Source organism: Paenibacillus ginsengihumi DSM 21568 (genome assembly GCF_000380965.1).
GTDB classification, from domain to species: domain Bacteria; phylum Bacillota; class Bacilli; order Paenibacillales; family NBRC-103111; genus Paenibacillus_G; species Paenibacillus_G ginsengihumi.
The window spans coordinates 1-56551 of record NZ_KB905569.1; the positions used below are offsets into that span (position 1 = coordinate 1).

58 protein-coding genes, 2 pseudogenes and 1 riboswitch (1 of these 61 cut by a window edge) are annotated in these 56551 nt (G+C 58.0%); of the genes and pseudogenes, 42 read left to right on the top strand and 18 right to left on the bottom strand.

Features of this window, described 5'->3' with window-relative positions:
- Positions 1-174 (top strand): annotated as a pseudogene (locus F591_RS33555) (IS256 family transposase); the annotation flags it as partial.
- 119 nt (positions 175-293) lie between these two features.
- Here the strand turns inward: F591_RS33555 and F591_RS0112725 are convergent.
- On the bottom strand, positions 294-545 hold the full coding sequence (locus F591_RS0112725) for a hypothetical protein (protein WP_019534989.1): 252 nt from the start codon (positions 543-545) through the stop codon (positions 294-296).
- A gap of 18 nt (positions 546-563) precedes the next feature.
- A complete protein-coding gene (locus tag F591_RS0112730) occupies positions 564-1682 on the bottom strand; it encodes an alanine racemase (protein ID WP_019534990.1) in 1119 nt (372 codons plus the stop codon).
- Positions 1683-1999: 317 nt separating this feature from the next.
- Here F591_RS0112730 and F591_RS0112735 point away from each other — a divergent pair, with 317 nt between their 5' ends.
- Positions 2000-3013, top strand: a complete 1014-nt coding sequence (locus F591_RS0112735) for an aldose 1-epimerase (RefSeq protein WP_040741627.1) — start codon at positions 2000-2002, stop codon at positions 3011-3013.
- Positions 3014-3419: 406 nt separating this feature from the next.
- Here F591_RS0112735 and F591_RS0112740 read toward each other — a convergent pair whose 3' ends face one another.
- The 4 genes from F591_RS0112740 to F591_RS0112760 form a co-directional block, all read right to left on the bottom strand.
- Positions 3420-4265 (bottom strand): MetQ/NlpA family ABC transporter substrate-binding protein, encoded by an 846-nt coding sequence (locus tag F591_RS0112740; protein WP_019534993.1) that lies wholly within the window; start codon positions 4263-4265, stop codon positions 3420-3422.
- A 49-nt stretch (positions 4266-4314) separates the two neighbouring features.
- Positions 4315-4977 (bottom strand): methionine ABC transporter permease, encoded by a 663-nt coding sequence (locus tag F591_RS0112745; RefSeq protein ID WP_019534994.1) that lies wholly within the window; start codon positions 4975-4977, stop codon positions 4315-4317.
- Positions 4970-5992, bottom strand: coding sequence for a methionine ABC transporter ATP-binding protein (locus F591_RS0112750; RefSeq protein ID WP_026326579.1), 1023 nt, complete (start codon positions 5990-5992; stop codon positions 4970-4972). Before F591_RS0112750 ends, F591_RS0112745 begins: the two co-directional genes overlap by 8 nt.
- A gap of 86 nt (positions 5993-6078) precedes the next feature.
- A riboswitch (SAM riboswitch) is annotated at positions 6079-6208 on the bottom strand.
- Positions 6209-6563: 355 nt separating this feature from the next.
- Complete coding sequence (locus F591_RS0112760) at positions 6564-7616, bottom strand: Gfo/Idh/MocA family protein (RefSeq protein WP_019534996.1); 1053 nt, start codon at positions 7614-7616, stop codon at positions 6564-6566.
- Between the two features lie 385 nt (positions 7617-8001).
- On the opposite strand from F591_RS0112760, the gene F591_RS0112765 reads away from it, so the two are divergent.
- Together F591_RS0112765 and F591_RS0112770 are read left to right on the top strand one after the other, a co-directional pair.
- Entirely contained in the window at positions 8002-9168 is a 1167-nt protein-coding gene (locus F591_RS0112765) for an exonuclease SbcCD subunit D (RefSeq protein ID WP_019534997.1), read from the top strand.
- A complete protein-coding gene (locus F591_RS0112770; RefSeq protein WP_019534998.1) occupies positions 9165-12257 on the top strand; it encodes an AAA family ATPase in 3093 nt (1030 codons plus the stop codon). The genes F591_RS0112765 and F591_RS0112770 overlap by 4 nt, the downstream gene beginning before the upstream one ends.
- A 327-nt stretch (positions 12258-12584) precedes the next feature.
- Here F591_RS0112770 and F591_RS0112780 read toward each other — a convergent pair whose 3' ends face one another.
- Positions 12585-12791 carry a hypothetical protein gene (locus tag F591_RS0112780; protein WP_019535000.1) on the bottom strand — a complete coding sequence of 69 codons (207 nt, stop codon included), beginning with the start codon at positions 12789-12791 and terminating at the stop codon, positions 12585-12587.
- A 170-nt stretch (positions 12792-12961) separates the two neighbouring features.
- Between F591_RS0112780 and F591_RS0112785 the strand changes: the two genes are divergently transcribed.
- Both F591_RS0112785 and F591_RS0112790 read left to right on the top strand, forming a co-directional pair.
- Positions 12962-13264 carry a hypothetical protein gene (locus F591_RS0112785; RefSeq protein ID WP_019535001.1) on the top strand — a complete coding sequence of 101 codons (303 nt, stop codon included), beginning with the start codon at positions 12962-12964 and terminating at the stop codon, positions 13262-13264.
- Positions 13265-13424: 160 nt separating this feature from the next.
- Complete coding sequence (locus F591_RS0112790; protein WP_019535002.1) at positions 13425-13814, top strand: DUF423 domain-containing protein; 390 nt, start codon at positions 13425-13427, stop codon at positions 13812-13814.
- A 130-nt stretch (positions 13815-13944) separates the two neighbouring features.
- Here F591_RS0112790 and F591_RS0112795 read toward each other — a convergent pair whose 3' ends face one another.
- Positions 13945-14454 (bottom strand): hypothetical protein, encoded by a 510-nt coding sequence (locus tag F591_RS0112795; RefSeq protein WP_019535003.1) that lies wholly within the window; start codon positions 14452-14454, stop codon positions 13945-13947.
- A gap of 187 nt (positions 14455-14641) precedes the next feature.
- Here F591_RS0112795 and F591_RS0112800 point away from each other — a divergent pair, with 187 nt between their 5' ends.
- Together F591_RS0112800 and F591_RS0112805 are read left to right on the top strand one after the other, a co-directional pair.
- Entirely contained in the window at positions 14642-14944 is a 303-nt protein-coding gene (locus F591_RS0112800) for a YunC family protein (protein WP_019535004.1), read from the top strand.
- A gap of 142 nt (positions 14945-15086) precedes the next feature.
- A complete protein-coding gene (locus F591_RS0112805) occupies positions 15087-15800 on the top strand; it encodes a FadR/GntR family transcriptional regulator (protein WP_026326580.1) in 714 nt (237 codons plus the stop codon).
- 58 nt (positions 15801-15858) lie between these two features.
- Here F591_RS0112805 and F591_RS0112810 read toward each other — a convergent pair whose 3' ends face one another.
- Both F591_RS0112810 and F591_RS31980 read right to left on the bottom strand, forming a co-directional pair.
- Entirely contained in the window at positions 15859-16386 is a 528-nt protein-coding gene (locus F591_RS0112810; protein WP_019535006.1) for a hypothetical protein, read from the bottom strand.
- 173 nt (positions 16387-16559) lie between these two features.
- Positions 16560-16715 carry a hypothetical protein gene (locus tag F591_RS31980; protein ID WP_019535007.1) on the bottom strand — a complete coding sequence of 52 codons (156 nt, stop codon included), beginning with the start codon at positions 16713-16715 and terminating at the stop codon, positions 16560-16562.
- Between the two features lie 336 nt (positions 16716-17051).
- Between F591_RS31980 and F591_RS0112820 the strand changes: the two genes are divergently transcribed.
- The 10 genes from F591_RS0112820 (at position 17052) to F591_RS0112865 (ending at position 27149) form a co-directional block, all read left to right on the top strand.
- Positions 17052-17798: a (Fe-S)-binding protein gene (locus F591_RS0112820; protein ID WP_019535008.1), complete on the top strand. Its 747-nt coding sequence runs from the start codon at positions 17052-17054 to the stop codon at positions 17796-17798.
- Positions 17779-19272: a LutB/LldF family L-lactate oxidation iron-sulfur protein gene (locus F591_RS0112825; RefSeq protein WP_019535009.1), complete on the top strand. Its 1494-nt coding sequence runs from the start codon at positions 17779-17781 to the stop codon at positions 19270-19272. Before F591_RS0112820 ends, F591_RS0112825 begins: the two co-directional genes overlap by 20 nt.
- A complete protein-coding gene (locus F591_RS0112830) occupies positions 19269-20066 on the top strand; it encodes a LutC/YkgG family protein (protein WP_019535010.1) in 798 nt (265 codons plus the stop codon). The genes F591_RS0112825 and F591_RS0112830 overlap by 4 nt, the downstream gene beginning before the upstream one ends.
- 1203 nt (positions 20067-21269) lie before the next feature.
- Positions 21270-22031: an IclR family transcriptional regulator gene (locus F591_RS0112835; protein ID WP_019535011.1), complete on the top strand. Its 762-nt coding sequence runs from the start codon at positions 21270-21272 to the stop codon at positions 22029-22031.
- Positions 22032-22083: 52 nt separating this feature from the next.
- A complete protein-coding gene (locus F591_RS0112840; protein WP_019535012.1) occupies positions 22084-22857 on the top strand; it encodes an SDR family NAD(P)-dependent oxidoreductase in 774 nt (257 codons plus the stop codon).
- Between the two features lie 208 nt (positions 22858-23065).
- Entirely contained in the window at positions 23066-23971 is a 906-nt protein-coding gene (locus F591_RS0112845) for a fumarylacetoacetate hydrolase family protein (RefSeq protein WP_019535013.1), read from the top strand.
- Between the two features lie 37 nt (positions 23972-24008).
- Positions 24009-24323, top strand: a complete 315-nt coding sequence (locus F591_RS0112850) for a UxaA family hydrolase (RefSeq protein WP_019535014.1) — start codon at positions 24009-24011, stop codon at positions 24321-24323.
- Positions 24324-24341: 18 nt separating this feature from the next.
- Positions 24342-25505: a UxaA family hydrolase gene (locus F591_RS0112855; RefSeq protein WP_019535015.1), complete on the top strand. Its 1164-nt coding sequence runs from the start codon at positions 24342-24344 to the stop codon at positions 25503-25505.
- Positions 25506-25663: 158 nt separating this feature from the next.
- Positions 25664-26458 carry an SDR family NAD(P)-dependent oxidoreductase gene (locus F591_RS0112860; RefSeq protein WP_019535016.1) on the top strand — a complete coding sequence of 265 codons (795 nt, stop codon included), beginning with the start codon at positions 25664-25666 and terminating at the stop codon, positions 26456-26458.
- Between the two features lie 28 nt (positions 26459-26486).
- Positions 26487-27149 (top strand): cyclase family protein, encoded by a 663-nt coding sequence (locus tag F591_RS0112865; RefSeq protein WP_019535017.1) that lies wholly within the window; start codon positions 26487-26489, stop codon positions 27147-27149.
- A 341-nt stretch (positions 27150-27490) separates the two neighbouring features.
- Here the strand turns inward: F591_RS0112865 and F591_RS0112870 are convergent, their stop codons facing one another.
- Positions 27491-28813: an ABC transporter substrate-binding protein gene (locus F591_RS0112870; RefSeq protein WP_019535018.1), complete on the bottom strand. Its 1323-nt coding sequence runs from the start codon at positions 28811-28813 to the stop codon at positions 27491-27493.
- Positions 28814-29049: 236 nt separating this feature from the next.
- Between F591_RS0112870 and F591_RS29585 the strand changes: the two genes are divergently transcribed.
- Positions 29050-29952 (top strand): AraC family transcriptional regulator, encoded by a 903-nt coding sequence (locus F591_RS29585; RefSeq protein WP_019535019.1) that lies wholly within the window; start codon positions 29050-29052, stop codon positions 29950-29952.
- Positions 29953-29998: 46 nt separating this feature from the next.
- Here the strand turns inward: F591_RS29585 and F591_RS0112880 are convergent, their stop codons facing one another.
- The 4 genes from F591_RS0112880 to F591_RS0112895 all read right to left on the bottom strand — a co-directional run bounded on the left by F591_RS0112880 (position 29999) and on the right by F591_RS0112895 (position 35557).
- Entirely contained in the window at positions 29999-32413 is a 2415-nt protein-coding gene (locus F591_RS0112880) for a glycosyl hydrolase family 95 catalytic domain-containing protein (RefSeq protein WP_019535020.1), read from the bottom strand.
- 361 nt (positions 32414-32774) lie between these two features.
- Positions 32775-33875 carry an S-methyl-5-thioribose-1-phosphate isomerase gene (gene mtnA / locus F591_RS0112885; RefSeq protein WP_019535021.1) on the bottom strand — a complete coding sequence of 367 codons (1101 nt, stop codon included), beginning with the start codon at positions 33873-33875 and terminating at the stop codon, positions 32775-32777.
- A gap of 118 nt (positions 33876-33993) precedes the next feature.
- Complete coding sequence (gene mtnK / locus F591_RS0112890) at positions 33994-35199, bottom strand: S-methyl-5-thioribose kinase (protein ID WP_019535022.1); 1206 nt, start codon at positions 35197-35199, stop codon at positions 33994-33996.
- 187 nt (positions 35200-35386) lie between these two features.
- Positions 35387-35557: a hypothetical protein gene (locus tag F591_RS0112895; protein WP_019535023.1), complete on the bottom strand. Its 171-nt coding sequence runs from the start codon at positions 35555-35557 to the stop codon at positions 35387-35389.
- 132 nt (positions 35558-35689) lie between these two features.
- Here F591_RS0112895 and F591_RS0112900 point away from each other — a divergent pair, with 132 nt between their 5' ends.
- From F591_RS0112900 to sufB, 6 genes are all read left to right on the top strand, one after another.
- Complete coding sequence (locus F591_RS0112900) at positions 35690-36337, top strand: DUF1802 family protein (protein ID WP_019535024.1); 648 nt, start codon at positions 35690-35692, stop codon at positions 36335-36337.
- 116 nt (positions 36338-36453) lie between these two features.
- The gene (gene sufC, locus F591_RS0112905; RefSeq protein WP_019535025.1) at positions 36454-37284 is read left to right on the top strand and encodes a Fe-S cluster assembly ATPase SufC; all 831 of its coding nucleotides are present in this window, start codon (positions 36454-36456) and stop codon (positions 37282-37284) included.
- Between the two features lie 34 nt (positions 37285-37318).
- Positions 37319-38632 carry a Fe-S cluster assembly protein SufD gene (gene sufD, locus F591_RS0112910; RefSeq protein WP_019535026.1) on the top strand — a complete coding sequence of 438 codons (1314 nt, stop codon included), beginning with the start codon at positions 37319-37321 and terminating at the stop codon, positions 38630-38632.
- Positions 38629-39855, top strand: coding sequence for a cysteine desulfurase (locus F591_RS0112915; RefSeq protein ID WP_019535027.1), 1227 nt, complete (start codon positions 38629-38631; stop codon positions 39853-39855). Before sufD ends, F591_RS0112915 begins: the two co-directional genes overlap by 4 nt.
- Positions 39842-40267, top strand: coding sequence for a Fe-S cluster assembly sulfur transfer protein SufU (gene sufU, locus F591_RS0112920; protein ID WP_019535028.1), 426 nt, complete (start codon positions 39842-39844; stop codon positions 40265-40267). Before F591_RS0112915 ends, sufU begins: the two co-directional genes overlap by 14 nt.
- Before the next feature lie 21 nt (positions 40268-40288).
- The gene (gene sufB, locus F591_RS0112925) at positions 40289-41686 is read left to right on the top strand and encodes a Fe-S cluster assembly protein SufB (protein WP_019535029.1); all 1398 of its coding nucleotides are present in this window, start codon (positions 40289-40291) and stop codon (positions 41684-41686) included.
- Positions 41687-42530: 844 nt separating this feature from the next.
- Here the strand turns inward: sufB and F591_RS30370 are convergent.
- Complete coding sequence (locus F591_RS30370) at positions 42531-43004, bottom strand: helix-turn-helix domain-containing protein (protein ID WP_156829546.1); 474 nt, start codon at positions 43002-43004, stop codon at positions 42531-42533.
- Between the two features lie 206 nt (positions 43005-43210).
- Between F591_RS30370 and F591_RS0112935 the strand changes: the two genes are divergently transcribed.
- The 17 genes from F591_RS0112935 (at position 43211) to F591_RS33275 (ending at position 55821) form a co-directional block, all read left to right on the top strand.
- On the top strand, positions 43211-43642 hold the full coding sequence (locus F591_RS0112935) for a hypothetical protein (protein WP_019535031.1): 432 nt from the start codon (positions 43211-43213) through the stop codon (positions 43640-43642).
- Between the two features lie 184 nt (positions 43643-43826).
- Positions 43827-44276, top strand: coding sequence for a phage tail terminator family protein (locus F591_RS0112940; RefSeq protein ID WP_019535032.1), 450 nt, complete (start codon positions 43827-43829; stop codon positions 44274-44276).
- Positions 44248-44451: a hypothetical protein gene (locus tag F591_RS0112945; protein ID WP_019535033.1), complete on the top strand. Its 204-nt coding sequence runs from the start codon at positions 44248-44250 to the stop codon at positions 44449-44451. The genes F591_RS0112940 and F591_RS0112945 overlap by 29 nt, the downstream gene beginning before the upstream one ends.
- Position 44452: 1 nt before the next feature.
- On the top strand, positions 44453-45784 hold the full coding sequence (locus tag F591_RS0112950) for a phage tail sheath family protein (RefSeq protein ID WP_019535034.1): 1332 nt from the start codon (positions 44453-44455) through the stop codon (positions 45782-45784).
- 1 nt (position 45785) lies between these two features.
- The gene (locus tag F591_RS0112955; protein WP_019535035.1) at positions 45786-46253 is read left to right on the top strand and encodes a phage tail tube protein; all 468 of its coding nucleotides are present in this window, start codon (positions 45786-45788) and stop codon (positions 46251-46253) included.
- Positions 46254-46290: 37 nt separating this feature from the next.
- On the top strand, positions 46291-46701 hold the full coding sequence (locus tag F591_RS0112960) for a phage tail assembly chaperone (protein WP_019535036.1): 411 nt from the start codon (positions 46291-46293) through the stop codon (positions 46699-46701).
- 208 nt (positions 46702-46909) lie between these two features.
- Positions 46910-49468, top strand: a complete 2559-nt coding sequence (locus F591_RS0112965; protein WP_019535037.1) for a phage tail tape measure protein — start codon at positions 46910-46912, stop codon at positions 49466-49468.
- Between the two features lie 13 nt (positions 49469-49481).
- Complete coding sequence (locus tag F591_RS0112970; RefSeq protein ID WP_019535038.1) at positions 49482-50168, top strand: LysM peptidoglycan-binding domain-containing protein; 687 nt, start codon at positions 49482-49484, stop codon at positions 50166-50168.
- On the top strand, positions 50165-51124 hold the full coding sequence (locus F591_RS31985) for an XkdQ/YqbQ family protein (RefSeq protein WP_019535039.1): 960 nt from the start codon (positions 50165-50167) through the stop codon (positions 51122-51124). Before F591_RS0112970 ends, F591_RS31985 begins: the two co-directional genes overlap by 4 nt.
- Before the next feature lie 5 nt (positions 51125-51129).
- Complete coding sequence (locus F591_RS0112980) at positions 51130-51504, top strand: DUF2577 domain-containing protein (protein ID WP_019535040.1); 375 nt, start codon at positions 51130-51132, stop codon at positions 51502-51504.
- On the top strand, positions 51501-51902 hold the full coding sequence (locus F591_RS0112985) for a DUF2634 domain-containing protein (protein ID WP_019535041.1): 402 nt from the start codon (positions 51501-51503) through the stop codon (positions 51900-51902). Before F591_RS0112980 ends, F591_RS0112985 begins: the two co-directional genes overlap by 4 nt.
- Entirely contained in the window at positions 51895-52974 is a 1080-nt protein-coding gene (locus F591_RS0112990) for a baseplate J/gp47 family protein (protein WP_019535042.1), read from the top strand. Before F591_RS0112985 ends, F591_RS0112990 begins: the two co-directional genes overlap by 8 nt.
- The gene (locus tag F591_RS0112995; protein WP_019535043.1) at positions 52967-53557 is read left to right on the top strand and encodes a putative phage tail protein; all 591 of its coding nucleotides are present in this window, start codon (positions 52967-52969) and stop codon (positions 53555-53557) included. Before F591_RS0112990 ends, F591_RS0112995 begins: the two co-directional genes overlap by 8 nt.
- On the top strand, positions 53554-53841 hold the full coding sequence (locus F591_RS0113000) for a hypothetical protein (RefSeq protein WP_019535044.1): 288 nt from the start codon (positions 53554-53556) through the stop codon (positions 53839-53841). The genes F591_RS0112995 and F591_RS0113000 overlap by 4 nt, the downstream gene beginning before the upstream one ends.
- Positions 53841-55205: a DUF1565 domain-containing protein gene (locus F591_RS0113005; protein WP_019535045.1), complete on the top strand. Its 1365-nt coding sequence runs from the start codon at positions 53841-53843 to the stop codon at positions 55203-55205. Before F591_RS0113000 ends, F591_RS0113005 begins: the two co-directional genes overlap by 1 nt.
- The gene (locus tag F591_RS0113010; RefSeq protein ID WP_019535046.1) at positions 55202-55687 is read left to right on the top strand and encodes a hypothetical protein; all 486 of its coding nucleotides are present in this window, start codon (positions 55202-55204) and stop codon (positions 55685-55687) included. The genes F591_RS0113005 and F591_RS0113010 overlap by 4 nt, the downstream gene beginning before the upstream one ends.
- Positions 55684-55821 carry a CD1375 family protein gene (locus F591_RS33275; RefSeq protein WP_281166696.1) on the top strand — a complete coding sequence of 46 codons (138 nt, stop codon included), beginning with the start codon at positions 55684-55686 and terminating at the stop codon, positions 55819-55821. The genes F591_RS0113010 and F591_RS33275 overlap by 4 nt, the downstream gene beginning before the upstream one ends.
- Positions 55822-56033: 212 nt before the next feature.
- On the opposite strand, the gene F591_RS32825 is transcribed toward F591_RS33275, so the two are convergent.
- A complete protein-coding gene (locus F591_RS32825; RefSeq protein ID WP_245581035.1) occupies positions 56034-56147 on the bottom strand; it encodes an excalibur calcium-binding domain-containing protein in 114 nt (37 codons plus the stop codon).
- Positions 56148-56231: 84 nt separating this feature from the next.
- Positions 56232-56551, bottom strand: a pseudogene (locus F591_RS0113020) (NucA/NucB deoxyribonuclease domain-containing protein) (its annotated part continues 94 nt past the right edge of the window); the annotation flags it as partial.

Here is a 56551-nt window from a genome sequence, read left to right on the forward strand (position 1 = left end):
AACAGCTTAACCAATATCGACGCGGTGGAGAAGATCATTTACCTCGACATCATGGACTACAACGAGCGTTATGCTAACCGCGTCACTACTGGTTTCGGTCAGCCGGGTGTCAAGGAAAAGCTGGTACAGATGTTCGAGGAGCGTTATCCCACGACTGCAACATCGGTGGAATAAAAAACCAGCGCCCCGCCTACGCTTGGGCTATGTTCGCCAAGGTGTCAGAACATTCAAACACTATGCGTTCACGCAACCACTTCTGGATATATCTACTACGTTACACAAACTTCTTGACACTACCTCGTTACGCCCTGCCGAAGCTTGATCCCGCTGTCCGGATAATCGAATATCATGAGATCGGAATGGCAATGGCCGTCGATGAAGCCCGGAGAGACGACCTGCTGCCGCACGTCGATCGTCTGCCGCGCTTCCGCGTCGATGCGGCCGATCGCGGCGATCCGCCCGCCTTGAATCGCGACATCCGCTAAGTACCATGGGTTGCCGGTTCCGTCCACGATACGGCCGTTTTTCAAGATAAGATCGAGCATAGCGTCTCCTCCTTCCGTTTATTCGAGCATGCCCCGGGCAAGGACGGGGCGCTCTTCATACCCGTTCTCCTGCCGGAAGTACACGCGGTTGTGCAGATTGATCGTGCTGCAAATATGATTCGGAACGATGTGCAGCACATCGCCGATGGTCAGGCGTGCCTCCTGCGCGGCGGTTCCGAGGCGGAGCATCCCGTGCTCCTCCGTCAGCCTCTCGAGCACGGCGTCCTCCAGGCCGATCACATGGCCGAAGCCCTGCAGCCGGAGCGGCTCGGTATTCGGCTGAACGTCGGTGGCGAACGTCTTGCTGCCGCCGTCGATAACGGCAAGATCGGCCGCGGGCCGGCTGACGACGGTGACGCGGACGACGCCGGCGCAATCGTCCAGACCGCAGACGCCGAACGCCGCCGTCATCCGGTCCTGGAACACGTAAGTGCCCGGACGAATCTCGGTCACGCCGGCTGCCGCTGCGGCCCAGGCGGCTGTCGGCGTCGAGCCGACGCTGACGTCGGCGAGCGGAATGCCGGACGCGCGGATCCGCTGCGCCAGCGCCGCCATCATCCGGCCCTCTTCCTCGCCGGCGGAGCGCACATCAAGCGTCGGTCTGCCGTCATAGAGCGCGCCGCGGAACGTATAGATGCCGGTCAGCCGCAAGCCGGGCAGCGCGTGAATGCGCTGCGCCAGCGCGGCGGCTTCCTCGTACGGCGCGCCGGTGCGCCGCAGGCCCGTATCGACCTCCAGCCGCACCTCGAGCTCCGTGCCGGAGCGCTTGGCCGCCTCCGACAGCCGCCGGGCTCCTTCGAGGCTGTCCGCGCCGACGATCAGCCGGATGCGCCGGCTCAGCCGAATCGCCCGCGCGATCTTGGCCGGCGTCACGAGCGGATAGGCGACGAATACGTCCGCGATGCCGTGATCGGCCATCGCCTCGGCCTCGGCCATTTTGGCCACGGTGATGCCGTCGGCGCCGGCCAGCAGCTGCTTTTCTGCCACCCATGGCATCTTGTGCGTCTTCGCATGCGGACGCAGCCGCACGCCGCGGCTGCGGGCCGTCTCGGCCATGGTTCGAATGTTGAGCTCCATTTTGCAAGTATCGATGATCACACAGGGAGTATCCAGCGCTTCTTCGGAAATCGGCGTCATCCATGCTCACGTCCCTTCTCATCGTTTCGCGGTAAAGCATTTATATCCGGCAAAGCGTTCCGGCGTTTCAGCAAAGCATCCGTATATTCGGCAAGCGTTGCGGCCGCGTGCGAAATGGCGAAATATTGCCGCTTTGCATAGGCACGCTTCAATACGCACGGCGAGCCGTTTCGCGCCGGCAAGATGCCCGCAAGTAGATGGTAGCATATCCCATATGAAAAACAAATACAAAGTCCGGCCGCTCGCGAAATTTTACTCCACTTTGCCGTTTGGTCTGCCATTGATCGCTTGGAGCGGTTCCGGTATAATCCAAGCATATGCGAGAGGAGGAGTTTATTGTGGCGAAAGTTTACCGAGGGGATTTTCACGGCGAACCGGCTGTCTGGCTGCAGGCGGGCGCTTATGAGGCCGCCGTCGTGCCGCAGATCGGGGCGAACCTGATCGCATTCCGCGACACGGAGAAATGTTACCGCTTTCTGCGCGAGCCGGAGGTCGAGGGAATGGAGGCGTTTCGCGCCGCTCCCGCCGTTTACGGCATCCCGGTGCTGTTCCCGCCGAACCGGTACGAGGACGGCAAGTTTCCTTGGGAGGGACAAGTGTACACGTTCCCTGTCAACGAGCCGGCTACGGGAAATCATCTGCACGGCTTCGTACATACGATTCCGTGGGAAGTGACGCAGACAGGCGCAGACGAGACGGAAAGCTGGGTCGTCCTGGAGCTTAAAGTGCGGGAAGGGCATTCGGTGCATGCGTATTTGCCGCACGACTTTACGATCCGCCTTCGCTACACGCTCAGCGCCTGGGGGCTGCACCAGCAGGTGACGGTGCGCAACGAAGGAGCGAGCCGGATGCCGTGCCTGTTGGCGTTCCACACAACCGTGAACGCGCCGTTCGCTCCGGGAAGCTCGGCGGAGGACTGCCGGTTCAGGCTGACTGCCGGCGAGCGTTGGGAGCTCAGCGAGCGGATGCTGCCGACCGGCCGCTTCCAGCCGCTGACGCCGGAGGAGGAAGCGATGCAGGGGGAAGGCGTGTACCCGTTCTTCGCTCCGATGGACAATCACTACACCGCACGTCCGCAGAACGGCCGGAACCGGATGGAGCTGACCGATCTGCGCGAGCGGGTAACGCTGGTGTATGATGTCGGCGCTGGCTACGGCCAATGGATGGTCTGGAACAACAACGCGACGCCGGGATTTTTTTGCCCTGAGCCGCAGGTGAACCTGGTGAACGCGCCCAACGTGGATTTGCCGGCCGACCGGATCGGCCTCGTATCGCTGGCTCCGGGAGAGATGTGGGAGGAGACGGCGCGGCTGTACTGCAAGCAGGCGTAAAGCGGCCGACCGGTCGGACTGAACGACTGTCTGGACGCAGGCGCATCGCAGATTGTCCGGACTGAAGCGAATGGGCAAACTGGACGCAAACGCATCGCAGGATGTCCGGACTGAAGCTTAAGGGCAAACTGGACGCAGGCGCATCGCAGATTGTCCGGACTGAAGCGTATGGGCAAACATCTGAGGGAAGGCGGGTCCGGCTTGGACAAAGCGCTGAGCGTCATTGGGAGCATTCGCCAGTTCGATCGCTGATGAGCCCGAAGACGGCGCCATCTTCGCAATGGGGCGGGGAGCGGGAGCGTGCCGAGCGACATCCTGCCCGCTAAGGAACCCGTTAATTCTGAATATAAAGAAACAAAGGGCTGGAACGGATTCCAGCCCTTTGCCCGTTTGCCGATGCCGCAGCTTATTCGAAAGCGGGCACGACAGCGTCGTTATACGTATTTTTGATGAACGTCTTCACGTCTTCCGAGGTCAGCGCATTGGCCAGCTTTTGCATCGCTTCGGAATCCTTGTTGTCCGGACGGGAAACGAGGATGTTCACATAAGGCGAATTGCTGTCTTCGATGAACAGGGCGTCCTTCGTCGGCACGAGACCGGCTTCCAGCGCATAGTTCGTATTGATCAGCGCCAGGTCCACCTCATCGAGAACGCGCGGCAGCATGGCCGCCTCGAGCTCGCGGATCTCCAGGTTTTTCTTGTTCTCCACAATATCCTTCACGGTGCCGTTCACGCCGACGTCTTCCTTCAGCTTGATCAGGCCGTTCTTCTCCAGCAGCAAGAGCGCGCGTGCGCTGTTGGACGGATCATTCGGCACAGCGACGACAGCGCCGTCTTTGAGCTCGTCCACCGATTTGATCTTTTTCGAATAAGCGCCGAACGGCTCGATGTGCACGCCGACAACCTCGACGAGGTCCATGCTTTTGTCTTTATTCATTTGCTCGAGGTAAGGACGGTGCTGGAAGAAGTTCGCGTCCAGCTGCTTCTCGAATACCTGCACGTTCGGCTGCACGTAATCGGTAAATTCCTTCACTTCGAGGTTGACCCCTTCTTCTTTCAGCTTCGGCTTGATGGCGTTCAAAATTTCCGCATGCGGCTTGGCGGTAGCGCCTACCTTCAGCGTCACTTCCTTGTTATCCGCCGGAGCGGCTCCGTTTTGTTGCCCGCTCGGCTGCTCGGCCGGCTTTTGTCCGCAGGCTGCCAGCGACACGGCCAGAACGATGGACAATGCGACAGTCGCCATTTTTTTCATGTGATGATTCCTCCCCAATTTATCTGTATCAACATCTATATCAAAAATCCTATTTTCGCTGAAAATGCCGGACGAGCCGGTCACCCAGCGATTGCAGGATTTGAACGAGCACCAGCAAAATGACTACGGTCACGATCATGACGGTTGTCTGAAAGCGCTGGTAACCGTAGCGGATCGCCAGATCGCCGAGCCCGCCGCCGCCGATGACCCCGGACATCGCCGTGTACGATACAAGCGTGACGGCCGTAATCGTTACGGCAGCGATCAGGCCCGGCCGGGATTCCGGAAGCAGCACTCTCCAGACGATCTGCCAATACGTGGCGCCCATCGCCTGAGCGGCGCGGATGACGCCGCGGTCCACTTCGCGCAGCGACGTCTCCACAAGCCGCGCGAAGAAGGGGGCGGCGGCAATGACGAGCGGCGGAATCGAGCCCGGCACGCCCATCGAGGTGCCGACCAGCAGCTTCGTCAGCGGAATGACCATGATCATCAAAATGATGAACGGCACCGACCGCAGCACGTTGACGACAAAAGACAGCAGCGCGTATACCGCGAACTGCTCCAGCGGCTGCCCCCGCGACGTCAGGAACAGGACGACGCCGAGCGGCAAACCGATGAGGACGGTAAACAGCGTCGACAAGCCGAGCATCGTCAGCGTGTCCGCCGTCGCTTCGCCGATACCTTGCCAGTCGATCTCAAGCAAGCTATTCATTCCGGATCACCTCCACATCGAGCCCGAGGCTGCGCAGCTTGTCGATCGCCTGCTCCGCTCCGCCGTTTTCTCCCTGCAGCTCCAGCACCAGCTGACCGTAGGGCGTATCCTTCAGCCGGGATACCGTCCCTTGCAAAATCACGAACGGCACACTCGTCTCGCGCATCGTTTCATACAGCACCGGCTCGTACGTCTGCTCTCCGATGAACGTGACGCGAATCCGCAGCCGTCCGGCCGCATTCGCGCTCCGCAGCGCGTCCGTCCCGTCGTCCGGATTGTCGGTCACCTGGGCGACGAATTCGCGGGTCGTGCGGTGCTGCGGCTTCAGAAATACGTCGGCGACCGGCCCCATCTCGACGATCTCGCCGCCGTCGATTACGGCGACGCGATCGCAGATCGAGCGGATGACGTGCATTTCATGCGTGATGAGCACGATCGTGATGCCGAGCTTGCGGTTAATGTCGAGCAGCAGCGACAGGATGGCGTTCGTCGTCTGCGGATCGAGCGCCGAGGTCGCCTCGTCACACAGCAGTACCTTCGGGTTCGTCGCCAGCGCTCGGGCGATGCCGACCCGCTGCTTCTGGCCGCCGGACAGCTGGGACGGATATTTCCGCCCGTGCCCGCTCAGCCCGACCAGGCCGAGCAGCTCCTCGACCCGCCGCGCAATCGCATCCCGCGGCTGCTTCGCCAGGCGCAGCGGAAAGGCGATATTGTCTTCGACCGTGGCGGACGACAGCAGGTTGAAATGCTGGAAAATCATGCCGATCGAACGGCGCATCTCCTGCAGCTTGCCGCTGCCGAGCCGGGTCATGTCCACGCCGTCGACGATCACCTCGCCGGACGACGGCTTCTCCAGCATGTTGATCATCTGCAGCAGCGTGCTTTTGCCGGCTCCGGAATGGCCGATAATGCCGAAAATTTCGCCTTTTTGTATGGAGAGATCGACGTTCCGCAGGGCATGCACCTGCTGACTGCCGACCTGATAATATTTGGATAGGCCGCTCAAACGAATGATGGTGGACACCTCCCGTACTTTGCGCTAGCCGCGCGAAAAAACCCCGGACAGACGCCCAGGGCTCGGTTTATGCTGTACGCAAGTCCCTCTCATCTGCCAGAATCGTCCGATTCTGAGGAATTGGCACCTGATTTTCCACGGTCACAGCAGGCGCTGACCTCATGGAACGGTTGCCGGGCTTCATCGGGCCTTTCCCTCCGCCTCTCTGGATAAGAAGTTGTTTCATTCAGTTGTAATGATGGACGCCTATGACGCACAATTCCTTGCGTCATCGGTCGTCACCTGCGGTGTTGAAAAATTTTCGGGTAGATCCCCTTCAAATTTTCAAGATAGACGCCTACGACGAGCAATTTCTTCGTCATCGGTCGTCACCTGCGGTGTTGCAAATTCAGCGGGTGAATACCGCAGAATTTGCGAGATACAATTTAGAAACGCTAATAGTTTACAAGAATTTATGCGGCAAGTCAATTGGCAGTTCGTCCCTGGGGCGCCTGGGTCGTCCCTGGGCTGCTGTTGCCGATCGGGCGACAAGCTTATCCATCCCGAGGGACAAGGCCGGCGAAGCCGCCGCCTACGGCAAGCGCACTTCCGCCCCGGTTTCGGCCGACTCGTAAATAGCGCTCAAGATGCGGATCATATCGACGCCATACTCGGGAGTGATGATCGGCTCTGCCTTGCCCTGCACGCAATCGACGAAGTGATGGATATTTCGCTCATGCGTCTTGACGGCCGCTTTCGGGAAGCGCGGTACGATATCGCACAGCACCTGCTCGATCTCCGTCATCAGCTTCAGCTCATCGCCCTTCAGGCTGCAGCCGGCCTTCGTGCCGCGCAGCTCCAGAAACTTCTGCTCCTCCTCCACGTTGGAGGCCCAGCTGAACTCGATCTGCAGCGTCGCGCCGTTGTCGAAACGGATAAAGCCCGTCGCCAGATCCTCGACGTCGAACGTGCCATCGTTTGGCACGGGGCGCAAGGGATCGGGGGAGGGGGCGGCGGCAAATTTGCGGTAAGCGGCGCCCGATACGGCGACCGGCTTCGGATTGCCCATCAGCCAGACGGCCAGGTCGATCATATGCACGCCGAGGTCGATCAGCGGTCCTCCGCCGGACAGCGCCTTGGTCGTGAACCACCCGCCGCGGCCGGGAATGCCGCGCCTGCGGACCCACCCGGTGCGTCCGGTATAGATTTCGCCCATGGCGCCGCTTTCGATATATTTTTTCAAAAATTGCGCGGCCGGCATAAACCGGTTGTTGCGCATGACCATCAGCACCTTGCCGGCCCGCTTGGCGGCGTCCGCCATTCGCTGCGCTTCCGCAGGATTCACGGCGTCCGGCTTCTCGCAGAAGACGTGCAGCCCGCGCTCCAGCGCCGCCACCGCGATTTCGGAATGGTACACGTTCGGAGTGCTGATGCCGACGGCATCCAGCTTTTCGCGCTCCAGCATTTCCCGGTAATCGGCGTACACCTTGCCTGTGCCGTACTCCTTCGCGGCCGCTTCGGCCGAAGCGGCATTCGGGTCGCACACGGCGGCGATCCGTACCTCGGGGTGGGAAGCCCAGCCGGGACCGTGCGCGTGTCTGAAAATGTTCCCTGTTCCGATAATGCCCACGTTGATTGTGCCCATACTCGTTATTCGTTCTCCTTTCCTGACGCCCTTATGGGCGGGAAGCTCGCTTCTTGTCTCTATCATAATGGACGGCGCGGCCGGGAAACATGCCCGTATTGTGGCTCATTCGTATGCAATTGTGTCCAGGCATCGGATGAACGAAGGCGCAAGGTCTCTCGCCGCCGCTCGCCGTGCCGCCGGGCCGAGCAATTATCGCACCCGGCAGGGAAACGGGGCTTGCCTGGCGAAATGATGAATCGGTGCGAACGATCGCTGAACGTGGCGGCGATTGCCAAGAGAGGCGACAATTGCCAAAAAAGCGGCATCGGCCGCCAAACGAGGCAGCGATTGCCAAAAGCGATCGAGCCATTACGATTCAATAAGACGGAGGAACCGTGTACATATGAAATTCATCCATACTGCCGACTGGCATCTGGGCAAGCTGGTGCAGGGCGTCCATATGACCGCCGACCAGCGCTATGTGCTGCAGCAGCTTATCGACACCGTCGCAGCGGAGCGGCCGGACGCCGTCGTGATCGCCGGCGATTTGTACGACCGCGCCGTCCCGCCGACGGATGCGGTCGATCTGCTGGACGAGCTGCTGAGCAAGCTCGTCGTCGATCTGAAGACGCCCGTGCTGGCGATCTCGGGCAATCACGACAGCCCGGACCGGCTCGACTTCGCCACGCGGATCATGGAGGGGCGCGGCCTGCATCTGGCCGGAAGGCTTAATCCCGAGCCGAAGCCGGTCGTCCTGAGGGACGAGCATGGCGAGGTGCATTTTCATCTCGTGCCGTACGCCGATCCGGCGCAGGTGCGGCACGCGCTCGGGGACGAGGAGATTCGCACGCACGACGACGCGATGCGGGCGCTGACGGGGCGGATCGTGCAGACGATGAATCCGGCCGCGCGGCACGTGTTCGTCGGCCACGCCTTCGTGACGCCGGCCGGGGAGCCGCAGGACAATACGAGCGAATCGGAGCGGCCGCTGGCCGTCGGCGGGGCGGAGCACGTCCGCGCGGAATATTTTCGCCCGTTTCATTATACGGCGCTCGGCCATCTGCATCAGGCGCATTACGTGCTGGATGAGCGGATTCGCTATGCCGGCTCGCCGCTGAAATATTCGATCTCCGAGGAGCGGCACGACAAAGGCTTCTACATCGTCGAATTGGATGCGGCCGGCGCGGCGACGGTGGAGAAGCGGCCGCTGAAGCCGCTGCGCGACATGCGCCGTGTCGAAGCTGCGATCGATGAGCTGACAAGCCATGCTCCTTCCGACGATTACGTGTTTGTCACGCTGCTCGACGATAATCCCGTCCTGTTCCCGATGGAGAAGGTCAGGACGGTCTATCCGAATGCGCTCCATGTCGAGCGCCGGATCGCCCCGCTCGGCGGCGCATTGTCCGCCGGAGAAAGCGGCCTAAGTCGCCGGGAAACCGATCCGGTCGAGCTGTTCGCCGCCTTTTACAAGGAAGTCAAAGGAACGGAGCTCGCTGCGGACAAGCTGAAGCTGTTCGCCGAAGTGTACGGCGAGGTGCTGCGCGAAGAGGGGGAGGCTGAACAAGGATGAGACCGCTCAGACTGACGATGACCGCATTCGGCCCGTACCGGGACCGCGAGACCATCGATTTCCGGCAATTGGAGCATCATCGGCTGTTCGTCATCTCGGGCAATACCGGCGCGGGGAAGACGTCGATTTTCGACGCCATCTGCTTTGCGTTATACGGAACGGCCAGCGGCGAGGACCGCTATGACGCCCGCATGCTGCGGAGCCATTTTGCCCATGAGGATACCCATACGTCCGTCGAGCTGGAATTTGCCGTCGGGCAGCGTACATACCGCGTCTTTCGCCAATTGGGGCACAGAAAAGGCGGCAACAAGACGGAAACCGGGGCGCGCACGGAGCTGTACGAGACGACCGGCGGAAACGAAGTGCCGTGCACAGACCGCTTCACCGTATCGGATGTCAACCGCAAGCTGGAAAATATTCTCGGCCTGACCAAGGACCAGTTCGGGCAGATTGTGATGCTGCCGCAAGGGGAATTCCGCAAGCTGCTGACGTCCGACACCGAGAATAAGGAAGAGATTCTCAGGCGCATCTTCCGCACGACGCTGTACCGGAAGTTGGAGGACCGCCTGCAGCAGCAGAGCCGCGGGCTGAAGGAGGCGCTGAAGGGCGCGCAGACGGAGCTGGATATCTACGTCAAGCAGGCCGCCGCCGCGCTGCCGGAACGCGAGGACAGCGCCTTGTTCCGCACCTTGGCGCAGGAATACCGCGGCGCGCCGCAGGTTGCCGACGGGCTGGCGCAGGAGGCCGCCCATTACCGCCGCGAAGCGGAGGAAGCCGCGCAGCGCAAGGCGGAGGCGGACCGCCGCCAGGAGCGCAAGGAGGCGGAGCTGCGCGCCGCTCTGGCGCTGAACGAGCGGTTCCGCGAGCTCGAGGCGAAGCGAGCGCAGCGCGAGAGCCTGCGCCAGCGCCAGGACGGCATCGCCGCGCAGGAGCGCCGGCTGGCGCTGGCCGTGCGGGCGGCGCAGCTCGTGCCCTACGAGGAGCAGCGGCAGCGCGCCGCAAGCGACGCCGAGCGCCGGCGGCAGGCGCACGAGGCGAAGCTGCGCGAGCTGGAGGCCGCCCGCGCGGAGGCGGAGCAGGCGGCGGCGCAGCGCCAGGCCGAGGCGGCGCGCGAGGACGAGCGCCGCGATGCGCTGCGCGAGCTGCAGCGGCTCGGCGAGCTCGCCCCGGCGGTGCGGGCGCTGGACGAGCGCCAGCGCGAGACGCAGCGGCTGGCCGCCGAGGAGCGCGCGCTTGCCGCGGCGGCCCGCGACGCCGAGGCGCGGCTGGAGGCGCTGCGCCAGGCGAAGCAGAGCGGCGCGGAGCGGCTGCGGGCGCTGGAGCAGGAGGCGGCGGCGCTCCCCGAGCGGCGGGAGGCGCTGCAGCGCATGCGCGAGCAGGCGAAGCTGCTGAAGGCGATGCTGGAGGACGAGCGCCGCCTGCAGGAATATGCCGGGCTTAAGGCCCGCTGGGAGCGCGAGCTGCAGACGCTGCGGGCCGAATACGAGCGGCTCGAGACGGTCTGGATCGAAGGCCAGGCGAGCCTGCTGGCGGCGCATCTGCACGACGGCAAGCCATGCCCCGTCTGCGGCAGCGAGCAGCATCCGGCGAAGGCTGTGCCTGCGGCAGAGCTGCCGAGCCGCGAGCTGCTGCTAAAGCGGAAGGAGGAGCTGCTGCATGTCGAGCGGGAGTTCGTCGCGACCCGCTCGCAGCTTGCCGCGACCCGCAGCGGCCTTGACGAGCGGCGCGCCGGGCTGGCGGAGTACGGGCCGGTGCCGGACGACCTGCAGGCGCGGTACGACGAGCTTGTCCGCGAGGGCAGCCTGCTGAAGCAGGAGGTCGAGCGGCTGGAGCGCGCGGCGGCCCAGCTTCCCGGGCTGAAGCGGGAGGAGCAGGAGCGGGACGAGCAGCTGGAACGGACGGCCCGGGAGAAGGAGCAGGCCGCCGCCCGGCACCGCGACGTCCTGGTGCAGCTGTCGGCGAAGCAGGCGCTGCTGGAGCAGGAGCTGGAGCGCATCCCCGCCGAGCTGCGCAGCCCGGACCGGCTGGCCGAGCGGCTGAACCGGCTGCAGGCGCATGCCGACCGGCTCGAGCAAGCCTGGAAGGCCGCGCAGGAGCGGCTGCAGGCGGCGCAGACGCGGCTGGCCGCCGAGCAGGCGCATGCCGGCCAGCTCGCCCGCCAGCGGGAGGAGGCGGAGGCGCTGAAGCGGCAGGCGGAGGAGCGGTTCGCCCTGGAGCTTGGCCAAGCCGGCTTTGCCGACGCCGCCGACTACGCGCGGGCGAAGCTGAGCGCGGAGCAGCGCGAGGCGCTGCAGGCCGAGCTGGACACGTTCCGCACCGCCTGGGCCGCGCTGGAGCGTCATATCGCCGAGCTGGAGCGCGAGCTGGCCGGGCAGACGCCCGCGGACGCGGCCAGGCTTGGCGAGGAGCTCGCCGCCGTCAAGCGCGAGTGCGAGCTCGCCGCGGCGGCGCATCAGCAGTCGCTGCGGCTGGCGCAGGAGGCCGAGCGGCTCGGGCGGCTGCTGACGGCGGCGCACGAGCGGACCAGGGAGCTGGAGGCGGAGCTTACGCGATTGCTCGACGTATACCAGATCATGAAGGGCGACAACCCGCTGAAAATGTCGTTTGAGCGCTATATTCTGATCGAGTTTCTGGAGCAAATTTTGCAGGCGGCGAACGTGCGGCTGCGCGCGTTGTCGGGCGGACAGTTCGTGCTGCAGCGCAGCGACCGGCTGGAGAAGCACAACCGTCAAAGCGGGCTGGGGCTTGACGTCTACGACGCCTACACGGGTCAAACCCGCGACGTCAAGACGCTGTCCGGCGGGGAGAAATTCAACGCCTCGCTGTGCCTGGCGCTCGGGATGACCGATGTGATCCAGGCGCACCAGGGCGGGGTGTCCATCGAGATGATGTTCATCGACGAAGGCTTCGGCTCCCTGGACGAGGACGCGCTCGGCAAAGCGATCGAGACGCTCGTCGACCTGCAGCGCTCAGGCCGGATGATCGGCGTCATCTCTCACGTGCAGGAGCTGAAGGCGGCGTTCCCCGCCGTGCTGGAGGTGCGCAAAACGAAGGAAGGGTACAGCCGCACGGCGATCGCCGTCAAATAACGCCTGACGCCGCGGGCCGTCCAGGGCGGAAGCGGGACGAGCAAAAAGAAAGGGACGAGGAGTTTTATTCCTCGTCCCATTTTTTGGAATAGGCTTTTTTCGTTACCCAAAAGGTGAGAACAGTTACGATAATAATCGAAATAACAGAAAAAACGATGGCAGCGGTCATCGCGACTCGGTCCTTTCTTAACGGAATACAAATCGATTGTATCATGGAAGCGAGGTTAAGGGTAACAATGACACATAAAGTTCATATCCCGATCGGGACCGCGTCAATGAATGAAATGAATTAGCGAGAAACGATGGGAACCGGAGGAAAGCTCCGGTTTATTTGTACGCTTTTCCTTTGGTCAAAATACAGGGCACGCCCTTGCCGACCGCTCCCGGCAGCGACATTTTCTCCAAGTACCTGATGCCCCGCTCGCACTGCCGGCAGCGGGCGCAAACGTCCGACAGCACGACCTTCATATTGAACTGGTTTTTATCGATTTGCGACGGCGGCGTGTTTTTGCCTCTCGCTTTGTTTTTGCTCATCCTGCTCATCTCCCGGGAAATCGTTGATGCATAGTATGACGGTTCCTCGCTTTTTGACAATCTTGCATTACGAACGGATGCGGTTTTGCCGATAATAATGTTATAGACCGGCGCCGGTATGGACCGGCCGCCGCGATCGCGAGGCGTAATATGGGAAGGAGACATGACAGATGAAATATGTAATCAGCCAATGGGTAACGATCGTGGACATGAATGACGAGATCATGGCCAAGACGCTGTTTCAGCATGGGGAGTACGAATCGCTGCCGCTGACGGTAGGCTGCACGGTCGTTACGTGGCAGCTCGGGCTTCGCGAGTTCGAGGTCGTCTACGATCAGCGCGAAGGCAAGCAGACCCGGTTCAAGGTGACCGATATCGAGCTCGATCTGCTGTCGCAGCCGGCGGCGGCCCGCATTTATTTGGAGCCCGTGAAGCTGATTCTGGGCCACCATGACATCGGACAAGCGGGCTGAGCTAACGGCCGCCGTCCCGCTTCGCTCATGGCTCTTCGCCGGCAGGCTCGCTGTCGCCGTCCCGGACGACGATCAGCGGCTTTGCCACCCCTTTGTCCATTGTGCCGGTGCCGTCATTCAGGTATGATGATAAGAAAGAGCGAAAACGGGAGTGGCGGATATGAACAGAACGTTTATTGCGATCGGCAGCCTGTGCGCCCTGTTGTCCGTAGCGATCGGCGCATTCGGGGCGCACGGCCTGAAGGGCGTGCTGGAGCCCGATATGATGGCCAACTACCAGACGGGCGTGCAGTATCAGATGATGCATTCTCTCGGGCTTATCGCCGTCGGGCTGGCCTCCGGCCTGCTGCCTGCTTCCGGCCATCTGCGCCGGGCCGGGTGGTCGATGCTGGCGGGGATCGTGCTCTTCTCGGGGAGCTTGTACGTCCTCAGTCTGACGGGAGTCCGCGCGCTGGGCGCGATTACGCCTTTCGGCGGGGTGGCCTTCCTGTTCGGCTGGCTTTCGCTGGCGCTGGCTGCCTGGACATCGTCCGGCAAAGGTTCCCGCTAAGCCGCATTCGATTGCAGCTATGCGAACAATGACGATTTAATTATTTTCCACAATGGCCTGATCAACGAAAAACTGCCTGAATGCGGAACGATTGTTCCCGTCCGGGCAGTTTTTTTGCGGTATGCTTCCGCTATCCCCGAATCTCGACATCGTCGATTTCGGCAATGTGCAGCAGGTAGACGCTTTTCTCATCGACATGATAGACGGAGACGTTGCCGGAAGCCGGGTCTGCGTGCAGGACGCGGCACGGAATGCTGATTCTTCCGCCCTTCTCCTTGACGACGGTAATGCGCAGCAGCGTATTGCTGCGCTGGAATGAGCGGAATTCCTCCCAGATGGGGTCTTCTGTGAGAGCGGGAGCCTGCGGCTCCGCGGCTAGCGGCTTTTCAGGAGTCGGCTCCTCAGGCTTAACGGGCGAGGCAGCCGGCTTGGGCGCCGCGATCGATACAGGCTTGTGCACAGAGTCCTTCAGGGCGTTCTCCACGCGTTTACCTAATTCTATCCCCCCATTGATTCGATAATCGAAAACAGTTTCCGTATTCAGCAGATGAAGAAGCTTTTCCAATGCACGTCCGTTGGTGGCGTCCTCGATCATGATGTCTACATTGAATACATACTGTTTGTTGCCGTCGCCTTCCACGCGCAAAAGTCCTCCTGTTTTTTTTCACTACTATACCACGATTCGTCCTGGGAAAAAAGTCATAATTGAATAGGAGATTTGTTGTCGGATGAATCGGACAAATGGCCTACTTTCCCGCGCCCGGATCACGGGAAAGCGCCGGAAAACATATAGTGAATCATACACGATGACAAGGGGAGATTGCCGGATGATGCGCATGGAACCGATCGAGCTGACCAGGGGCACCGCGCTCGCGATCGAGGTCAAGCTGCCCAAGACGACGCTGCTTGTCGTAACGACAGACAAAGGCTACATCATGTGCGGGGCGCTCGATGTCGCGCTGTTGAACGAACGGCTGAGCGAGCGTCGCATTATCGCCGGGCGGGCGACGGGGGTGAGGACGATACAAGAATTGCTCGATGCCCCGCTGGAGTCGGTGACTCATGAGGCGGAGAAGCTGGGCATTACGGCAGGGATGCAGGGACGGGCGGCGGTTGAGAACATGTTCTGACGACAAGGCTGCGAATGCGGCAGCCTTGCCGCGTCGCCTATGCGGCGTTGGGAACGGTGTGTGGTTCGGGGCATGTCTGCGGGCCGTTTTGGCGCTTTCGCCAATCCAAGGTATAATGATGGTATTCCGGGAGGGAAGCGCCATGCAGATCAAAAAAATAACAACTCGCAAAATATATGAAGCCATCGCCGAGCAAATCAAGGACATGATCGTCGGCGGGGACCTTAAGCCGGGAGACAAGCTTCCCTCGACGAAGGAGCTGTCCGAGCGGTTTCAGGTCGGCCGCTCGACGGTGCGCGAAGCGCTGAGCGCGCTCAAGGCGATGGGGCTGGTGGAAATCCGTCAGGGGGAAGGCAGCTACGTGCGGAGCATCGAATACAAGGACGTCGAGCTGCCGCAATATGACGCCGTACTGATGAGCCGGGAGACGGTGCTCGAGCTGATCGAGGCGCGCAAGGCGCTGGAAATATCCAATGCGGCGCTTGCCGCGGAGAAGCGGAGCGACGAGGATTTGGCCAAATTCGAGGCCGTCCTGCAGCGGATGCGGGAGCATATCGGCGACGAGGAGGAGGGAGAGCGGTCCGACATGGCCTTTCATCTCGTTCTCGCCGAGGCGACGCACAATTCCATCATGGTGCGCCTGATCGAATCGATTTCGGCGCAAATGCAGACGGCAATCCGGCAGACGCGCCGCCTGCAGATGTATGCGAGCCGCGAAGTCTCCAGCCAGCTGCTTGCGGAGCACCGGGCGATCTACGAAGCGGTGAAGGCGGGCGACCCCGCGGCGGCGCAGGAGTGCATGCGCGAGCATCTGCTCCATGTCGAGCAGGTGCTGCTCCGCTATTTGCGCCCGTAACGGCGTTAGTCGGCTTCTGAAGGCCTGCGGCGGCGAAGCGGATTCGGCACGCCTGCCGCTATCGGCTTAGCTCGGTCGCATCAAGGACGATGTTGGTGTGCTCCAGCACCTTCAAGCGGTAGGTGCGTCCTTTCTCCACATTGATATGATGTCCCGAGAGCTCGTATTCCTTGCCGTCGCCGGTCTTGATTCTGTCGCCGCCCCGCTTCGGATTCCACTTGCTGACGATCTCCGCCTCCTTGAAGACGGGGCCGCGGGCGATATCCGCCAGAACGCCACCGATCATAATCAGCGCATACAGAGCCAAAAAGCCGATGAAGACGAGCGGAAAAAAACGAAACCAGCCCATTCGGTTATTCGCGGTTCGGCGAATGTAATTCGCCATGTAAAAATAAAAATAACTTAAAAAGATCAGCACGCCGCAATAACCGCCGAGAAAGATCAAGAAATGGCTGCGCACGTCCCCGGTATATTCGGCCAATACGGCGAGCGTGCCGATCAGCCAGATTAGCGCGATGCCGAGACGCGCGATATTTCTTTTTCTCCGGTACCAGACCCGCCTCTCCGATGGCGCAAGCTTGTGCATGATCCCCATCCTTTCCGTTCCCGAATCCAATCTGTTTTTTCGGACGAACTCAAGCGCTGCTGCTTGCATCCCATAGGTAAAACGTGCGGGAGGAGCAAAAGTTTCCGCAAATGAAAAAGGAAGGAGACGGCTGCCCCTTCCTTGACATTGCAAGAGCCAAAGGCTGTTTCAGATCAGTTTTTGTTCACCAGCGCATAGACGCCTCGCACGATTAAAGCTCCGGAGAATACGACCATCGATACCACGCCCGCCAAATCCAGGACAGAGTCCAGTGCGGACAGCACGGTTCCGGCTACCGGCACGGCGGTGAAAACATAGCCGCCGAGCAAGCCGGCGCCATATACGACCGTTTTTTTAACGTTACAGAAAGTTTAACTTCGCTAAAGCATTAAAGCGAAGTGCGACTTTCTGTACCAAGAAAAACTACCGCTAAAACGCGGTCGCTCATCCTTGAAAGGACGTCGATAGACGTTTTTCTTATCCATTCGGACAACACCTCCTCCTTTAGCACTGCTACATCTTATGTCGCGCTGCCGAGCCCGCGTGGTTCGTTGGCGGAGCGTTCAGCGGATACTCGCGCAAAAATGAGTCTTTTCAAACAACAACTTATCTGATAACCTGATAAGTAATGACGGATTCAATTATGATGATGAAGGATGATATCGATGCGCGTGTCTTTATTTGTCACTTGTCTTGCCGACATGATGTATCCCGATGTGGCTGAAAGCGTTGTCCGGCTGCTTCACCGCTACGGGTGCGAGGTCGATTTTCCCGAGCTGCAGACGTGCTGCGGCCAGCCGGCCTTCAACAGCGGCTATCAGGACGAGGCCCGCGAGGTGGCCCGCAACCTGATTCGCGCTTTCGAGCACAGCGATTACGTCGTATCGCCGTCCGGCTCCTGTACCGGAATGGTTCACCATTATTATCCGCAGCTGTTCGCGAACGAGCCGGAGTGGAAGGCGAAGGCGGAGGCGTTTATAGAGAAGACGTATGAATTTACCCAGTTTCTCGTGCGGGTGCTCGGCGTGGAGGATGTCGGGGCTTTTTTTCCGGAAAAAGTCACCTATCATCCGTCCTGTCATGCCTCCCGGCTGCTGGGCATCAAGGAAGAGCCGCAAGTGCTGCTCAGCAACGTGAAGGGGCTCGAGTTCGTCGATCTGCCGCACAAGGAGGATTGCTGCGGCTTCGGCGGCACGTTCGCCGTGAAGATGGCGGATATGTCGGAGGCGATGGTATGCGAGAAGGTAGCCAACGTATGCGCGACGAACGCGTCGGTGCTCGTCGGCACCGATATGGGCTGTCTGATGAACATTGACGGCCGATTGAACAAAGAGAACAAGCCGATGCGCGTCATGCATATTGCACAGCTGCTGGAGGAAGGGGTGAAGCGCGGTGAGCGGACAGGCGATTGATGAGAAGCAGCTGATCGGAACGGGGCTGAAAAAGCGTACGGAAGAAGCGCTGGCCAATGATTTCCTGCGCAAGGCCGTCGCCTTTACGACGGATAAGCTGCGCACGGGAAAACGGCAGGCGATGGACGATTTCGGCCATTGGGAGGAATGGCGGGAGAGGGCCCGGGCCATCCGCAAGCATGTGGTCGAGAATCTGGATTATTATTTGACGCAGTTCTCCGACAACGTCGCCAAGACGGGCGGACATGTCTACTTCTGCCAAAGCGGCGAAGAAGCGGTGCGGACGTTCCTGGACATTGCCGAGAAGCGGCGGGCGAAGCTCGTGGCGAAGGGCAAGTCGATGGTGTCCGAGGAGATTCATTTGAACCACCGCCTGGAGGAGAAGGGGATCGAGGCGATCGAGACGGATCTTGGCGAATACATTTTGCAATTGGCCAAGGAAACGCCGTCTCATCTGATCATTCCCGCCATTCATAAGAACAAGCAGCAGATCGCCGATATTTTCTCCGCGGAGTCGGGCGAATCGTTCGCGCCGGAGACGAAGGTGCTTGCCGGCTACGCCCGCCAGCGGCTGCGGAATTATTTTCTGGAGGCGGACATCGGGCTGACCGGCTGCAATTTCGCCGTCGCCGAGTCGGGCTCGATCACGCTCGTCTCCAACGAAGGCAACGGCCGGATGGTGAGCACGCTGCCGAAGTGCCATGTCGTCGTCATGGGCATGGAGCGGCTCGTCCCGTCCTACGACGATCTCGAGGTCGTGCTGAACATGCTGGCGCGCAGCGCGACAGGGCAGAAGCTGACGACCTATACGTCGATGATTACGGGGCCGCGCCGCGAGGGCGAGCTGGACGGGCCGGAGGAGCTGCATGTCATCGTGCTCGACAACGGCCGGTCGGCGCAGCTCGGCGACCCGGTATTCCAGGAGGTGCTGCACTGCATTCGCTGCGCGGCTTGTCTCAATGTCTGCCCGGTATACCGCCACGTCGGCGGCCATACGTACGGCAGCGTATACAGCGGCCCGATCGGCGCCGTGCTGACGCCTTTGCTGCAGCAGGACATGAAGGAAGCGGGACAGCTCGCCTACGCCTCGAGCCTGTGCGGCGCCTGCTACGAGGCGTGCCCGGTGAAAATTCCGCTGCATGACATGCTTGTGCAGCTGCGGGCGCGCAAGGTGAAGCTCGGGCTGACGCCGCTGGCGGAACGGGTGGCGTTCAAGACGTATCAGACCGCCTTCGGCAACGTCACGCTGTACCGCATGGCGGCCAAATCGGTTTATTATTTGCAAAAGCCGCTCATTCGCAAAGGCTATATCAAGCAGGGGATCGGGCCGCTCGCCGGCTGGACGCAGTCGCGCTTTTTGCCGATGAAGCCGAAGAAGAGCTTCCGCGAACGGTGGGAGGAGCTTCAGCGCGAGCTGAAGGCGCAGGGCCGACCGGGATCGGGCGCATCTGCTCAAGGAGGTGACCGGGCATGAGTCAAGGAACGATTCGCGGCCGCGAGGCGTTCATCGCCAACCTCTCGTCAAGGCTCGGCCGCCAAGGGCCGCCAGCGGAAGCGCCGCGGCACCCTTATCGCGGAGTGCCCGATTTTTATAAGGAGATCGAACGGACGACGGAAGAGAAGATCGAATGGTTCGTGAACAGCTGGGAAGCGTTGACCGGCAAGACGCTGATCGTCGACGAGGCCGAGGCTCCGGCGCGGGTCGCGGAATGGCTCGTGGAGATAGCGAAGGAGCTTGGCGTGAAGAACGTCTCCCGCTGGGAGCATGAAGGGCTCAAGGCGCTCGGCCTGGACGCGGCGCTGCAAGCTGCCGGCATCGGCGTCGTGCCGTGGGTGCCGGTGGAAGAGGAGGGCGGCGCTAACGCCGGCTCCGCCGCCGGGGAAGCGGCCGCCTCGCAGGAAGCCGACAGCTCGAACTGGGCGAAGCGCAGCGAGCTGCTGAAGCGGACCGAGCGCTGCGAGCTCGGCATCGTCTGGCCGGATTACGCCGTGGCCAATACCGGCACGCTCGTGCTGCAGTGCTCCCCGCAGCGGGGGCGTTCCGTCAGCCTGCTGACGTCGATCCTGTTCGCCGTGTTCCGCGCGGATCAGCTGGTGAACCGGATGGGCGAGGCATTCGCTGCCATCACGGCGGGCAAGCGGCATCCGCTGGACTATGCGTCGTCGCTGAACCTGATTACCGGCCCGAGCCGCAGCGCCGATATCGAGAACGATCTTACGATCGGCATTCACGGTCCGGGCAAGGTGTATGCGGTGATTATCAAGTAAACGAGCTTAAGGCGTGGCAGAAAAGAACGATCGGTGCTCCGGTCGTTCTTTTTTCATATGTTGGAAATTTTATGACCTGCGGCTCGTTTCTGGAATCGCTGCCAAGGCGGAGTGCTTGCGTTACGTTCTCTGCAAATGATCGTCTTTCAGCAAACGATCGTCGCTGGCATTCGCAATCGGCGGAACCGGGCTGCCGGGAATGGATTGCGCGTTTTGCTGCCTCTCGTTGCAAGTCTCTTGTTTTGCTAGCCGCGGGCTCACGTTTGGCCGGGCAGACCTTAAGTTAACGATAGCCACAGTGCTTATTTCCCTCGAAACGCTCGATTGGAAATTGTAACGCAAGTGAGCAGCCTTATTCGGCATTTTGGGGTACCGATTCAGCGTTTTTGACAAAATAGCGTTACCTAGTTGCGTTACATTTTAAAAAGGCAGCGTTTCAGCAAAATAGCGTTTGTCACTTGCGTTAGAGATGAGAGTGCGGCTCACAGCTCGCTTGCAGCCCTCGGTTAATGGCAATCGGTAGCCTGACGAATCTTGCCGGGTGAACGCCGTTCTCTTGCCGGGTGAGCACCGTCCTCTTGCCGGGTGAACGCCGTCTTCTTGCCGGGTGAGCACCGTCCTCTTGCTGGGTGAACGCCGTTTTCTTGCCGGGTGAGCAATGTCCCGCTCCCCGGGCGTTGCGGCAAATGTTGCATTTTTTACAACAAGTACAAGGGGGTGAGCCGCATCTGCAGGTCAATCATGTATAAAATGCAACATTTCAGGCATATTTCCTCGATTTGAAGCCGATTGATCCCAAATTATTGCACGAAATACAACAATGCTCTCTCCTTTCGGGGAAAGGTGGGGAAAATATTGTATTTTCTGCAGGATTCATCTCCATCGTCGGCTGAGCACGGTGAAACTGAGGAGGCCGCGGCCTTCCGGTCACATCCGGCCTTGCCGAGCGGCTCTGCCTAGCTCCGCAGCCAAGCCGTCCAGCTGTCCAGCCTTGCCGCGAGCGGCTCTGCCTAGCTCCGCAGCCAAGCCGTCCAGCTGTCCAGCCTTGCCGCGAGCGGCGGTTCGCGTTTGGCCCTCGCCTCTCCGCTTGTCCGCTGGGCTCCCCTGGAAATTTCATGGTTGACACCTTCGAAAAGCGGGTGCTACTATAAAAATGTCGAAATAAAAAACCAAGGTTTTATATACTAAACCATTGGAGGGCGCATGGAGAAGAAATACTGGGTTCCGGCGTTGGAGAAAGCGAACGACGTGCTGCAAGCGATCGCCGAATCGCCTTCTGCGCTGAAGCTGATTGATCTGTCCAAGCGTCTCGGCATTAACAAGAGCTCCATGTTCTCTTTGCTGGCCACGATGGAAACGCTCCATTGGGTGACGAAGGAATCGGACGGCACGTATTCTCTCGGGTCGCGGATCGGCTCCTTTGGAAACGCTTTTTTCAAGCAGTTTTCCTTGATCGAACGGTTCCACAAGGAAGCGTCGGTGACGAAGCACGCCATTCAGGAGACGATTCAGCTTGCCAAGCTGGAGGGCGGCGAAGTGCTGTATCTCGCCAAGGAAGAGATGCCGTCTCCGGTCCGCCTGGCGACCGAGCCGGGCAAGAAGCTGCCGGCCTACGCTACCGCGCTGGGCAAAGCGATGCTCGCCTGGCTCGATGACGAGGCTTTCGCCGCCGCGCTCCCCGACGAAGAGCTGGGGCCGGCGCTGACTGCCCATACGGTAAGAAGCCGGCGCGAGCTGCAGGCGCAGCTGGCTGAAGTGCGCGAGCGCGGGGTCGCGTTCGACCTGCAGGAGGCCGTTATGGGCTTTTGCTGCGTGGCCGCCCCGGTTCGCGATGCCGGGGGACGAGTTGTCGCCGCGATCAGCTGCTCGATGTTCCAGCATGAATGGGAGGCCAAGAAAAGGCAGGCGCAGGAGGCGATCTGCGGTTTGGCGAAGCGGCTGTCCCAAGAGACGGATATCGCTTGATGCCAGGGACGATTTCGTTCGGACACTAACGACGATGAAGGAAGTGGATGGAATGAGATTGAAGGACAAAGTTATTCTGATCACGGGCTCCGGCTCCGGGATCGGCAAAGCGACCGCGCTGTTGTTCGCCAAGGAAGGGGCGGCGGTGGTCGTCAACGATCTGATCGAGGAGAAAGGGCAGGAGACAGTCCGGGAAATCCGCGAGTCCGGCGGTCAGGCTGTGTTCGTTCAGGCCGACGTGACCGACTCTGCCTCGGTCAAGGCGATGACGGAGACGGTGATCGGCCAGTTCGGCCGCGTCGACGTCCTGTTCAACAATGCCGGCGTCAGCGGCGTCGGCGCGATCCACGAGGTCGATGAGGACGCCTGGGACCGCGTCATTCGCATCAATATTCGCGGCGTTTTTCTGCCATCCAAGCACATTCTGCCTTATATGATGGAGCGCAAGCAGGGCACGATCATCAATATGTCGTCGTGCATCGCCGAGATCGGCCTGGCCCGCCGCGCGTCGTATTCCGCGACCAAAGGCGCGGTGCTCGCGCTGACCAAATCGATGCAGGTCGATTACGCGCCTTACAACATTCGCGTGAACGCGCTGCTGCCGGGGACGATCCTGACGCCGTTCGTGGAAAATTATTTGCGCACGTCGTACGACGATCCCGAGCAGGCGATTCAATCGATCAAATCCCGCCAACTGAGCGGCGAGCTCGGCCGTCCGGAGGATGTGGCCAAGGCCGCATTGTTCCTGGCGTCGGACGAGTCCAATTTTATGATGGGTTCACCGCTGTACGTCGACGGGGGCGTCGTGTTCGGCAAAAACGCCTGATCTTTAGGCAAAGTCCTATTCGGTTTGATGCAGATGAGCTGAATCAGCCGGCAAGCCGCAGGACCGGGCGGTTACCGCCGAGAAGCTGGCCGCGAGGCGCCGCTAATGCTGGAGGTTTTCAACGACGCACCGGAGGCTGGCAGACGGCTCAAGCGAGACTTAACTGAACCGCGCACATAAAGGAAAAACGAAAGGGGACAGCATTTCTATGAAACTGCTTACGATCATCGAGAACGGCGCATACGAGCTCGGCGTCAAAACCGACCGCGGGGTGCTGCACGTGCGCAAAGCGCTGCAGGCGACCGGGGCGAGCGGGGTGCCGCAGACGGTGCATGAAGTCATTGAGGGAGGCCAGGCGGCATTGTCAGCGCTGCAATCGTTCGCCGAGCAGGCGCTGTCCGCAGCCGGCAGCGACGCCTATGTGCTGGATGAAGCAGGCATTACCTACGGACCGTGCGTTACGCATCCGAACAAAATCATCTGCGTCGGCCTCAACTACCGCAAGCACGCGGAAGAAACGAATGCGCCGATTCCGCAATACCCGATCCTGTTCAACAAATTCAACAACACGCTGACGGGCAACGGCCACGACGTTCCGCTTCCGGTCAAGGTGTCGAGCAAGGTCGACTATGAAGCGGAACTGGTTATCGTCATCGGGAAGAAGGCGAAATACGTGTCCAAGGAGCAGGCGCTGGATCACGTATTCGGCTACTGCTGCGTCAACGATCTGTCCGCGCGCGATCTGCAGATGCGCACGCAGCAGTGGCTGCTCGGCAAATCGTGCGACGGCTTCAGCCCGCTTGGCCCTTATCTGGTGAGCGCTGACGAGGTGGGCGATCCGAACAATCTGGAAATTCGCTGCATCGTCAATGGCGAGGTGCGCCAAAACTCCAATACATCGGATATGATCTTCCACTGCGATGAAATCGTAAGCTACATTTCCCAGCACATGACGCTTGAGCCGGGAGACATTATTTTGACCGGCACCCCGGAGGGAGTCGTGCTCGGACTGCCGGAAGAGAAGCAGGTATATCTCAAGGACGGCGACGTCGTCACGATCGAGATCGAGAAGCTCGGCTCTCTGACGAACCGCATGGTGAACGAGCGGGTCTAAGCCTGACGCTGGATTCAACACGAGGAGGAACAACCTTATGGCGGCACATATTACCTCCGGCGCGGATGCGCTCGTCATGGACGCGCGCGATCACGTTGCGACGGCGATCAAAGATTTGCAGGCAGGCGACCGCATCACTTACCGCCTGCAGGATCAGGTGCTCGAGCTGACGCTCGCCGACGCCATTCCGTTCGGCCACAAGGTGGCGATCGGCCGCATCCCGGCAGGCACCGAGGTCCGCAAATACGGCGAAATCATCGGCCGGGCGACCGTCGATATCGCGGCCGGCCAGCACGTTCATGTGCATAACGTGGAAGGCATACGCGGCCGGGGCGACCAGGCGAGAGCGTAACGAACAGGAGGCAACGACATGACGGCTCATATGATGGGATACCGGAGGCCGAACGGCGACGTCGGCATACGCAATCATCTGTTGATTATTCCTACGGTTATTTGCGCCAATCAGGTGTGCAGCCGCATCGAGCAAATGGTGCCGAACACCGTGGCGATCCCGCACCAGCACGGCTGCAGCCAGATCGGCGCGGACAAGGACCGCACATTCGAGGTGCTCGCGGGCACCGGCCGCAACCCGAACGTCGGCGGCGTCATCATTATCAGCCTCGGCTGCGAGGTCGTCGACCCGCATGCGCTGGCGGAGGCGATTCGCCCGACCGGCAAGCTGATCGAGGTGTTCGACATTCAATCCGTCGGCGGGTCGGTCAAAGCGATTCAGCACGGCGCCGAGCTCGCCAGGAAAATGCGGGCACAGCTCGATGCGATGCAGCCGGAGCCGGTGCCGTTCAGCGAGCTGATCATCGGCGTCAAATGTGGCGGCTCCGACGCCACCAGCGGCCTGGCGTCCAACCCGGCGCTTGGCGCGGCGGCCGACACGCTGATCCGCCAGGGAGGCGGTGTCGTCATCGGCGAGACGACCGAAATTATCGGTGCGGAACATGTGCTCGCTTCGCGCTGCTCGACGCAGGAAACGGCCGACAAGCTGTATCACATCGTCGACCGCTTCGAGAAGGAAGTGGAGCGGATGGGCGCGGACATGCGCGGGGGCAATCCGAGCCCCGGCAACATCGCCGGCGGCCTCACGACGATCGAGGAGAAATCGCTCGGCTGTATCAGCAAATGCGGCACCGCGCCGATTGAAGGCGTCATCGAGTACGCGGAGCGCATCCCGAAGCACGGCTTGTACTTTATGGACTCGCCGGGCAACGATATCGAATGCGTATCAGGCATGGCTGCGGGCGGCGCCCATCTCGTATGCTTCACGACCGGCCGCGGCACTCCGACAGGCTCGGCTGTCGTGCCGGTCATCAAGATTACCGGCAACAAGCGGATGTTCGAGCGAATGAGCGACAACATGGACGTCGATGTCAGCGATATGCTCGAAGGCACGCTGAGCCTCGAGGAGGCCGGCAGCGTCATTTGGCAAGAAATCGCTGAAGTGGCAGGCGGCAAGCTGACCAAAGCGGAAATATTGGGGCATACGGAATTCAGCATCAACCGGATTGGACCGAGCTTATAACAGCTGTCCGGCAATGGGGCAGGAAGCGCCGCATTCCGCCTGGCAGGCGGGCGCGCTGGATAGCCTAGTGCGATTTTGCGGGAACGCCCTTTGACCGGGAATTTGGGGAATCGGCGGCTTCCGCTCCATTGAAGCGAACCAAGAGGAGGAAACAAGCTATGGCAAGATTGGCCAATCGCATCGCGCTGGTCACCGGGGCCAGCCGCGGCATCGGAGAAGCGATAGCGATCCGCCTGGCGGAGGAAGGCGCGCATGTCGCCATCAACTATACGTCGGACCGCTCGCGGCCGCTGGCGGAGAACGTCAAGGCGCAGGTCGAGGCGCACGGCGTCAAGGCGATCGTCGTGCAGGCCGACGTCGGCAACAAGCGGCAGGTAGAGGCCATGTTCCAGGAAGTAAACGACAAGCTGGGGCCGGTCGAAATTCTCGTGAACAATGCCGGCATCGCGCCGTTCGAGCCGTTCCTGAAGGTAACGGAAGAGACGTGGGACCGCACGTACAACACCAACGTCAAATCGATCTTCCTGTGCTCCCAGCTGGCCGCCAAATCGATGATCGAGAAGCGGTACGGCAAAATCATCAATGTGCTGTCGACGGCGAGTCTCGTCGTGACGAGCCCGGTCATTCCGCATTATCAGTCGTCCAAAGCGGCGGCGAATATGCTGACCAAAGGCATGGCGATCGAGCTCGGCAAGTACAACATCAACGTCAATGCCGTCGGGCCGAGCACCGTCGATACGGATATGTGCACGGACTATTTGGCCGATCCCGAAATCCGTGCGAAGGAAATCGAGGCGAACCCGATGAAGCGGCTCGGCACCGCCCGGCAAATCGGCGACGCCGTCGTATTCCTTGCTTCCGAAGAAGCGATGCAGATCAACGGACATCTGCTGATGGTGGACGGAGGCCTCACGGTCAAGGCGGCTCAGCCGGACGATCATATGGAGCATTAAACCGTTAGAACAAGGGAGGGCGAGTCCGATGCGAATTAGACGCATGCTGGACCTGTCGCAGGATTTGTATCATAACTGCCCGGGAACCCCCGATTTCGATCCGCCGAAGCTGGATTATTTGGCCATCGGGCCGCGCGACGGCTGGAAGCTGGAACGCCTGACCTTCACGCTGCATTCCGGCACGCACATGGACGCTCCGTCGCACAGGAACGAATTCCGCACCAATCTGGACGAAATCCCCGTCGAACGGTTTCAGGGCAAGGCGCTGTACATTCCGCTGGCCCCGGCCAAGCAGGCCGGAGAGCCGATCACGCCGGACGATTTGGCGCCCTATGCGGACCGGATGGACGGCGAGACGATCGTGCTGCTCTATACCGGGTGGGGGGAAAAGCGGGCCTGGACGACAGAATGGATTGATCAGTCGCCGTTCGTGAACAACGAAGCGGCCCGCTTCCTGGTGCGGCAAGGCGTGCGGGGCGTTGCCATCGACCACTTCAGCGTCGGCGGCACGGGCGACGAGAACGAGGAGACGCACCGCATTCTGCTCGGCGCGGACATCTGGATCGCCGAAGGGCTGCAGCTGGACTGTCCCGAGCTGGCAGAGGGAGACTGGCATCTGTTCGCACTGCCGATCAAGGTGCGCGAGTCGAGCGGCGCTCCCGCCCGCATCGTCGCCGTACAGTACGATTAACGGCCCGCCAGGGCGTCTTGCGCCGCCAAGTCGGGACACCGACCGGCCCACTCGTGCCGTCCCGACAGGCAAGAGGCTCCGATGAAGAAGACGCGCCGTATACGCTGCTTTTTCATCGGAGCCATTTTTCAAATGTGCCAAAGAGAGCAGGGGGCGTATTGGAGGAGCAGCGCGCTCAACCGCAAGGCAGCCGATATGCCAAAGAGAACAGGATGCGTACGCTGGCCTTCGGGCGATTGCCCGGGGGGCAGTCCGCGTCTGCTTGCGGTCTGCTGCTGTAGCTGCTTGACGATCGCCTCTGGTAGTCGGCGCTTTGGCGCCCGGAGCGATGAGAAGGCCACTTACTGTCCCGCCTCCAGCTCCTGAATCTTCTTGTTCGTCAGCTCGGCCGCCTCGCGCAGCGCCGTGTTGATGTCTTTGGCGCCGGACTCCACGTTTTTGAACGCGTTGTTGAGCTGCCCTGTCGCTGCGGAATCGTATTTGTGCGTCGGAACTTTAGGGGCCGGTTCGGATTTGAAGATCGCCTGAATGTTTTTGCCCTTGAAAATTTCGACGTCCTCGCCGAACTGCTTCTTCAGCTCTTCGTCGTCGAGTGCCGGCAGCAGCCCGTTGCGGACGAAATGCCGCTGCGGCTCCTCCGTCAGCAAATAAGCGATGACCTGGAAAGCGGCTTCCTTGTTTTTGCTGGAGCTGGTCACGTGCAGATTGTGGGAATCGACGCTCATTGCTACATTCGGCTTTTCTTGAAAGCTCGGCATTTGCGCCATATCCCACTCGAACGATTCCCCTTGCCGGATGAGGTCGTTGATCCAGGTCGGGACGTCGGCGTACATCGGCCACATCGCCAGCGTCCGCTCCTTGAGGAAAGCGTCCTTCGGGGCGCTGCGGACCTCGTTCCCCGGAATTTTGTACAGATTGTACATCGTCTCGTATACTTTCTTGAACATATCCGTCTCCAAGGCCGCCCGGTTCGTCGCCGGATCGATGTACGGCAGCGACAGCTGCCCGGCCAGGCCGGTCACCGAATGATCGAGTCCGCGGTAAGCGACGCCGCCTTCGCTGCGCGTGAGCGGCTTCGACAGCTCGATCGCTTCCTCCCAGGTCATGCCGTCCTTCGGGTAAGGAACGGCGAATTTATCGAACAGATCTTTGTTGTAATACAGCACGGAAAAGTTAACCCACAGCGGCAGGCCGTACAATTCCCCGTTTTCGCCCCACGGCTTGATCGCTTCCAGCGCCGGTTGATGAAGCTTGCTAAGATCCACGTTATATTTTTTGATCAGATCGGTCATGTCATAGAGCAGTCCTAAATTTTTGTAGGAGGACAGCCGGGGAGTGCTGTTGTACAAAATATCGGGAAAGGCGTCCGCTGCCACCAGTTCGTCCGGGTTGCTGCCCTTCTGCTTGCGAACGATGTCCAGCTTGACGCCGGGGAATTTTTTCTGCACCGGCTCGACGATAAATTTGGTGACCCATTCGTCGGACAGGCTGATGTCCATATAAATGCTGAGATTCGCCGTCAGGTTAGGATCGAAGCTGCCAGGAGCGGCAGGCGTCGGGGAAACGCTATCATTATTTGGAACGCCTCCTTTGGAGCAGCCGGATAGCACCGTGAGCAGGCAGAGGGCGGACGCCGCGGTCCGCATGATTGTTCGTTTCGTCATCGCGATGTACCTCCAATTTTGATAGATTCATTCAGTCATAGGCGTCTATCTTGAAAATTTAGCGGAGATCAGCCGATAAAATTTTCAACAACCGCAGGTGACGACCGATGACAAAGGATTCCTATGTCATAGGCGTCTAAAGGCGCAGCTTGATGGGAGCGGCGGGCTCCGGTATCATGAAAGGACAAAAGCCTGCCGCATTTGCACCCCAAGTCCCAAGCGAGGAGTGAGCAACGGTGAAAATCCCGTTATACCGCTTCAGAGTGGATTATTTGACCCGTTATTCCGATTTCAATCCCTTGCTGCTGTTCGCCCAAAAGTACGAATTCGGGCCCGACGAGCAGGCCCCGCTGCGCGTCTGCTACGCCAACGCGATCGTGCTGGTCGAAGAAGGACGGGGCACGCTTCTGCTCAAGGGACAAGAGGTGGCGCTGCAGCCTGGCTCGCTCGTCTTCATTGCCGCGGGTGCGGCGCATCAATGGATCTCTTCGCCGGAAGATCCGATGGTGCACCGGTGCGCGTATTTCGATTGGAAGTATGTCAGCAGGCCGGCGTTTCAGTACCAGCGCAATTATTTTCACGGCGTCGATACCCCGTTTCGCACGGAATGGGCCAGTACGCTGCCAGGCCTGAAGCTGCAGGAGGCGCTGAAGGTCAGCAATATTCCCCTGTGGGTGTCTTACTTCAACGCCTTCACGCAGCCGCCGGAGGTGCTCGGATCGCGCAGCCCGCTGGAATCGCTGCAGTATAACGGCGCTTTTCAGACATTCCTGCACCATTACTTGTCATTTGCGGTGAACAATGACGCGCTGTACGATCCCCGTATCGCCAAAATACTGGAGATGATCGACGGCTCGCCGCTGGAGGAATCCGAAGCCAATCTATACCGCTGGGCAAAGGAATTGAATATCGGCCGCAGCCGGTTTCATCAGCTGTTCAAGCGGGAAACCGGACTTACGCCGCACGAATATTTGCAAAGGCTGAGGATATACCGGGCGGCCGAGGATTTGTGCTCCTCCCGGCTCAGCGTCACCGAAATCGCACAAAAGTACAATTATTCCTCGATTCACTATTTCTCCAAGGCATTTCGCCACATGATGGGCTTATCGCCGTCCGAATACCGGCTCCGGCATCGCTAGCACGCCGTTTGCAGCGGCGGCGACGGAGCGGCCGTACCCCTTGGCGTTAACGGCGGGTAACGGCTGCGGTTGCCGCTGTCGCTGCCTTCGCCTGCTTGCCGGCCTCCAGCGTGACGATATAGGTTGCGGAGGCCCCTGGCGCCAGGGTGACGCCTTCCGCTGCACCGGACCATACCAAGTCGCGGAATTGTTCCGGCAACGAGACGGTCACCTGCGTATCCCTCTCGGCCGTAATGACTGCCTCGAAGCAGCCGGCGTCCAAATCCCAGCGGCAGTCGACCGAACCGGTGCAGAAGCGCAGCCCTTCGAACTGTCCCTGCCTCCAGCGCTTCGGCAGCGCGGGCAGCAGCTTCACCTTGCCCGGCGACGCGTACAGCAGCATTTCCTGCACGGCGTTCGTCCAACCGAGCGCCGCGTCAAGCTGGACCGGCGCTTCCGGCATGTTCATACAGACGCCCATTTGCCGCCAGTCGTTATGGACCGTAAAGAAATTGTTCAGCAAGCAGGAGCGGGACAGAACGTCCAGGCATTCGAGCGCGTCGTCGCCGCTGCCGAGTCTGGCGTAAATGGCGGACATGTGGGCGAGCGACCAGCCGGTCTGCGCCCCGATCAGCCGTTTTCGCACCGCGGTCTCGAACGCTTGGAACAGCTCCGGATTTTCCTCTCTCGTCAGCTCCTTGCCGGGGAAAATCGGGTAAATGTGCGACAGATGCCGATGATCGTAGCGGTCGTCGAAGTCCGGATGCATCCATTCGCGAACGGCGCCGTCCTCGTTCACCTGATACGGCGGGATGCGCTCCAGCATGCGCCGCCATTTGGGGATCTCGTCCTCGTACCGCTGCGCCGCCGCGCTGCCCTCGATCAGCCGGGTCAGCAGCTCTTTCAGGATCGCGAAATCCATCGTCGCGTTGATCGCAGTAGGCATCGGATGCGCGAGCGGCTTGCCGTCCTCCGGCATGAAATTTTGCGGCGTATTCTCCGGCGATACCGACGGGTACATCATCAGCCGTCCGTCCGCATCCTCGACCAGAAAATCCTCGTAAAATAGCGCCGCTTCCCTCATAAAAGGCAGCACGTTATCGCGCAAAAAAGACGTATCCCCGGTATACAAATAGTATTCGTAGTAGTGGGAAGCGAGCCATCCGGCCGCGCCGGTCCAGTTCATGATAACCGGGACGATCTGGTTCGGGTAGCCGATGCCCGGCGTCGTTCCCGCGGGAATGTACACCCCTCGGCAGCCGTACAGCTTGCGGGCACATGCTCTGAAATCGTCCATCATGCTGTCATAATAGCGGATGAGCGAAGGCATCAGCTCGATCAAGCCGCCGGCCGGCGCATGCCAATACATCATTTGAATGTTTTCGTTGGCCATGTGATGGCCCCAGGTCAGCCGGTAATCGCCCGCCCACAAGCCGTACAAGCCGAAAGGCTGGCCTTCGGGGCAGGTGCCGGAGATGAACAAATACCGGCCGTAAGCCCACATCTTCTGCACGAGCTCGTCGGGCGCTTCTCCGCCATACGCTTCCAGCAGCAGCTCTTCGTTGGCGCGGGAGCCGTCATGGCTCCCGATGCGGACGGAAGCGGAGCGGAACAGCGGGCGGTGAAGCCGGACATGCTCGGCCAGCAGGGCGTCGTATGCCGGCATGACCGAGGCCAGCTCCGCTTGGAGCCGCGGCCATGCCTTGGCGCGGTCGTCCTTGACGAACGTTTTGACGAGAGCGAGGACGCCGCCGGCTCCCGCGAACCGGATGCCTTCCGCGTGCTCTGTCAGCTCCCCTCCTTCAGGAACGACGCGCAGCACCGCGCCGAAATCCGTTCCGTCATCGTTCGTCGCAGCATAATAGAAGTATCCGTCCTCGCTGCGAACTTCGACCGACTCTGCCAGCTCCTTCAGTTGCTCCGCCAGATGCGGCTTGCCGGACTTGTGCATCGCCAGGGCGATGTCTCCCCGCAGGCTTCCGTTTTGAACCGCGAGCCGGTAAACGATCATGTCATGGGCCCGGGAAACGAAAAGGGTTCTTTCATAGGAGGCCTGCCCTTCTTTCCAAGCGACGGACACTTCGCCGGTGTCCATATCGACGCTTCGCCGGTAGTCCCGGAACGCCCGCTCGCAGGGCATCGACAGCTTCAAGGCGCCGAGCGGCAGCCGCGACGCCAGACGCGTGTCGTAGCCCCGCTCCTTCAAGGTATTCGTCAAATGCCAGCTAGCTTCCAAATGCTTGCCTTCCGCCATCAGCCTGCGCGTTTCCGCTAGCGTATGGCTAACGTCCGGGAGTTCGCTTTTGCGCCCCCAGCGCCACAATTCCGCATGATTAATGACAACGGTTTCATCTTTCGCCGCGCCGTAGACAGCCGCTCCGATTTTGCCGTTGCCCGACGGCAGCGCCTCACGCCACAGCGCCCCCCACCAGGAGGCTGGCGTTTTCAGTATGATTTGGTTCTCTTTCTCCTTCCGAATCATGTGCAGATCCCCCCATTCCGATCGCTGTCCTTCTTGGATGAAAGCTGGCTTCGAAGCTCTTTTTATCATAGCGTTCGTTCGCCGGGGATGTCTTTGACATAATCGATGCGCGTTTGTCTTTTTTTCCAATGGGGTCGGGTCGGAAAATAAAATGCCAAAAAGAATCGATTATTAGTATTGTGTATCGCTTACGCCCGAACAATTGGCGGATATGACGAAGGGTGAGGTCACAGGAGTAAAATAAACAGCAATCGTTAAAGGTCCGCAAAAAGCCCCGCTCTGCCTTTTGACGGCATAGCGGGGCTTTGATGCACGCCGCGGCGACGGACGTTGTCGGACTTGATTGTCCGCGGCGAACAGCTTATTGCTCAAACAGCTTTTTCAAATTTTCGGTATACGGGGCGCGCACGACGCCCTTCTCTGTAATGATCGCGGTGACATATTCGTTCGGCGTGACGTCGAAGGCGGGATTGAACACCTTGATCCCCTTGGGGGCGGTTCGTTTGCCGAAACCTTCGGTAATTTCGTCCTCGTGGCGCTCCTCGATCGGAATATCGGCCCCGGTCTGCGTATTCAGGTCGATCGTGGACATCGGGCAGGCGACATAGAACGGGATGCCGTGCGCCTTGGCCAGCACTGCCACGCTGTAGGTGCCGATTTTGTTGGCGACGTCGCCGTTCGCCGCCACCCGGTCGGTGCCGACGATGACGGCTTGCACCCATCCCTTGGCCATCACGTAGCCGGCCATGTTGTCGCAGATGAGCGTCACGTCTACGCCGGCCTGCTGCAGCTCGAACGCCGTCAGCCGCGCTCCCTGCAGCACCGGGCGGGTCTCGTCGGCGAACACCTTCAGGCTCATGCCGCGCTCCCGGGCCAAATACATCGGCGCCAGCGCCGTGCCGTAGCGCGCGGTGGCGAGCCCGCCGGCGTTGCAGTGGGTGAGCACGCCCATGCCGTCCTCGAACAGCTCCAGCGCATGCTCGCCGATCAGTCGGCACGTCTCCTCGTCCTCCTGCTGGATCAGCTTGGCTTCCTCCAGCAGTGCCTGCTTCGCCGCATCCAGCGTAGCCGCGGCATCCCGGGCGAGCGCTTCGGCCCGCGCTTTCATCCGGTCCAGCGCCCAGAACAGGTTGACGGCCGTCGGACGGGACGTCGCCAAGTAATCGCACTGGCGCACGACCTGCTCAAGCAGCCGGCCAAGTCCGCCCTCCGTATGCCGGACGCCCAAATAGACGCCGAACGCTGCAGCGATGCCGATCGCCGGGGCGCCGCGCACGGCGAGCTGCTTGATCGCGTCCCATACCTGTTCGGAGGTCGTCAGCTCCAAATAGACGATTTGCTCAGGCAGCAGACGCTGGTCGAGCAGATCGAGCCGATCCTCGAGCGAATTCCAGCGGACGGACTGCAGCCAGTCCGCCGTTTCTCCGCTGCGATGTTGTGTCGATTGATCGAATGCATTCATCAGTAGGATAATCTCCTTTTATATCGTATCTTCGGGGCGGGAACGCCGCCGTTAAGCCAGCCTGGCCTAAGCCGCCGCGTCGCGTCGCAAAGGGCCGCCTCGCCGCTGTTTTCGGGCCCTAGCGAACCGCCTTCTGCGCAATTTCCAGCATCTCTTCGATCGTTTCGGCTTTGCGGTGGTGCTTAATGAGCGTCGTGCCGATCGTCAGGGCAATGCGCTGCGCGCGCTCGCGGGCGGCGTCATCGGCGATCTTGTCGATATCCGCGACATGCGACAGGCCGTGAATGCGGCGGACTGTTTTGCAGCCGGTGTAGCCGAAGGTGTCCTGCAGCAGCCGCTTCATATAAATATCCTGGAACCCTGCGGTTGCGGAGATACGATCGACGCCGTGACGGTTCCACAGCTCGAGGAATTCCCGCTCGAAGCTTGTCCACACGTCGCGGATCGTGCCGAGCAAATATTGCCGGTAATCGTCCCGCGAGGCGGCATCCGGACTCCAGCCTTCCTGGGCGGCGAAATTGAGCATCAGATTGGCGAAGACGGCGCCGACATCGAAGCCCATAGGTCCGTAGTAAGCGAATTCCGGATCGATCACCTTGGTCGAGTCCGCTTTGACGAAAATGCTGCCGGTATGCAAATCGCCGTGCAGCAGCGCTTGCGCGTGCGTCAGGAACCCGTGTCTCAGCAGGGCTACTTCCCGATGCAGCTCCGTATCCCGCCAGATTTCCTCGACGGCATCGCGGATGGCGGGGGAGAAGCTGTTGTTCGGCGAATCCGTATACGGATCGTCGAAGATCAGGTCCTCGGTAATTTTGCACAGATCGGGGTTGATGAATTGCTTGACGCGCTCTTTTTTCTGCTGCTGGTTCATGCCGAGATCGGACGTATAAAACAAGGTTTGCGCCATAAAGCGGGCGATGTGGCCGGCGAACAGCGGATACCGGCTGCGCTCCATCAAGCCTTTGCGCATAATGATATGATCGCTCAAATCTTCCATGGCCGTCAGCGCCAGCGCCGGATCGTAGCCGTACACGCGCGGCACCAGATCGGGGCACAGCTCGCCCTGAATCACGAGCGCCTCGCTCTCGATGCGAGCCCGGTCGAGCGACAGCGGCCACGATTCGCCGACGACCTTGGCATAAGGCAGAGCCTGCTTCAAAATGATGCTTCGGCCCGTAGACGGCTCCGTAATATGAAAGACGAGGTTCAAGTTGCCGTCGCCGATCTCGCGGCATGACAGCTCGCTGTCCGCACGGAACAGATCGGGCAGCTTCCTCGCGTATTCGATCGCTTCGGCTTCCGTTAAGGCATGATATGTGGACATGGACGAATAATTCCCCTTTCGATCATCAATGCCTCTAGTATAAATCAAAAACCGAAAGGTTGGAATATGTATACCCTACTTTATTACTCGGAATAAAGCTTTGCCGTCCCAAAATGCAAAAAACAGCGCAAACAGCGCAAACGGGGGAAGCCCGTTTAAGAGCTTTCCCCCGCCGCGGCAAATGCCGTTAAAACATCCGGCCTCTGCGGTGCTCCACCAAATCGATCGCTCCGAGTACCATGTGCGCCAAACCGAAGCCGATGGCCGCCGTTGCCGCCATCGGATATTTTCCGCGCAAGGCGGCGCCTGTAGCCGTTACCGCCGTTCCCAGCACTGCGGGAATCAGTCCTTCACGCATCACCTGGTTCACTCCTCTTCGCGGTATGGTTGGTTGAAGCCATTAATAATATCGTACAACAGTACGCATTTTATTATGGTAACGAAATGTCAGATGGAGCCAGCCGCTTTTGTTCGGTTGCAAAGCCGCTGTATGAAAACTATAATTCAGGATATATATTCCGGCAGGCTGAATGAACCGGAGGCGAAGGAGCGGATAGCGATCATGGGGAATACAGTCGTCGCGCTAAAGGAATGGGCCGTTGCCGTTCAAGCGTTAACGCTCGGCAAGCAAATTGTCGTGATGCGCAAAGGCGGCATTCGAGAGGAAACGCGGGATTTTCAGGTGGAGAGCGACAGCTTTTATTTGTATCCGACGTACGAGCATCAGAAGGCGGAGCTGGTCAAGCCGGAGTTCGTCTCGCTGCTTGCCGATACGCGGAAGGATTGGAATCCGGGCGATACGGAGACGGTGATTCGCGCTTATGCCCGCCTAGAGGAGGATTTGCTGGTCGATTCCCAGGAGCAGCTGGACAAGCTGAGAGATTGCCATATATGGACCGACCGCTTCGCCGAGGAGAGGCTGAGATGGAAGCGGACGAAGCCGCTGCACGTGATGCTGCTGCGCGTCTATGAGCTGGAGCGGCCTGTCCGGGTGCCGATTTTGTCCGAGTATGTCGGCTGCAAGTCGTGGATCGGTCTGCCAGGCGAGCTGGAGGCGGTGCCGCGGAAGCCGGTGCTCGGGGACGAAGCGTTTCGCGCGGAAGCGGATAGAGTAAGGAGCTTTCTTGGCATTTGTTGATTTATTAATGGATTATGGTAAGATATAATTAGGTTGAAATACATTGAGAATCATTGAGAATCAGTTAGTAATGATTCTTTGATTAGAATATTTTGAAATTTTGGAGGAGTCGAATCATGTCTAACAAGCCGCAGTTTATTATAAACGGTTTGAAAGCGACGGTCGAAGGGAAAGAGATTTTGAAAGGCCTCGATCTGAAGATTCAGGGCGGGGAAGTTCATGCGATCATGGGGCCGAACGGCACCGGGAAATCGACGCTGGCGTCCACTTTGATGGGCCATCCGAAATATGAGGTCACCGAAGGCAGCGTGACACTGAACGGCGAGGACGTGCTGGAGATGGCTACGGACGAAAGAGCGAGAGCCGGTCTGTTCCTGGCCATGCAGTATCCGAGCGAAATTACCGGCGTGACGAACGCCGACTTCCTCCGCAGCGCCATTAACGCCCGCCGTGGCGAAGGCAATGAAATCTCGCTGATCAAGTTCATCCGCCAGATGGAAAGCAAGATGAAGGATCTCGAGATGAATCCCGAGTTCATGCACCGTTACCTGAACGAAGGCTTCTCCGGCGGCGAGAAGAAGCGGAACGAAATTTTGCAGATGATGATGCTGGACCCGAGCATCGTTATTTTGGACGAGATCGACTCCGGTCTCGACATCGACGCGCTGCGCATCGTAGCGGATGGCGTCAACGCCATGAGGTCCGAAGAGCGCGGCTTCCTGATCATCACGCACTATCAGCGGCTGCTAAACTATGTGAAGCCTGATTTTGTCCACGTCATGATGCAGGGCCGCATCGTCAAATCCGGCGGTCCGGAGCTTGCGGAACGCCTGGAGGCCGAAGGCTACGACTGGGTGAAGGAAGAGCTCGGCATCGTCGATGAGACGGTAGGCAACGACGAAGAGGAATTCAAAGTACCGATGAATACGACGGCGCCCAAATTTTAAGACGCCAGGCGAGCGAGAAGGAGGATATCGTATTATGAGCGCACAAACCGTTCTTCCCATCGATCGTCAGTCCGTTGCGGAGCAGTCGCAAGCCAGGCGCGAGCCGGAATGGATGACTCATCTGCGCGTCGAGGCGCTGGAACTGGCTGAATCGTTGGAATTGCCCAAACTGGAAAAAACGAGAATCGACCGTTGGAATTTGCAATCCTTCGGTTCCTATAAATCGAATGAGCCGCTGAATTCGCTGGATCAACTGCCCCCGGCGGCCACTGCGCTGCTGCAGAACGAAGGCCAAGGAAAGCCGGATAACCTGCTCGTGCAGCGCAACTCCGGCGTCGTCTATCACAGCGTGTCCGAGCAGCTTAAGGCGCAGGGCGTTATTTTCACCAGCCTGCAGGATGCGCTGGAGCAGCACGGCGATCTGGTCAAAGCGTACTTTATGTCCGTTGTCGGCAAGGAGGAGAACCGGCTGACGGCGCTTCATGCGGCGCTTTGGAGCGGCGGCGTCTTTCTGTACGTTCCCCAAAACGTGCAGGTTGAAGTCCCCGTTCAGGCGCTGTTCTTAACGGACGATGCGGAGGCGAGCTTCTCGCCGCACGTGCTCATCGTCGCCGAACAGCATTCTTCGGTCACTTATGTCGACAACTATTTGTCGGAAGGAAACCTCGGCGGACTCGTGCAGAACGGCGTCGTGGAAGTCGTCGTGAAGCCGGGGGCCAAAGTGACCTTCGCTTCGGTGCATCACTTAAACGACAGCGTGACCGATCTGACTTACCGCCGGGCGCTTGTCGAGAATGACGGCTCGATCGAATGGATCGTCGGCGAAATGAACAGCGGCAACGCGATGGCCGATACGACGTCGCTGCTGAAAGGCAGCGGCTCGCAGTCGGACGCCAAAGTGATTTGCGTCGGGACGAACGACCAGAAGCTGAACATTACGACGCGCGCCGTTCATTTTGGCAAAAGCTCGGAAAGCGGCATGATTACCCGCGCTGTCATGCGCGACGAGGCGACGGCTATTGTCAACGGCGTGACCAAAATCGAGAAGGGAGCCACGAAGGCAAACGGCGAGCAGACCGAGAAGGTGCTGATGCTCAGCCCGAAAGCGCGCGGCGATGCCAACCCGATTCTGCTCATCGACGAGGACGATGTGAAGGCCGGGCACGCTGCCAGCGTGGGCCAGGTGAATCCGGAGCAGGTATATTACCTGATGTCGCGCGGCATTTCCCGAGCGGAAGCGGAGCGTCTGATCATATACGGCTTCCTCGATCCGGTCGTCGCGGAAATTCCGCTCGAGCTGGTGCAGAACCAGCTGCGCTCCATCGTAGAAAGGAAACTGGGACAATGAACGCGGCGGACCTTCGGAAGCAGTTCCCCATTTTGCAGCAGGAAGTGAACGGCCATCCGCTCGTTTATCTGGATTCGGCCGCCACTTCCCAGAAGCCGGCTTCCGTCATCGAGGCGGTCAAGGCGTACTACGAGCATGACAATGCCAATGTTCACCGCGGCGTGCACACGCTCGGCTCGCGGGCTACGGACGCTTACGAGAACGCCCGCGAGAAGGTTCGCCGTTTCCTGAACGCCAGATCGACGGAAGAAATTATTTTCACCCGCGGAACCACCTCGGCGCTTAATCTGGTCGCCTCCAGCTACGGCCGCGCGGTGTGCGGCGAGGGCGACGAGATCGTCATTACGCCGATGGAGCACCACAGCAATCTCATTCCATGGCAGCAGGTCGCGAAGGCGACCGGCGCCGTGCTCAAATATATTCCGCTTCAGCCGGACGGTTCCATTCGTCTGGAGGACGTGGAGTCTGTCGTGACAGACCGGACGAAAATCGTCTCGGTCGTCTACGTTTCCAATGTACTCGGCGTGATCAACCCGGTGAAGGAAATCGCCGCCATCGCTCACCGCCACGGCGCGGTCATGGTGGTGGACGGCGCCCAGAGCACGCCGCATCTGAAGGTCGATATGCAGGAACTGGACTGCGATTTCTATGCGTTCTCGGGGCATAAGATGTGCGCACCGACGGGCATCGGGGCTCTGTACGGCAAGAAAGAGCTGCTGGAGCGGATGGAGCCGATCGAGTTCGGCGGCGAAATGATCGATCATGTCGATTTGTACGAATCGACGTGGAAGGACCTCCCCTGGAAGTTTGAGGGCGGCACGCCGATCATCGCCGGGGCGATCGGACTCGGTGCAGCGATCGATTTCCTGGAGAGCATCGGCATGGAGGAGATCGACCGCCACGAGAAGCAGCTTACAGCTTATGCGATGGACCGGATGAAGGAAATTCCGGGGCTCGTCATTTATGGTCCGCAGAGCGGACGTGTGGGCACGATCACCTTCAACCTGGACGACGTCCATCCGCATGATGTGGCGACAGCGCTTGACGCCTACGGCGTGGCGGTGCGGGCCGGACATCATTGCTGCCAGCCGCTGATGCGGTGGCTGAATGTGACGGCGACGGCACGGGCAAGCTTGTACCTGTACAACACCGAAGAAGACGTAGACCGGCTTGTGGCGGCACTTCTCAAAGCAAAGGAGTTCTTCGGCCATGCAATTGGATGATTTGTATCGCAGAGTCATTATGGATCATTATAAAAACCCGCGGAACCGCGGAACGTTCGAAGACGAAGCGGTCAGCATCGACCTGAACAATCCGACGTGCGGCGACAAGATTCAGCTGCAGATGCAGGTGGAGGACGGCAAGGTGGCCGCGGCGAAGTTCCTCGGGGAAGGCTGCTCGATCAGCCTTTCCTCCGCTTCCATGATGACCGAGGCTGTCAAAGGCAAGACGCTGCAAGAGGCGCTGGAGCTGGCGGAGAAGTTTTCCGGCCTGATGAAAGGCGAGGCGGTCGAGTTCGAATACGAGGATATTGAAGCTTTGTCCGGCGTGAACAAATTCCCGGCGCGCATCAAGTGCGCAACGCTGGCCTGGAATGCGCTGCGCAAAGGCATCGAGCAGTCGCAGAAGCATTAAAGCATAAGGAGGTAGGCAAGCATGGCTAAAAAAATGCCTGAATTGGAAGATTATAAATACGGGTTTCGCGACGAGCACCAAGCGGTCTTCCGTTCCGGAAAAGGCTTAAGCCGCGAGATCGTCACGGAAATTTCCAGAATGAAGGGCGAGCCGGAATGGATGCTGGAATTCCGCCTGAAATCGCTGGAGCAATTCTACAAGATGGCGATTCCGCGTTGGGGCGGCAATCTGGACGATCTGGACTTCGACGATATTCAATATTACGTCAAGCCGTCCGAGAAGCAGGGCAAAACGTGGGAGGAAGTGCCGGCTGAAATCAAGGAAACGTTCGACAAGCTGGGCATTCCGGAAGCCGAGCAAAAATTTCTTGCCGGCGTATCCGCGCAGTACGAATCCGAGGTCGTATACCACAGCATGCAGAAGGATCTCGAGGAGCAGGGCGTTATTTTCATGGACACCGACACGGCGCTCCGCGAGCATCCAGAAATTTTCAAGGAGCACTTCGGCACGGTCGTACCGATCAGCGATAACAAGTTCGCCGCGCTGAACAGCGCCGTATGGTCCGGCGGCAGCTTCATTTATGTGCCGAAGGGCGTGAAGGTGGAAATTCCGCTGCAGGCATATTTCCGGATCAATTCGGAGAACATGGGCCAATTCGAGCGGACGCTGATCATCGCCGACGAAGGCAGCTTCGTGCACTATGTCGAAGGCTGTACAGCTCCGATCTACAGCACGAACTCGCTGCACAGCGCCGTGGTGGAGATTATCGTCAAGAAGGATGCCCGCGTCCGCTATACGACGATTCAGAACTGGGCGCCGAACATTTACAACCTCGTTACGAAGCGCGCGGTTGCCGAAGAGAATGCGACGATGGAGTGGGTCGACGGCAACATCGGTTCCAAGCTGACGATGAAATATCCGGCAGTCGTGCTCAAAGGCCGCGGCGCAAAAGGCATGGTGCTGTCCATCGCCGTCGCCGGCAAAGGCCAGCATCAGGATGCCGGCGCCAAGATGATTCACCTGGCTCCGGAAACGACCTCCACGATCGTCTCCAAATCGATCAGCAAGCACGGCGGCAAGGTCACTTACCGCGGCCTGGCCTCGTTCGGACGCAATTCCGAAGGCTCCAAGGCCAACATTAAGTGCGATACGCTGATTATGGATAACGAGTCGACGTCGGATACGATTCCGTACAACGAGATCATGAACGATAACATTACGCTCGAGCATGAGGCGACGGTGTCCAAAGTATCCGAGGATCAGCTGTTCTATCTGATGAGCCGCGGCTTGACCGAAGCCGAGGCGACCCAGATGATCGTCATGGGCTTCATCGAGCCGTTTACGAAAGAGCTGCCGATGGAATACGCCGTCGAGATGAATCGACTCATTAAATTTGAAATGGAAGGCAGTATTGGGTAAAACTGGATATACGAAGTTTTTGAGAGGGAAGGATCGCGTTTGCCTGTCATACGGCCAGTTATTTAACATAGCTGGAGTAGCGGGCAAGCGCGTCCTTTTTGTTATCGTTACAGAAAGTTTGATCCCACTCGCCCCCGGCAGTGGAGCGATACAGGCGCCCGAAAAGCATCCTGGGCCAGGTACGAGACGGGTGCCGCGGGAAGAGACGCCTATGACGAACGAATCTTTCGCCACCCGTCGTCACCCTGCGGTATTGAAATTTTGGTCGGCAGACTGCCGCTGAGTTTTCAAGAGAGACGCCTGCGACGAGCGATTCCTCGTCATCGGTCGTCACCTGCGGTGCCCGAAAATTCAGCTTGTAGATAAAGCTGATTTGACCCCCATGCGGCTTGCGCAGCACCATCAGAAGATGAAAATGTGCCGCGGGTCTGGGGCTATTTTCAAAGAGAGAGCAAATGTTGTATTTTGTACAACAAAAGCGGGGCAATCAAGCCTATTTACGGCTCAATGTTGCACTTTGTACAACATTTAGGGCGATTTTCTCGGGTTTGAAGCCAATCACCTCCAAATTGTTGTACAAAATGCAATATTCCCCTTTCTCTTGTGCAAAGCAGGCGGAAAATGTTGCATTTTTTGCAGGATTTGTCGTCTCATGTGCCCGGGCAGGGCCCGCTCACGCGGAATTCGCACGCTCACGCGGAATCCGAACGCTAAGCTGACACTAACGCGGAGTTCGCACGCTTCATGCGGAGTTCGGGGGCAGCCTGTTGAATATTCCCGTTGCGGCAAAGTATAAAATTGCACAATAAAACCTCATACCGAAGGCAAGGTTTTTCTCAACGTCTTAGTGTGACTCCTGCCGTTTTCGCTTGGAACGAATGAACTCCTTGAACCGCTCGATTTCCTGCAGCTCCTCTTCCGTCCAATCTTCTCCGTCGTGGTGAGCGGCGACGGTGCCAATCGCATGGTGATCCATTTCATCGGTTCCGTGAAGAAGAAATTGGGTGGACACATTCAGGATCTTTCCGATTTGGATCAATTTGTCCGTCGGCGGGATGCTTTTATCCCTCTCATAGCTGGAAATATTCGCTTCGGTCATCCCCAATCGCTCGGCTAACTGCCACTGTGTCATCCCTTTAGCGGTACGCGACTGCCTAATGCGCTGACCTAATGTTGACAAGGAAAGCCCCTCCGCATCATTGAGTTTATGATAAAAGGTATTGCTCAAATTATATTTGAGTGCTATAGTATTAGACAACAAGGAGGCGAAACAAATTATGGCAAAAAGCATGGCAGCAAGGCGCGAGCTTGGCTTCAAGTTCTACGCAAATTCCGAGAGCTGAAGAATTCGAGGTTTGTTGGCGCCCGGAGCTCAAATTAAATTTTATAATCAGCTGAAATTATAACCTTTAATTTGAGTTGTCGCAACATTATTTTTGCAATTGTTATCTAAACCTGTCTTTAACTAAAATTATATTTGAGTTTCTGTCATGCAAAAAGAAGCTGAAAGGGAGAGTGGGTCAAATGGCCATGACGATGCAGAAGCTGCGGCGAGGGACTTTCCTGCACGTGGAATCCGAACTGTATGCCTATCACGAAACCCGTAAAGAAATGATGCGAATCAGAGATGAAATCATGTACGGAAGAACGTCGAATGATGAAAACTTTGGCGGCGGTCGGAGCAATGTGCCGGGCGATCCGACGGGACGAACCGCAGTGCTGCTGGCTACGGATAAACGTTTGAACCAGCTTCAGCTCATCGTCGATGCAATCGAATCGGTCTACGAGCAGCTTCCCCCGGAAAAGCAAAAGCTGATTCAAACCCGCTATTGGGCGCGGACGAGGATGTTGAATTGGGAGGGAATAGCTGTGGAGTGCAACGTGAGCCGGATTACGGCGATACGGTGGCGGGATCGGATTGTAGAGGCCATCGCCGAAAAGCTGGGCTGGAGATAATGATACGAACATGATACTTTTCGCCTCTGAATCTGATGTAAATTGGTATTGTACCACACTGGGGATGCGGGGCGGCGAGGATTACATGGTCCCAAGCTCCCGTTGGTGCTTCATCATCAAAGAGAAGGCACTCCGCTGCGGCGAGGGTGCTTTTTCTATCCGAAGAGGGAGGTGATTCCATTCCATGCAGGTCACGATTAACGGGGTGCGTCACGCGGTCCATGAAGCGCTTCGCGAGACATTTCCGCTCATACCGGTATTTAGCGAGGAGATCGAGCAGACTCACGATCCGCCGTACTTTGTGGTGCGTCTTCTGGAGCCCGTTCATACCCGGGAGCTTGGCCGCCGGTACCGGCGCGACCATCCGTTCGTTGTGCGCTATTTCAGTGCGGAGCGGTCCAGTGAGGATATGTACAGCGTCGCGGAGCAATTAACGTCAGCGTTAAAGTGGATCACGATCGGCGGGAGTCCATGGCCCGGACAAGGCATGAGCTTTCAAATTACAGACGCAGCCCTGCAATTCATGGTGACGTACCGTCTGCTCGTCTGGGAGCAGCAGCCTGATGAACCCAAAATGCAGCATCTCAAACAGGAGGGAAACGCGAATGAGCAAAAAAGCAGAACAAGCGGTTGAAAAGTCCGCTCTTAAAGCAGAGCCGGCTTACACGAAGGAGCAGTTTTTGAGCTCCAAGCGATTTACGGCGATCCAGCGAGACGTGCTGGCCGCTGTGTTGGAGGATGGCAAGACCTATACGAACTTCCAGGCCAAACAGGCGCTGGAAGCGTACCTGAGAAAGGAGCTGACCTAAGATGGCAGGAGGAACATGGACGGCGCAAAACAAGGTGCGCCCAGGAGTATATATCCACTTCAAATCCCGGCCGCAGCCGCTTGGTTCGCTGGGCGAGCGCGGCGTGGCAGCGTACCCGGCTCCATTGCCATGGGGCAATCCGGCAGAAGTGATCGTGCTGGAAGCGGCGGAGTATATGGACAACTCGTTGGAGCTGATCGGCTTCCGCCCGACGGACCCGCGCATCCGGCACATCACCGCTGCTATCAACCATGCCAAGACCGTTCTGCTGTACCGGCTCGGCGGTTCCGGCGCTGTGAAGGCGACGGCGACGATCGAGCCGTTGACGGCAACGGCCAAATGGGGCGGAACGCGGGGCAACGATCTGATGGTCGTCGTCCAAGCCAATATCGACGATGCGGAGCGGATGGATGTGATCACGCTGCTGGACGGCGAAGAAGTGGATCGTCAGACCGTCGCTGCCGTCGAAGAACTGCTGCCCAACGCCTGGATCGAGTGGTCCGGTACGGGCGCTCCGGCGGCCACAGCTGGCATCCGTCTGGCGGGCGGTGCCGACGGCACGGCCAGCGGCGCTGATTTCTCGGCGGCGCTCTCGGCCTTCGAGGGGTATTCGTTTAACGTGCTTGGCGTTCCTTTGACCGATTCGACGAGCAAGCAGCTTGCCGCCGCTTATGTGCGCAGGCAGCGCGAGGACGAAGGGAAGAAGGTGCAAGCAGTGCTTGTGAACTACCCTTCGGCAGATTATGAGGGGATTATCAGCCTGCGCAACGGCATCGTTACATCGGACGGTTTGCAAGTGCCCCCGGAATATCTGCTGTGGGAAATCGCCGCTATGGAGGCTGCGGCGAATGTCAACGAATCGCTGACGTACCGGGCGATCCCGAATGCCGTTGACGCTTATCCGCGTCTGACCAATAGCGAAACGATCGCTGCGCTGCAAAACGGCGAGCTGGTGATCACAGCCGTTAACGGGTCTGCGGTCATTGAGCAGGATATCAACACGCTCACCAGCTTCACAGCGGATCGTGGCCGAGCCTTCAGCAAAAACCGCGTCGTTCGGGTGCTGGACTCGATCGCAAGCGATGTGAAGCGCATCTTCGACATGTTCTATATCGGCAAGGTGAGCAATAATCCGGACGGCCGGGCGCTGCTGGAAGCGGAGATCGTCTCTTACCTGCTGAGCCTGCAGGGACAGGGAGCGATCCAGAATTTTGACAGTCAAACGGATATTTCCGTTCGGCAGGGGGCCGACGTCGAGTCTGTGCTGATTGAGCTAACGATTCAGCCGGTAGATAGCATTGAGAAGATTTATATGACTGTGGAGGTGGTCTAACATGGCATTTTTCAGAGAGACGGATGCCATCAGCGGCAAAATGGCCAAAGCTTACGCCACGATCAATGGCCAGGTTGAAGAATTGTTTTATGCGAAAAGTCTGGAGGCCACGATCGAGAAGAACAAAGTGGACGTTCCGGTGCTTGGGAAAACGAACACGCCGCAAAGATCGGCCGGCTGGTCCGGTACAGGCACGATGACGATCTATTACGTAACGTCCTTATTCCGGCAGCTGATGAGACAGTACGTCCAGACCGGTCAAGATTTCTGGTTCGACCTTATGGTTGTCAATGAGCAGCCTGGCAGCTCCACGGGCCGTCAGACCACCATGCTGAAAGGCTGCAATCTGGACAGCGTCATCGCGGCGCGGTTCGATGCGACTTCCGACGATATGCTGGAAGAGGAAATGCCGTTTACTTTCAACGATTACGACATTAAAGACCAATTTAACCCGCCTGTTGGTTCCTGATCCGGCGCATGAATATTCATTTTGGAGGGATTACGATATGAGCACACTGCAGCAATTTTTGAATGCGAACCCTATCGACAATTTGACAGAAGAAGTGATTGTTTCTCCCCGCTTCAAGGATGCGGAGGGGAATGTCCTCAAATTCAAAGTCAAAGCCATGAACAGCCGCGAGTTCGAAGAAATTCGCAAAGCGGCTACCGTTATTCGCAAAGGACGAAAGGTTGAGTTCGACAGTCAAGTGTTCAACCTCAAGATCGTTGTGAATCATACGCTCAACCCGAATTTCAAAGACGCCGAAAGTTTGCAAATGCTCGGCGTCACCACGCCGGACGAATACGTGCAGCGCGTGCTGCTGGCCGGCGAGATCGCCACGCTGGCGAACAAAATCACCGAGCTTAGCGGCTTCGACGTGGAGATGGAGGATCTGGTCGAAGAAGCAAAAAACTAATCAAAGAGGGCGATGCCGACGCGAATTACGCGTACTACGCCCTCCACAAATTTCACAAATGGCCTAGCGAATATTTGGCTCTTTCCCGCGAGGAAAGAGCCTTCGTTATGGCTGCCATCGATATGCGCATACAAGCCGAGAAGAAAGCCGCTGCAAAATCGCCAAGAAGGAAATAGACGAAATCACGACGAGGAAGGGGGGAGGAGAAGTGTGCAGCGTTAAAGCATTTCTCAAAATGGGAGATTATTTCAGCAATATCGTCAAAAAAGGCGCAGCCGCCGCCTTGACAATAGCCCGTCTTCAGCAGATAGCGATGCGCCGAGTGATTATGAATATCAAAGTTAAGCTTGACGATTCCAAGGCCATGCGCCTTGTGCGAGAGTTCAAGGACAAGATCTCGCGGGAGATTGCGGTTATCTCTGTTTTGGCAGGGAAGCTTGGTATCGGCAAAATCCCGGATCCCGGCGGTATCAAGGCTCCTGCTGCCCCCAAAACTCGCGATCTTGCGGGTAAGGGGGCTTCGGTTGCTGCCAAATTCGGCGATCGCGCCGATAAACTAAATAAGTCCGCAGATAAGCCGAAGAAGACGAGCGACAAATGTTGTCAATGCTGTCAATGCTGTCAATGCGGCGAAAAGGGCAAGGACGGTGCTAACGACAAGCAAGATCCGTCCAAAAAATGGAAATCCATCGCAGACGCTGCGTCAAAGCTGTTCGATAAAATGGCCAGTGTGGTTACATCTGCGATTAACGGTGCAGCCGAACTGCAAACGATCCAGGGCAATTTGCAGGCACAGCTAGGTCTGGACACGACTCAAGCGGAAGCGGCGCTGGAGGGCGTCAAGGCGGTATATCAGGCAGGCTGGGGCGAGTCGCTGTCGGGCGTAGGGGCCGACTTTGCCACGGTCAAGCAAAATATTCAAGGGTTATCCGACGATGCGGCATCGGCTTACCTGAAATCGGCGTATGCCGTTGAACGTATCTCGAACGGCAAAACCAATATCGGCGAGTTATCCAGAGCAACGCGGACCATGATGGCCAGCTTTGACGGAATGGATCAGACCCGGGCGCTCGATCTGATCGCGACCGGCTTCCAACGCGGCGGCAACTATGCGAACGATTTGATGGGCACCATTAATCAGTATGGGGCGCATTTTGCCGGCTTGGGGATGTCGGCCGAGCAGATGTTAGCGACATTGATCGCCGGCAGCGAGCAGGGAGCATGGAGCTTGGATAAAGTGGGCGGGGCCGTCAAGGAAAGCTTCTCCCGGATGAAAGATTCGAAGGCCAGCTCTGCCGCTTTTGCCGCGCTTGGCCTCGATGCGAAGTATATGGCCGAGCAGATCGCATCCGGCGGCGAAGCGGCCAATCAGGCATATCAAGCGACCTTGCTTGCCCTGAGCCAAGTTGACAACGCGCAGAAACGAAACCAAATTGGCGCTGAATTGTTTGGCTTGCAATGGAAAGACATCGGGGAAGCCGTTGTTATTGCGATGCAGGAGGGACAAAAGGGCCTCGAAGGCTTCGAAGGAGCGGTCACTCGAGCCGGGGCAGCCGTTGAATCAACATTCGCTTTCCAGATGGAGCAGCTTAAGCGAAATTTCTCTGTCGCTTTTAAAGAGAGCGGTCAAGCAGCTCTTGCGTCCCTAACCCCCTTATTAATACAGCTTAACGATGCGTTCCAATCGGGAAAATTCCAGCCGTTCTTCGATTCATTCTCTTCGGGTCTAGCCTATGTGGCGCAGTTAATCATGTTTCTCGGTGAACAAGCGCTTTGGTTAGCGGATGTAATCATGAGCAACTGGTCTTGGATCGGGCCGATTATTTGGGGGGTTGTCGCAGCTGTAGCTGCTTTGACAACTGCTATTAACATAGCAAAGATGGCTCAAGCCGCATTTAATCTGGTTATGAACATGAACCCGTTCGTTTTGATCGCTTCACTTATAATCGGAGTTATTGTCGCCTTAGTCTCTCTATGGAAATCGAACGATCAATTTAGGGTAGGAGTCATAAAGATTTGGTATTCCATACTCAATTTCTTTGATAGGTTACCGGCGTACTTCTGGAAATTAGTTGAATTGCTTACGACACCCTTCGAATGGTGGGCGAAAACCATCGGGAAAATCATTGAAGGTCCCCTAAACGGATTCATCAAGGTTATAAATGGGGTGATCTGGGTGATCAATAAAGTGGATGGAACAAATTATGCTTCTGTCCCGGAGTTCAGTTTTGAAAACATGGCCAAAGGCATAAAAGAATATGCCCGAACTAAACAAGATGAAGCCTATGCGAATGCCGCAGTCAATGCAGAAGAACGGGAAAAGAAACTGCAAGAAATGATGGCGGAAGACAATCAGGCACTCGAAGAGGCGGAGAAGGCTGCGCAGGAAAAGCCTCCGGGAGCGGAAGAGTTTATCCCACCAACATTCGATGGTTCCAAATATGCTGCCGGATACGGCGCCAACTATCCTACCCTTGAGGGGAACTCCTGCGGATGTGGCGGGGCCGGTCCTGACATCGACCGCATGGACAAATTCGGCGGGGCGGGGAGCAGCGATACCGTCGAAATAGCCAGCGAAGACCTGAGGATGATGCGGGAGCTTGCGGAGATGAAGAACATCCAGAACTTTGTTACGCTGACGCCGCAGCTGTCGTTTGGCGATACGTATATCAGGCAGGAGGGGCGATCGATCGAAGAAATTCAGGCCGAGTTGGCGGTGGCTCTGGAAAGCGAACTCGAGATTACGGCAAGCAGCGTGTTGAAGTAAGGAGGGGATTGCTATGTTCTATGAAATATGGCTGTCCTGGAACAATAAAGAAGAGGAGTTTCAACTGCCGATCAACCCAAGCAGTATCAAGATCAGTCAAGGCAGCAACAGCACAACCTATGACTTGGTCGACTTGGGGGAGATTAACGTCATCAAATCGCCCAAGCTTCTGACGTACTCGTTCGACAGCATATTTCCGGCCCGCCAAGATTACCCTTTTGCCAACGCTCAAATTTTATCGGGGATCTCGTCTGATGGAGTTTTTTACAACCCATATGTGTACTACCTGACAAAATGGATGAGGACGAAACGTCCGATTCGGTTTATGATGTTCGGCGGCCGTTACACGATCAACACTCCCGCAAGCATCGAATCGTTTGAATGGAAGGAATCGGCCGGAAGCGGCGGCGATATCGAGTACAGCTTATCCCTGAAGCAGTACGTTTTTTATACTGCCCAGCGTGTCTCATTGCTCGAAACGGCAGCCGGTACAGGCTATTCCGTCGCAGAGCCCGATCGGCCAGACGATCGGCAGACGCCGACCACTTATACGATGGTGGCCGGAGACAACCTGTGGAAGATCGCGCAGACAAAATTGGGCGATGGCAGCCGGTGGAAGGAAATCCAGCAGCTGAACGGTATCAGCGACGCTGAAATAAGAAGGCTGCCTGTCGGAAAGGTGCTGAAGCTGCCGACATGATGGAGATCATGATTGACGACAAACAGGGCGGAATATGGGATGTCAGCCGGATCGCCAGCGATGTCGTCTGGAAGACATCCCGGATCGGCAAGCCGGGAAGCCTGGAATTTACGCTAATTAAGGGCGGACTTTACGAGGACCGCTCTTTTTCGTATCGCAATGGCGATATCGTTCGGGTGCGGGCAGATGGCCGCAACGTCTTTTATGGGTACATTTTCAATATTGACGGAGGACGCAATGAGGCGGTCAAAATCACCGCCTATGACCAATTGCGGTATCTTATGAACACCGAGACCTATCATTTTGTGGGCGTTACCGCGGCGGATGTTATTCGGCGCATTGCAGCAGACTTCGGCCTTCAGCTTGGGCGCATCGATGAGCCGTCATATGTGATTCCGAAAATGTCCGAGGACGGACAGAAGCTGATGGACATCATCGATAAAGCACTGGCTTTAACGCTTGTCAATAGCGGCCAAAATTTTGTGTTATACGATGATTTCGGCTTATTGTCGCTGCGGTTGGTGGACGATCTGCTGGTCGATTTTATCGTCGGTGACGGCAGCTTGATGACCAATTATACCTATAAGCAGTCTATCGACAGTGACACGTACAATCAGTTCAAGCTGGTCCGCGACGACAAGGAGAGCGATCGAATCTTGTTTGCCAAAAGCAATGCCAACATAGTCCGCTGGGGCGTGCTGCAATATTACGAAAAGGTCAATGAACAATTGAATGACGCTCAGATGAAACAACGGCTGTATACGCTGGCGGCACTCAAAAATCGCGAGATGCGGTCGCTGAATATCGAGGCGATCGGCGACCTGCGAATTCGCGCAGGCAGTTATGTCCGAATTGTCATTCAGGAGTACGGCATCGATCAGCCGTTCCTGGTTGACCACTGTACGCACCGGCTCGGTGACGATCCTACAATGTCGTTGGAATTGAAGGTGATTTAATGAGTATGGAGCGGCTACTAAATGCCATCAAGCGGGCGGGGGCCGATGCGGTAGCGGCGTCTAATCCCGTCAACTTGCTTTTTGGAGACGTCAAGAGCAGCGACCCGCTGACCGTAATGGTTGATCAACGGTTCACGCTTACCGCCGATTTTCTCATCGTGCCGGAATCGCTGACCCATTACGAAGTGCCGCTGCGGCACGTACACTCGTATACGGACGATAGCGGCACCGGATCGGCAGCGAAAACGACAGAGCCCGCGCTGCCCGAGGAACCGATCGTCATTCGCCGCGGGCTTAAGGCCGGCGATAAGGTCGCGCTATTGCGAATGCAGGGAGGCCAGCAGTATTACATTCTCGATCGGGTGGTGGTTGCCGAATGATCCCGCAAGGAGGCACGATCAATAACGCGCTTATGGAGCGGCGTCAACGGCCTTCGCTGACATGGGCTCTCGATTTTGGCCGCGGCCGGGTCGCGGGGCGCATCGACGGGATCGCCGCGGTGAAGCAGGCTGTGCACAAGACGCTTCAGACGGATCGGTTTTGGCACGACATATACAGCGCCAATTACGGTCACGAGTTGCGTACGCTGCTCGGCAAAAGCCCATTGTATGTGCAGGCAGAGGCGTCCCGGATGGTCAGCGAGGCGCTGCTGCAGGATGATCGGATTCAGTCCGTGGAGGGGCTGTCCGTCCGTTATGTTGGCGAGCAGCTGACGGTCCAGTTTACGGTTGTAACGGAACAGGGCCAGTTCGAAGAGGAGGTGACCATCGGTGTATGAGCACATGACATATGCTTTTATTTTGCAGCGAATGCTTTCCCGGGTGCCGGATACTTTGGATAAAAGAGAGGGCAGCGTGATCTATGACGCGCTGGCGCCGGCGGCGGCGGAGCTGGCTCAAATGTATATTGAACTGGATATCAACTACAATCTCTCTTTTGCAGATACGGCCAGCGGCGAATATCTCAGCCGGAAAACGGCCGAATTTGGCGTTAATCGCCTCGCGGCGACACCTTCAGAGCGCAAAGGGGTGTTTTATAACTCGGCGAATGCCCTTATGGACGTGCCGCTGGGCGGTCGATATGCGATCGGCGAGCTCACCTTTGTTGCCAAGGAGCGCATCAGCGTCGGGACTTATAAGATGACTTGCGAGACGCCGGGCACGGCCGGCAACGAACCGTTCGGCACGCTGCTGCCGATCGATTACGTTCCCGGCTTGGCCAGAGCGGTGCTGGCTGAGGTGCTGGTGCCGGGCGAAGACGAGGAATCGGACGAAGCGCTCAGACGGCGGTTTTACGCTGCCGTCAACGAGCCGGCATTTGGCGGCAATGTCGCGGACTACAAGCAGCGGATCAACGCCATCCCGGGCGTAGGGGCCACGAAGGTATATCCCGTCTGGCAAGGCGGCGGTACCGTCAAATGCACGATTATCGCCTCGGACTGGACGCCGCCATCGCCAACGTTGGTAGACGAAGTACAGACGATCATCGATCCGACGGTTAACGGCGGTCAAGGGTTCGGGCTGGCGCCAATCGATCATAAGGTGACGATTGCCGGGGTAACCGGGCGGACGATCCATATTGAGACGACGCTGACGCTTGCGGCTGATGCGACCCCTGCTCAAGTTCAAGCCGATGTGGAGGCAGTCATCTCGTCGTATTTGCTGGAGCTTCGCAAAGACTGGGCGCATCAGCAGCAGCTCATTGTCCGGGCGGCCCAGATCGATGCGCGTATTCTTACCGTAACCGGTGTGGAGGACGTAGCCGGCACCACCATCAACGGCTCGGCGGCTAACTTGACGCTCGAAGCGGATGAAATACCGGAGCCGGGGACGGTGACGCTCCATGGCTGACGATCGGATCCTGATACACTTGCCTGAGTTTTACCGAGACATCGAAGATTTTGTGGAGCTGGCCGAAACCGAGACTGCCGAGTTGAACGTGGCGCAGGGGGCAATCGATCAGCTTTTTGACGATCAGTTTGTCGGGACATCAGGACTTCAGGCGATCAAGCGGCGCGAGCAGATGCTGGGCATCCAGGCCGATCCAACGACGGAGACGCTTGCCTTCCGGCGACGCCGCATCCTGAATCGGTACCAGACCAAGCCGCCGTTTACGGTCCGTTATCTGCAGCGTCAGCTCGACATGCTGGTTGGCGAAGGAATGACGATCGTTTCCGTCGATTCGGCCAATCGGCTGCTGATCGTCACCGCAAATATTGACAATGCCAATGTGTTCAAAGAGCTTTCGTACACGATCGAGACGATCAAGCCGGCAAACATGGCCTATCAACAGAACACGTCGCTTGAAAGCATGATCGGCCTCGAGGAGCATATCGCCGCGAAATCGATGACGTGGACTTATAAACTGGACGGCTCCTGGAAACTCGGGGAGAAGCCGTTTGTCACATACGGACCGGAGGTGCCTATTCGATGATTGCTTCAGAATTGCTGCATGACATGGCTGAATACCTGGATAGCCGTGTCGCCAAAGTAGTGATCAATGGTGATTACGAGATCACACATTTCGAGGTAAAGACGGTTAACGATAACGTTCTGGCGCTCAATTACATCGTTCCGGTTGATGAGGTGTCCTTGATTACGTTAGTCGAGCTCAAAGATGCGGCGGATAACGTGCTGAGCAGCAACGCTGTCAATGTGCCGATTACGTCAGACCATTTGATGCTGCAAACGATTGAGGTTAAGGAGGTGACGGCCTGATGGCTAAGACAGATTGGACGATGAATGATACGGTAATGCCTGAGGATATGAACGAGCTTGGAGCAGAAGTAAACGCAAAGGTCAATCATTCGTTAGCTGACGCCACTTATTATGTCAATGCATCCACTGGCAGCGACACGAATGATGGACTCAGCGCGGAAAAGGCGCTGAAAACAATAGGCGCGGCGATTGCGAAAGTGCCTCAGGTAATTAACCATATTGTAAATATCATTGTGGCGGACGGTTTGTATGACGAGGATATCTTCATTGACGGTTATGTTGGCAGGGGGCATCTATATCTAAGGGGAGATATAACAACACCGGATAATGTATCAATCCGTTCCCTGTCGGTCCATCAATGTACAGGGTATGTGGATGTTGCTGGGTTTACCATAACGGGGCTTAATGTGAATAATAAGCATGTCATTGTAGATAGGTGTAAGTCTGTCGATTTGCATAATTTGAAAACAACCGTAGCATTGTTCCAAAACTATGCGGTTGAACTGTTATGGTCCACTGTAGCGATTTCGGCAAGCGAAATATCGAATAAGCTGGAGGCAATCCGTGCCAGGCAAGGAGCGGTGGTTTATGTCTATGACTGCGTAGGGACTGGAAATGATTTTGCTTATGTGGCTTCCGGCGGTGCAAGAATCTCACCAGTGGGAACACGTATTGGAGCCAAGACCATGTATAACGTCGACTTTGGCGGGGTAGTCGCGGAAGCTATCCCTGGAGCGACAACGGGAGTCATGAATCTGTATGTTTCCCCTAACGGGAATGATGTGAATAATGGAACTAGTGGGGCACCGTTGAAAACCATCCAAGCAGCGATAAACCGTATTCCCCCTATTGTCAATCATACCGTCATTATTAACGTGGCACCGGGTACCTATAACGAAATTGTCAAGGTCGCGGGTTTTCAAGGACAGGGGATAATTCACCTGTACGCGGGGAATGCGATTAGCATGAATTATAGCGTATCCGCTGTCGCTGTGGACTTTTGTTCGTGTCAAGTCGTCGTTCGTGGGTTCAACGGAACGGCGACAGATCGGGCACCCTTTAGCGCCAATAATTCGTTTGACACCAAGTTTGAAAAATGTTCTGTCACCGCCGCGAGCACGTATCATTCCGGTTATCATGTGATCAATAACGGCATGGTGACCATTATTAATTGCAAGGTCACTAACCGTGTATACGGGGCATTTCTCAACGGAGCTGCTCAAATTATGTCGATAGAATGGGATGATAATTCGACCGGGAATACAATAGGACTCGTTGCACAGTATGGCGTCATTACCAAGCAAGGGGTACAACCACGTGGAACAACGTCCGAAACTACGGGGTTTGGGGGAATGATACGATGATTGCTATATTGCATAGTAATGGACTCATTGCCGGGTTTATAAACGAGGTAACCAACATTGATGGAGATACTATCCATGCCCTGCAGGGAGGAGCGCGTGGCGTAGGGCATGACGTTATTGTTGTGGAAGGCTGGACCTACGGCGAGGAGGTTATTTCTCCGGTTTACGAGGAACGGCCAATCATTCGATATGAAGACCGCGACGGCCAGATCGTTCCTGTCGAAACAACGGAGCAAATCATGGTGACACCTGAACAGCGCGTCTCGTACATCACGGACGGAACGGCGACATACAAGGTTGGGGATGCTTTCGCCCCCGGTCAATTTACGGATGTTCGCGATCTTCTGCCCGAATCCCCCGAACAGAAAATCGCACGCCTTGAGGCCGAGCTTGCCGCTGCGAAGGAAGAGAGCCTGACCGCATTTACGGCCATTGCCGATCTGTACGAAATGGTGCTCAAGGGAGGCGGTGGGCCGGTATGAGCCAAAGCATCGTTCAAATTTACGTCCGTTTGGTTCGCGAAGGAGTTCGAGAAATCGACTCTGTTCCGGAGTCCATCCGAAATGAAGTCACTGCAGAGTTGGCCAAATATGAAGGAGTCGCGCAGACACATTAATAAGTGCATTGAGGGCCATCAAGAGCTTCGGGCAAAATTTAAAGGGATTTTTCTGAAGCGTTCTCTCCGCCAGGAATGTATCCTTCTCGGGGAGGCGAAGTCAAAGGAGAGCAGCATAGAACGAGAACGGAGCTGTTCCTTTAACTTCGTTTCCCGGAAGGGAAGTGCAATCCTTCCTGGGAACTAAACCCTCCACGTCATTTTGTTAATTTTCACTCACAAGCTATCCCATTCCCATCTCTATCCAATTTTTTGCTGTATCCGGGGTCGCCTTTGCGGAGCGGGGCGACGCCGGCCTTGCGAGCCTCTGTGCAATTGGCGTACACCGGTTCCGTTTTTTGCGGACTTTCGGACGGTTCCGGTTCTTTTGCTTGTTCGATTGGATAGTTCCCGAATTTGATTTCGGGCTTTTCAACAACAAACAAAACCTTCGTCCCGTCCGGGTACGGGGCCAATTGATTGCCGACCCAGCTGCCGGCGCCGCGGTTGTCGCTTGCGTCTATGTACGCCACGCTCGCTCCGGCTCCGCCTTCTTCGCACATGGCCATCGGCCACTCATCCCGATCGTAGCCGTTCTTCGTCTCGATGCCTGCCAACGACTTTTTGCGGTTTTCTTCGGCTCCTTTGCGGTCGATCGTACAGACAGCCGATGCCCCTTGTTCAATGGCTCCATAGATATGCAGAGCCGTCTCGGGATATTTGTCGGATGGAAAAACAAGCTCAATATCAT

Excerpts from the sequence above, each read along its gene's own strand:
- F591_RS0112725 (WP_019534989.1), bottom strand. The coding sequence starts at position 545 with ATGCTCGATCTTATCTTGAAAAACGGCCGTATCGTGGACGGAACCGGC.
- F591_RS0112730 (WP_019534990.1), bottom strand. The coding sequence starts at position 1,682 with ATGACGCCGATTTCCGAAGAAGCGCTGGATACTCCCTGTGTGATCATC.
- F591_RS0112735 (WP_040741627.1), top strand. The coding sequence starts at position 2,000 with ATGCGAGAGGAGGAGTTTATTGTGGCGAAAGTTTACCGAGGGGATTTT.
- F591_RS0112740 (WP_019534993.1), bottom strand. The coding sequence starts at position 4,265 with ATGAAAAAAATGGCGACTGTCGCATTGTCCATCGTTCTGGCCGTGTCG.
- F591_RS0112745 (WP_019534994.1), bottom strand. The coding sequence starts at position 4,977 with ATGAATAGCTTGCTTGAGATCGACTGGCAAGGTATCGGCGAAGCGACG.
- F591_RS0112760 (WP_019534996.1), bottom strand. The coding sequence starts at position 7,616 with ATGGGCACAATCAACGTGGGCATTATCGGAACAGGGAACATTTTCAGA.
- F591_RS0112765 (WP_019534997.1), top strand. The coding sequence starts at position 8,002 with ATGAAATTCATCCATACTGCCGACTGGCATCTGGGCAAGCTGGTGCAG.
- F591_RS0112770 (WP_019534998.1), top strand. The coding sequence starts at position 9,165 with ATGAGACCGCTCAGACTGACGATGACCGCATTCGGCCCGTACCGGGAC.
- F591_RS0112780 (WP_019535000.1), bottom strand. The coding sequence starts at position 12,791 with ATGAGCAAAAACAAAGCGAGAGGCAAAAACACGCCGCCGTCGCAAATC.
- F591_RS0112785 (WP_019535001.1), top strand. The coding sequence starts at position 12,962 with ATGAAATATGTAATCAGCCAATGGGTAACGATCGTGGACATGAATGAC.
- F591_RS0112790 (WP_019535002.1), top strand. The coding sequence starts at position 13,425 with ATGAACAGAACGTTTATTGCGATCGGCAGCCTGTGCGCCCTGTTGTCC.
- F591_RS0112800 (WP_019535004.1), top strand. The coding sequence starts at position 14,642 with ATGATGCGCATGGAACCGATCGAGCTGACCAGGGGCACCGCGCTCGCG.
- F591_RS0112805 (WP_026326580.1), top strand. The coding sequence starts at position 15,087 with ATGCAGATCAAAAAAATAACAACTCGCAAAATATATGAAGCCATCGCC.
- F591_RS0112810 (WP_019535006.1), bottom strand. The coding sequence starts at position 16,386 with ATGCACAAGCTTGCGCCATCGGAGAGGCGGGTCTGGTACCGGAGAAAA.
- F591_RS0112820 (WP_019535008.1), top strand. The coding sequence starts at position 17,052 with ATGCGCGTGTCTTTATTTGTCACTTGTCTTGCCGACATGATGTATCCC.
- F591_RS0112830 (WP_019535010.1), top strand. The coding sequence starts at position 19,269 with ATGAGTCAAGGAACGATTCGCGGCCGCGAGGCGTTCATCGCCAACCTC.
- F591_RS0112835 (WP_019535011.1), top strand. The coding sequence starts at position 21,270 with ATGGAGAAGAAATACTGGGTTCCGGCGTTGGAGAAAGCGAACGACGTG.
- F591_RS0112840 (WP_019535012.1), top strand. The coding sequence starts at position 22,084 with ATGAGATTGAAGGACAAAGTTATTCTGATCACGGGCTCCGGCTCCGGG.
- F591_RS0112845 (WP_019535013.1), top strand. The coding sequence starts at position 23,066 with ATGAAACTGCTTACGATCATCGAGAACGGCGCATACGAGCTCGGCGTC.
- F591_RS0112850 (WP_019535014.1), top strand. The coding sequence starts at position 24,009 with ATGGCGGCACATATTACCTCCGGCGCGGATGCGCTCGTCATGGACGCG.
- F591_RS0112855 (WP_019535015.1), top strand. The coding sequence starts at position 24,342 with ATGACGGCTCATATGATGGGATACCGGAGGCCGAACGGCGACGTCGGC.
- F591_RS0112860 (WP_019535016.1), top strand. The coding sequence starts at position 25,664 with ATGGCAAGATTGGCCAATCGCATCGCGCTGGTCACCGGGGCCAGCCGC.
- F591_RS0112865 (WP_019535017.1), top strand. The coding sequence starts at position 26,487 with ATGCGAATTAGACGCATGCTGGACCTGTCGCAGGATTTGTATCATAAC.
- F591_RS0112870 (WP_019535018.1), bottom strand. The coding sequence starts at position 28,813 with ATGACGAAACGAACAATCATGCGGACCGCGGCGTCCGCCCTCTGCCTG.
- F591_RS0112880 (WP_019535020.1), bottom strand. The coding sequence starts at position 32,413 with ATGATTCGGAAGGAGAAAGAGAACCAAATCATACTGAAAACGCCAGCC.
- mtnA (WP_019535021.1), bottom strand. The coding sequence starts at position 33,875 with ATGAATGCATTCGATCAATCGACACAACATCGCAGCGGAGAAACGGCG.
- mtnK (WP_019535022.1), bottom strand. The coding sequence starts at position 35,199 with ATGTCCACATATCATGCCTTAACGGAAGCCGAAGCGATCGAATACGCG.
- F591_RS0112895 (WP_019535023.1), bottom strand. The coding sequence starts at position 35,557 with ATGCGTGAAGGACTGATTCCCGCAGTGCTGGGAACGGCGGTAACGGCT.
- F591_RS0112900 (WP_019535024.1), top strand. The coding sequence starts at position 35,690 with ATGAAAACTATAATTCAGGATATATATTCCGGCAGGCTGAATGAACCG.
- sufC (WP_019535025.1), top strand. The coding sequence starts at position 36,454 with ATGTCTAACAAGCCGCAGTTTATTATAAACGGTTTGAAAGCGACGGTC.
- sufD (WP_019535026.1), top strand. The coding sequence starts at position 37,319 with ATGAGCGCACAAACCGTTCTTCCCATCGATCGTCAGTCCGTTGCGGAG.
- F591_RS0112915 (WP_019535027.1), top strand. The coding sequence starts at position 38,629 with ATGAACGCGGCGGACCTTCGGAAGCAGTTCCCCATTTTGCAGCAGGAA.
- sufU (WP_019535028.1), top strand. The coding sequence starts at position 39,842 with ATGCAATTGGATGATTTGTATCGCAGAGTCATTATGGATCATTATAAA.
- sufB (WP_019535029.1), top strand. The coding sequence starts at position 40,289 with ATGGCTAAAAAAATGCCTGAATTGGAAGATTATAAATACGGGTTTCGC.
- F591_RS0112935 (WP_019535031.1), top strand. The coding sequence starts at position 43,211 with ATGGCCATGACGATGCAGAAGCTGCGGCGAGGGACTTTCCTGCACGTG.
- F591_RS0112940 (WP_019535032.1), top strand. The coding sequence starts at position 43,827 with ATGCAGGTCACGATTAACGGGGTGCGTCACGCGGTCCATGAAGCGCTT.
- F591_RS0112945 (WP_019535033.1), top strand. The coding sequence starts at position 44,248 with ATGAGCAAAAAAGCAGAACAAGCGGTTGAAAAGTCCGCTCTTAAAGCA.
- F591_RS0112950 (WP_019535034.1), top strand. The coding sequence starts at position 44,453 with ATGGCAGGAGGAACATGGACGGCGCAAAACAAGGTGCGCCCAGGAGTA.
- F591_RS0112955 (WP_019535035.1), top strand. The coding sequence starts at position 45,786 with ATGGCATTTTTCAGAGAGACGGATGCCATCAGCGGCAAAATGGCCAAA.
- F591_RS0112960 (WP_019535036.1), top strand. The coding sequence starts at position 46,291 with ATGAGCACACTGCAGCAATTTTTGAATGCGAACCCTATCGACAATTTG.
- F591_RS0112970 (WP_019535038.1), top strand. The coding sequence starts at position 49,482 with ATGTTCTATGAAATATGGCTGTCCTGGAACAATAAAGAAGAGGAGTTT.
- F591_RS31985 (WP_019535039.1), top strand. The coding sequence starts at position 50,165 with ATGATGGAGATCATGATTGACGACAAACAGGGCGGAATATGGGATGTC.
- F591_RS0112980 (WP_019535040.1), top strand. The coding sequence starts at position 51,130 with ATGGAGCGGCTACTAAATGCCATCAAGCGGGCGGGGGCCGATGCGGTA.
- F591_RS0112985 (WP_019535041.1), top strand. The coding sequence starts at position 51,501 with ATGATCCCGCAAGGAGGCACGATCAATAACGCGCTTATGGAGCGGCGT.
- F591_RS0112995 (WP_019535043.1), top strand. The coding sequence starts at position 52,967 with ATGGCTGACGATCGGATCCTGATACACTTGCCTGAGTTTTACCGAGAC.
- F591_RS0113000 (WP_019535044.1), top strand. The coding sequence starts at position 53,554 with ATGATTGCTTCAGAATTGCTGCATGACATGGCTGAATACCTGGATAGC.
- F591_RS0113005 (WP_019535045.1), top strand. The coding sequence starts at position 53,841 with ATGGCTAAGACAGATTGGACGATGAATGATACGGTAATGCCTGAGGAT.
- F591_RS0113010 (WP_019535046.1), top strand. The coding sequence starts at position 55,202 with ATGATTGCTATATTGCATAGTAATGGACTCATTGCCGGGTTTATAAAC.
- F591_RS33275 (WP_281166696.1), top strand. The coding sequence starts at position 55,684 with ATGAGCCAAAGCATCGTTCAAATTTACGTCCGTTTGGTTCGCGAAGGA.